Source organism: Leptospira bouyouniensis, from assembly GCF_004769525.1.
Lineage (GTDB): Bacteria > Spirochaetota > Leptospiria > Leptospirales > Leptospiraceae > Leptospira_A > Leptospira_A bouyouniensis.
The window spans coordinates 1-57,050 of sequence record NZ_RQFT01000015.1 but is presented as its reverse complement, the minus strand read 5'-3'; the positions used below and the strand labels follow the sequence as shown (position 1 = coordinate 57,050).

Here is a 57,050-nt window from a genome sequence, read left to right as displayed (position 1 = left end):
TTCCAAGGGAATCTCTCTTCTAATTGTAATGTTTTTACTATCCATTCTGGGTTTGGATCGGAGGGAAGTTCGTCTTCTCTTCCAGCCTTTCGCCATACATATTTTTTTTCCTCTCCATTCAAAAGGTAGAATGAGGATTGATTTCCCTGTTCAAATACACTGAGTAAAATCGAAGGAATTTCGAAGTATTTAAAACTAATCAAACCAGAAAACCCAGTAAAAATCGCCAAATAATTGATCACAACAATCAGTGGACTTGCCGTATAACGAGACCTAAATAATAAATACAAATATACCAACAAAAAACTGATCGATATGAACTTAGAAACTTTTGAGAGATTCTTATAAAATTTTTGTTCTTTTAGGAAATAATGAAATTCTTTGTGGTTCATATTGAGATAGAAATATTTGAAATCGATGGCATTCGGCTTTTCCATTCGATTGGAACATCCGTTTGTACCATTTGTTTTTCACCAAGTAAGTCAGTAAAGTAAAATCGAAAAGAATGCAGATACATCCTCGATTCTTGATTCTCTTGTTTACCATAAAGTGAATCTCCAAGGATAGGGAAACCTAAAGTAGAAAGCATAACTCGTATTTGGTGCCGCCTGCCAGTAAGAATTTTTGCAAGACCTAGGCAAATGTTTTCTTTTTTGTCGGTTTGTAGGATTGAAAATTCAGTAATTGCTTTTTTACCACCACTTCGTACTACGTTTACTTCTTTGTTTCCTTCTTTTAAAAAACATTCCATACGATATTCATTCCATTCGGGAATCCCTTCACAGATAAATAGATACGTTTTTTCAGCTTCCTTTAATAAATTGTCCAATTCTGAATTTTTATTTTGATTTTTACCAAGGAGGACAATTCCACTTGTTCCAAGATCAAGTCGATTGACAGTACGAAGGTTTGGAATATGTAAATGGTTTGCGAGTAATCGAGTGAAATCGATTCGATTTGGATCTTTTGTTTCGTGAACGGGTATCCCTTCCGGTTTTTCGGCGAGTAAAAAGTCCTCACACTCATATAAAATTCGAGTCGTTCGATTTCCTTTGAGTCGAATTATCCTACGCGGAGAGTTCAATCCAAAGTCCACCTAAACTTCGTATATTAATCACGCCAGATTCAAATAAAAGATATTGTCCTTTAATTCCAACGAGTGTATCTTCAATCGGTGTTTCTTTAGTGAGTTTCAGCGATTTGATTTTAGATGGATATGCCTTAATTGGATATAAAATTTCTATCTCTTCACCAAGAGGCAACCTATTCCAGTCTAACTTCTGTTTACTGTCGATTGGCGAAAAAAATTGATTTTTCTCCAAATGGTTTAAAAACTTTTCTGCTTCTTTTTTTAAATTGATGGGGCTCGGATCACCCGCTACCATCTTTTGCCAGGATGTTTTATCCGGCAAAAATTGGCTTAGATAATGTTCTAAAATCCCTGCATCCCTTCTTGAGCTCACTTCAAGGATCGGAATTCCAAACCTCGCCCCTTGGTCCACCCAACGATTTGTGATTGGATTTTCTTTTGTGATCCCAACTTTGAGTCCACTAGAATTGGCAAAGTATACAGTATGTTTTTTAAAACAATTTGTCTTACCCCACTCGGCATCCCGGCAAGTTCCTTTATGATGGTGGCAGGTTTCTGGGCGAAGGATACATAGATCATTTTCTGCTAAGCCAGAAAAACAAACAAAACAATAACCCTGGTTAAACGATTTTTTGGTTTTTTTGCCACAATGCAAACATCGAATTTCATCAGACGTAGTCAGTTTTATTTTTTTCCCAAGAAGTGATTCCACAGGTTCTGTGGATGTGGATTCTTTGACTTGGATTTCTTTTTGTTTTTTATCCTCGGTATAAGTCGCGGATTCCCAAAAATAGGAAACGGGATTTATCCCTTTATGGGACATCTTGCGAATATAACCTTGGTAACTTGTCATAATTTAAAAAGAATATTCCTTCACTTCTTCAGGAAAATAATCTCCTCCCACTTTCACAAAGTAAAGCGAAGAAAGTTGTGGTTGGTCTTCATTATGGTTCCAAACAAAAATCACGATGGTATTTTGGAAATGGTAATGTGAAATTTGTCCTTTGGGTGAATAAAAAAGAGAAAGTTGGTTTTCCCCTTCTCCAATCAAAATGACATTTCCATTTAGATTTCTAGATTTTTCTTTCGATACTTTAATACGAATTTTTCCACTAGGATTCATATCTTCTGGATCTCGACCTTCCGCAAATTCGCCATCACTGATTTCAGTTTGGACATTCACTTGGTCTGTTGTTCCAGAGAAATCCAACAAATTACAAGGAAAATCACCAGGCATACTCGGAAATTCATCCGAACAAGCGTTATATGTAGTTTCCTTTTCTTCTAAACGTGAATAAGTTGCCATCACAGTAGAACGAATGGTAGCATAAGCCACTGATTTTAATACCTTGGCAGTTTTTTGTTTGGGTATCAATTTGATCTTTGAATCAGAAGCAAAAAGTTCCACAAAAAAGAATCCAAAAGTTAAAATGAATAAAAGTAAAAAATTCATTCTTTTTTCCTTAGTACATTAAGTACGGTTTGATCTTTTTTCTTTCGTTTTCTTCATCAGTGAGGTATGTATTATGAAACTCTGAATACGTTTTGCCTTCATTGATTGCCGTACGAAAATGGTCGTTCCCCCACAACTGGTCAACCCAATGGTTTGTTGACCCTTTACTCCATTTAAAATCATTTGGGTAAGTTTCTTTCATGAGTCGGATCAGTTCATAGGCAAGTAAAATTGGGTCATAGTTGGGTCGAACCAAATTCATCCTTAGACCAATACAAATTTTTCCCTTATGGGGACCAAAGGTTGGTTTGAAATACACTGTTGAAAAGTAATACGATTTATTTCCAAGAGAGCTAAGTTTTGAGGCAAGTTCCTCAGGGTTTGTCATCCATGGTGCACCGAAATAAACAAATGGAGCCTGTGTCCCGCGACCTACAGATACATTGACACCTTCTAATAGAACAAGAGATAAGTAATTTCTAGCTGAATCCACCATAGGTAAGTTTGGTGATGGCGTGGTCCAAGGGATTCCAGTGTCTTCAAAATACATCCCTCTTTTGTAACCTTCAACGGGAATCACATTCAAATTAACAGACTCTTTTAAATATTCTTTATTATAAAAAATTGCAGCTTCTCCTGTTGTCATACCTGTGATAAGAAGCGATGGGAACTCACCCGCAAAATTTAGATGTTTCGGACTCATTTTTTCACCCATAGGTGGTAGGTGCATCGCCACATGGATATGATCGAGGACAATAAGTTTCGTATTTGTATTTTTTAGTGCATCCATTAATCTTTTGAGAACACTTAAGTAAGTGTAACAACGCATACCCACATCTTGCACATCAAACAAAACATAATCAACTTCTTTCACCAATTCTCTCAGTTCGGCATCTTTGATACGATAGATATGATACAAAGGCCGATTAAAAGTTGAATCCATCGTAACAGGCGTTTGGCTAAACTCTTCTTCGAGTCCTAAAAAACCGTGCTCCAATCCAATCAAATGTTCTAATGTGATTTTATTTTTTTCAAGTGAGGAAATGATTTTTTTTGGATTGGTTCCAATTCCCGAAGGATTGGTTGCGAGCATTAATTTTTTTCCAGCCATCGTCGGAAGGATTTTTTCGTAAAAAATGTCCTGGGACAAACGAAGTTTAGAATCAGCAGGGTGGACACGGAACTGAGGAACTGTGTTCCCTTGGCAGGCAAGTACAAGAAAGCAGAGAGAAAACCTAAAAAAGTAATTGGTCATGTAAGTATATGTTTCTATAATATAGCAAATCTTCAAGGAGAAATGTCCTTCATGCTTCATCGACTTCGAATTGCTCCCTTTACTGGGATTCTAGTCCTTTCCATCTTGGCATGTGCTGGGTCGAATTCCGCGCAAAAAAACCCATCTCTACCAGACAATGTGGTCACAGCCATGGGAGAGGCCCCAATTTACCAAGGAGACTTGGCACTTGCCCGAAATAAAGCGCTCAAAGACGCCAAACTCAATGCCATCCGTAAATTGGTAGGAGAACAAATCACTGAAAAATCGGGAGTCTCCGATGGACAATCCCTTGGTTCCAAACTCTATGGAAAAACCGATAGTTTTGTAAAAAAATACGATATCATCAGTGAAGAACAATGGAAATTGGACACCCAAGACATGATCCGTTTGAATGTCCGTTGTGAAGTGGAAGCAACCAAACTTTCTACGGCAGTCGATGCACTCTTAGATGATGTAGGAAATCCCCGAATTGCAGTCCTTGTGCAAACCGTGGTAAATGGGAAATCCTATCCGATTGGATCAGCCACTAACATTGCTGAGGCGGAGCTAATTGAAAAACTCCGTGCCAAAGGGAATAAAGTTGTGGATAGTTCCCAACTCACAGCATTACTCAAAAAAAATCCAAGCCTTGCAAAACTCGACCTTACGTCAGTTGAAGAAGGAAGCCCCCTTCTCACTTTGGCACAAGATTCAGGTGCTGAAGTTTTGATTGTGGCAAAAGTTTCTACGACCGATCAAAAACCAGTTGTCTTACCTGGTGGCAAAAAAACGGATTTTTTAAGTTCAGCAGCCACAGGACCTTACCGCATTATCCAGTTATGGGGTGATGGAAAAATTTTTGGTTCTGGTAGTTTGGAAGGACGTGGTGCCGACATCACCCAAGAAGTTTCTAGGGAACAAGCAGTAAAAGATTGGGCAAACCTTGTGTCTGTAAAAGTGGGAAAACAAATCAAAGACGAATGGTTTAAACTCACAGAACAAAATACTGTGATCCTTAAGTTCAAAGGCCTTGCTTTGGAAGATGCCATTAACTTTAAAAATGATTTGATGGAATACACATCTGTAAAACAAGTCAATGATCGCAAAACAGAGATGAGTGGATCAGAATGGGAACTTACCTATCCTGGCAAAGAATCAATGTTTGCGGAAGAATTGATGTATAAAAAAGATTCAAGTTTCCGTTTTTTAAGTAGTAAAACATTAAACATCAACAGTTCCAAACGTGGAGTTGTGGAAATCGAATTTAAAAATAAATAATTAAATTCTTTATTGGTTCGAAAGCCCCTCAGAGAGAAAGTTTCTGATCTCTGTGGGGTCGAGAGGTTTTGCAAAATAACGAGCCACTAGTTTTGTATCAATTGCTTTTTCCATTTCCTTCGTTAGATCATATCCCGTTAACAAACAATACACAACCTCAGGTCGAATCTGTTTTGCTTTGGAGATCAACTCTAATCCATTCATTTCGGGCATTCGCATATCACTGATCACAAATTGGATTTGATTTGATTCTGCTAACTCCTCTAAAGCTTCTTCTCCAGAGCTTGCAATGATGATGTCAAAATCTTTTCGAAACAAATCGCGAAATAAATGTAAGTTGATAATTTCATCATCCACATAAAGTAATTTTGGTTTCATCAGAGGGTATCACGACTCCATTTCGGAAATTGGATAACAAATGTTGATCCTTTTCCCCATTCAGAATGGGCAACAATCGAACCTTTATGTTCTTTGATCATTTTATAGGCGATGGATAGACCAAGTCCCACTCCCATTCCAGGTTCTTTTGTTGTAAAAAACGGAGTTTCAATTTGAGAAAGGTGTTCTTTTTGAATCCCAATCCCTGTATCTTTAATTTTGATGAAAACTGAATCCCCTTCTATATTCGCAGAGACTGTCAGTTCTCCACCATGATTTTCCATAGACTGGATAGCATTTGTGATTAGGTTGAGGAACACTTGGTGAATTTTCCCCGAGTTTCCTTGGATAAAAACTGGTCCTACACCAAATTCTTTTTTGACTGATATTTTATCACGAAGGCTATGAGAAAGTATCACCAAACAATTTTCCAACATCTCTTCGATATCGATTTTTTCATCATAGGAATCTCCACTCCTTGTATATTGGTTGAGACCTTTTACTATTTTTGTGGTTCGTTCGACTCCCTCTCGAATTGCATCCATGTATAAATTAAATTTTTCTTTCGGAACGTCTGTTGATTCGACAACATCCAGTAGACCATAATACCCACCAGTAATAAAATTCAGTGGGTTATTGATTTCGTGAGCAATCCCGGCAGAAAGCAGACCCAAACTTGCCAATTTTTCTGATTCAATGAGTTGGTTCTGGCGTTCCTTTAGTTCCTGTAATGTTCGTTCCAATTCATTGGTTCTTTGTTTCACTAAAACTTCCAACTCTTCATTATAACGTTCGAGTTTCCTTTCGTAATCGAGTCTCTCAAGTTCAGCCGCAATCCTACCTGAAAAAATTTGGAATAAAGTCAAAATTTGGTCTTTATCGGTAATTTCCTTTTCATACAATCCTACAATCAAACCGATGTTTTCTTTTTTTGAATTGTACAAAGGTGAACCAATATAACCTTCGATATTCATATCTACTAATAGATGATCATTGGGAAATAATTTCTGAACTTGATTGGGATAATAACATATTGTAGCTTCATACACATTCGCACAAGGTGTCCCTTCCAAGGAATATTCTATATTTTCAACAATTTTTCCGTGCAAACACAGTGAAATGGTTTTGGATTCGTATTTACTTTTATCGAATAATGCAATAAAAACACTATCGGCATTTATCACATTACATAATTTTTCTGTGAGTCGATCTAAAAATTCATTCCCAAATGTATTGGATACCGCTTCAATGATCTCGGATAATAACTCACCTTGTAACATACATTTGTTTCTAAGATTCGATATTTAATCGTTATGATTTAAAATCCAATTCAATTAGAATTTGGTGCAGACTCTTTTGGTTCACTGACGAGAGGTAATTTCGTTTGGTTTACATCAAGCAATGGTCCAAGTTCATAAATATTGGTGTAACCATAAGCTTTTAATGAGTTGTAAGTCGAAAGATTGAGAGAAGCGGCAGGACTTTTAGCAGCAAAGGCTTGTTCGTTTCCTTCAAAATTATTATTACAGTAGATTAATATCTTTGATTTTGGTTCGGGGATCACTCCTGCCAAACTATCCTTTGTAAATTCTGTAAAAGGAAGGTTGATGGCACCTTTAATATGTAACAACCTGTATCGGTTTTCACTCCTCGCATCCAAAACCACAACTCCCTCCTCCGACATCATTTTCAAAAATTGATCTTCTGTTAGGCGATGTGTTTCTCTTTCCCCTTCCGAACGATTGACAATTTTTTTGAATTCTCCGTAATCAATGAGTCGATTTGGGATCACTTCCACTTTTGGTTTTTTGGATTGTTTTTGGTTGGGTTTTGCCACCAAAGAAAACACAAACATAAGAATCAAAATTATGGAGAATTGTTTCATCGCATTGCCCTCACCAAAACAGCATTTAGTATACCTGGATTTACCAGTAGAACTCAAACCTTTTTTCGACTTGCCAGGGGAATTTAAAGAAATTGAGTGAAAGGAATGAGTACATTACGCGCTGTTATCAAAACAAATAAAGGTGAAATCAAAATCGATCTTTATCCGGACAAAACACCAAACACGGTAGCCAATTTTGTCAATTTGGCTCAACGGAATTTCTATGATGGGTTAAAATTCCATCGAGTCATCGAAGATTTTATGATCCAAGGTGGTTGTCCCCTAGGGACAGGAACTGGTGGACCTGGTTACAAATTCCGAGATGAGTTTGATTCTAGTTTAAAACACAACAAACCTGGGATCCTCTCTATGGCAAATGCAGGTCCTGGAACGAATGGTAGTCAATTTTTTATTACCCATGTCCCAACTCCATGGCTCGACGGAAAACATTCAGTGTTTGGTGCAGTGGTCGATGCTTCTGACCAAGAGGTTGTGAATGCTATCCGCCAAGGTGATAAAATCGAAACCATTACAATCGAAGGTGATTCTCTTTCTGTCCTTGAAGTTGCAAAACCATACATCGAAGAATGGAACCAAATCTTAGATTCTAAAAAATAAAGGTTGCTCTTTTCCTTTCTGATTCCTAAGTCTAATGATTATGAAAAAGAAAGGAAAACCAATTGCCCAAATCAAATTGGCTTCAAGGACCATATTTTCTTTGAAACCAACCAAAATCAAACCGTCCAAAAAAATTTATTCCCGAAAAGGTAAAAATGACCTTTCGGGAATTCTTTCATATTTAGTTTTTCATTTTCAATTCACTTTAAATCTAATTTCCCTAATTCTCTAACAAATATTTGTTTTGAATCTTTTTTTGGATTCAACGTTCCATTTCACTCCAAGTATCTAAATCTAACTGGTCTTCCTTTCCTAAATCCACAAACATCAATCGTTCCAATTCTAAATTCCTTTGTTTGGCAAGGCTTATGTATTGTACTCGATCCTTACGCAAAGAAAAAAGTTCATGAAAGGTCTCATCGTCATGAGCTAAAAATAAATTTTTTGCCCGTTCAGCAGCATACGACCTTGTTCCCAAGATTTTAAGGACATCACTCCCTAACCTAACCGCTGTTTCCCTAGTTTCCCGATAAATAAAAGAAACTCCCATTTCTTTTAAATCATATGCCTCTTCTCTATCCCCAGCGCGAGCAACAATTTCTATATTTGGATAATGGTGTTTCACATTACGAATCAGTTCTTGTTGTTTTTCTGGATGGTCAAGTGCTGCAACAAGTATCTTTGCATGTTCTAGACCTGCATTCTCCAAAAGTTCTAACCGAGTGGCATCTCCAAAGAATACCTTAAAACCAAATCGACCAAGCATCTCCACACGGTCGGCATCATAATCCAATATGGTTATGCCCACACCATTGGACCTTAAAAATCGACCAACCATATTCCCAAACCTACCAAACCCACAGATAATGACTGGATTTTCTTCCTTTTCAATGGGGTTTGTACCCTGTTTTTTGGGTGTTTTGGATTGTAATGCCTCAAAAATTGTTCTTTCATATAACAGAAGCAATATGGGAGTAAACGCCATACTGAGCGCCACACACGCTACAAGAATTACGATTGTGTCATTGTCAAAAATTCCGAGACTTTCCGAATAACCAAATAGTACAAAAGAAAATTCACCTACTTGAGATAGTGCAAGTGACATGTACAAATTTTGGTCTAGTGGAAGTTTGAATAAATAACCAAGTGTGAGTAACACCAATGCTTTGAGAAAAATGATACCAAAAACAATTCCAATAATTTTGAACGGATGGTCCATCACAACAGGAAGGTCCATAGAAGCTCCCACACTTAAGAAAAACAATCCAAGCAATAAACCTTTAAAGGGTTCAATATTACTCTCTAATTCATGACGAAACTCACTACTGGCAAGGACAACACCTGCCAGAAAAGTGCCAAGTGCTGCTGAAACTCCAACGGAACCCATCAACACAGAAATGGATATAACAAGTAATAAACTAGCTCCAGTAAAAATCTCGCGACTTCCCGATTTTGCAATCAATCGAAATAACGGGCTTAAAAGATAACGCCCTATCAAAATAATGCTCAGTACGACAAACAATACAACAAGTGTTTTTTGGTAACCAGGTAAGTGTTCTACAAGTGTGTGGCCATGTTCGCTAGATTGTACTTCTCCTTCACTTAATATAGGAAAGATGGCAAGTATGGGAATCACGGCCATGTCCTGGAAAAGGAGAATTGAAAATGATGCCTGACCCGAAACCGTTTTCATAAGTCCCTTCTCTTTAAGCGTTTGGAGGACAATTGCCGTGGAAGATAACGATAGTATCAACCCAAGTGCTAAAGATGATTTCCAAGAAAATTGAAATCCAATTGAAAATAACAAAACAAAAAACGTTGTGAGGATTAGTTGTAACCCACCAAGACCGAGTAACCAAAACTTCAATCGCCAAAGTAGATTTAGTTCTAATTCTAATCCAATGGCAAATAACATCATAACTACGCCAAATTCAGCAAAATGTAATAGGTCTTTCCCTTCAGTTCCTACAAATCCAAATACAAATGGTCCAATGACAATTCCTGCGATCAGATAACCTAAGACAGAACCCAGTCCTAATCGATTGGCAATGGGTACCATGATGATGGCACTCGTTAAATAGATGATTGCTTGTATGAAAAAATTAACCTCACCCATTTTGAGCCTCTAAATATGATAAAATAAAATTTCTATAACGTAAGGATTCTTTTTGTAACTCTAATTCTTTTAATTGGAATGTTCCTTGGACTAAAAATGGATTTTGGTATTCCATATTACACAATTCCGCAGTCCTTTGGAACGGTAGAAGAAAATCTTCGATCAAATGTCCATGAAATCCTTCTTTTTGATATGCTTTGTCTGAACCTCCCATAGTGATTACTTGTATCCATTTTTTCCCTTGTAAAGCATTTCCATTTTTACCATATGCCCAACCATCTTCCAATACCGAATCAATCCATTGTTTCATAAGAGGAGGACAGCTGTACCAATAAAGAGGATGTTGGAACAAAACAACATCATGGCTTTCTAAATATTTCTGTTCTTCTTTTACATTGATTGTAAAATGAGGGTATAACTCGTATAAATCCCGTAATGTGATACTGTCAGAGATTGGAAGGGAATCTAATAACATTTGATTTGCTTTCGAACGTTCCAATGAAGGATGGGACAACAGGATTAGAATCTTTGCCATACAGGTTAAAGGAATAAATCATGAAAGAGGAAGCAAACAATAAAATCATGTTTTCCATTGACCATTTTCAAAAAAAAACAACCCTAGTCTTCAGTGATAAATTTATTGATTGTTCTGTTTTTTTCTACCTTCGTTTCTGAGGACATCACCTGTATCACTTCGGGAATTTTTGCTAAAGAAGGTAAACTTCCTCTTATTTTAGCAATCACAGTTACTGGACTTGGTATTTTCATAGGAGACCTCTTACTTTATCTTGTTGGATTTTTTTTCCATAACCTTCTGAATAAATTCGTTAACATCAAACTTTGGGATGAAAAATTAATCTCTCAGAATTTATATCACCATTGGAAATCAAATTTCATCTTCTCCATTTTTATCTCTCGATTATTACCAGGAACGCGTTTACCCCTTTATTTATTAAGTGGTTACTTTCGATTGCCATTTTTTGTTTTTTTGACAACTAGTTTCATCGCTGTCTCTATCTGGACGACAACAATTGTCAGCTTGGTATATATTTATGGAAAATGGATTATAACGAACATAGGAAACAGGTCCCAATGGTGGATTTTGGTTTTCATTGGATTTAGTTTTTATTTCTTTCTCAAAGGGATTCAATTTTTCCTTATACCAACAAAAAGAGAAACATTTTACCTACAATGTTTGAAATACACCAGGTTAGAATTTTGGCCAAGTTTTCTATTTTATACTCCGCTCGTCCCCTATTTGATTTATCTCATGTTCAAATACAAAGGGATTCGTTATTTAACGGCCACAAACCCAGGTATCATTGCATCAGGGATTGCAGGTGAATCAAAATCCGAAATCTTAAAACTCATACCAAAACATTCTATTTCCAAATCTCTCCTGATCAAAACTGATACTCAAAAGAAACTTGAAACAGTGAAATCCTGGCTTCAAAAAGAAAATCTACGTTATCCTATTATCGCCAAACCAGATAAAGGTGAGAGAGGGTTTCTTGTCAAAAAAATCAAATCCAAAACGGAACTAAATCAACTTTTCCAAAACTATCCAATCGATTGGTTATTGCAAGAGTGGATCGAAGGTCCTTATGAAGTGGGAATTTTCTATTATCGTTTACCGGAAAAAACAAGTGGGCAGATATTCTCTGTCACAAACAAAATATTTCCGACAATCACTGGAGACGGAGTTTCCACTTTAGAAACATTGATAAAGAATCATAAAAGATACCGTTTCCAATCGGAGTCACATAAAAAGAACAACCAAAAAAATTTACAGATGATACTTCCTAAAGGAAAAACAATTCCAATTGGTTCAATTGGAAATCATATACAAGGTTGTATGTTCCAAGACGGAAGCCACTTACTCACAAAAAAATTAGAAAGGGAATTGATCAAAATAGCAGACAATACAAAAGGATTTTATATCGGTAGGTTCGATATCCGATATTCCAATCCAAACCAATTCCAAGAGGGAAAAGGTTTTAAGATTATAGAACTGAATGGTGTCACCAGCGAATCAACCAACTTATACGATCCGAACTTTTCCATTCGACAAAGTTATTCTATTTTATTCAAACAATGGAAACTAATTTTTGAGATTGGTCATTTCAATTACAAACGAGGGATTCCTTTGTTTTCTTATGAAAAATTATTCCAATTAGTTAAAAATCACAATGCCTACAGAAAAAAATTCAATCTATTGGAAAGGAATCTTTGATGTAAGGAATTTTTTTTCTTTCAATATACAACAAATATATGGAAAGAAAAAACACGAGAACGGCTAAACCAAAAAGTAACCCTCCATCATCCTGAACAACAATCCCTAAAAAAACAAAATGGGATAAAATTGCACCTAACATTAAATTAAATGCAAGTAAAGCACCTAACCATACATATTTTGGAATGATAATAAGAAGAATACAAACAGTTTCTAAAATTGCTAAACCGATTCTCCCCCAAGGTTCCATTGCAAGAATTGTGAATATATATCGAGATTCTTCTGAGCCAGTGAATTTAAAATACAATGTTTGCCCGATGATACAAACAATAAGGAAACGAACAACGTGATAAACAATAGAGAGATTTAGAAATATTTTCATTCAATGTCCTCGCTTATGATAATATTTTTTATTTCTGTATACCGAGTCCAAGGGACAAAGTGACTTCCATTTTTTAAGATGTAAGTTTTCACTAATCCCCGATAATTTTTCAATTTAAAATAATGAATATGATTGATCGGAACAAGCCCATCATCATCACCATGAATGATAAGAATAGGAAATTGGTTTTGGTAAAGTTCATTTTCTAAATTCTTGAGATCAGACTTTAACTGGAACATTTCATCGTTACTATGGATCCAAGATTTTGGCAAAAGCCATTCAAGGATCGTTAACCTCGCCAAATGATTATAATATCTTAACTCTTCAAAATTTGGATCCATTGGTGCAGAGATTAAAACAACCTTCCACTTCATTACCTCCCATTGGTTTAATTGAACTCCTGCCTTGAAAGCAACTGGCCCTCCATAAGAATGCCCAATGATAGTTGCGTTTCGAAAGGAGAGTTTTTCCATTTCCAAGTATTTTTGGAGCATTTCAACGATTCCTTCCGATTGTAATTCTACACTTGCATGGAATTGGTTTAATTTTGAATTCCCGAAACCTAATCTATCAGGGGCAATCATACAATATTGTCTCTGAAATTCTTCATCTTCTAGGTACATGGTAAAATCTGACCCATTACCTGGTGAACCATGGATGAATACTAAAACCTTAGATTGTAACTTACATTCATTCGTAAGGAAGGTAATTTCTCCCAATTTTGTTTGGATTGAAACTTCTTTTATCGTTTGAGTCCCATCTTTATGTGATGTACAGCGAGTCAAAAAAATACTAAAACATAGGATAAAAAAGATAACAAAATCTCTTTCTCTCGTAAAAGAAAATTTTTTACTTAGATTCAGATTCATTCGTGTAGAACAATGCGCCTGATTTGTATAACCTTAGGAACAATTCATTTGGTTCTTTAGTGTTTAGTGGACTAACATATTCAGGTAAAAATCCTTTGACTAAAAACATTTCAATATCTGCTTTGTTTTTAATAGAAACAAAGCCTCTTGATTCACATTCAAAAATTTGGTTTACCTCTTCATAAACAGCACGAGAAATATTGACTTCCGCCACAACACCAGAACTTTCCAGACGACTTGCCGTGTTCACTGTATCACCCCAAACATCATAAGCAAATTTATCACTTCCTACAACTCCTGCCACAAGTGGACCCATATGTATACCCAAACGAATTTCCCAAAATAAACGGTTTTGCAAAAGATGAATCTCTTTTTGTTCAGCCATATATGATTGAAATTTTAATCCACATAACACAGCATCTACGGGATTAGAGATATTTTGATTTGGAATCCCGCCGACAGCCATATAAGCATCTCCAATGGTTTTGATTTTCTCCATACGAAACTCTTTACAAACTCGATCAAATGCGCGAAAAATTTGATCCAATTCGTGGACTAAAACTTCCGCATTCATTGTCTCTGCGATTTTAGTGAATCCCACCATATCACAAAACAAAACTGAAGACTTTTCATATCGTTTAGGTATCACTCTTGCTTCTTTTTTCAGTTCATCAGCAATTGGTTCGGGAAGGATATTGAGTAATAAAGTTTCTGATTTTTTTCGCTCAATGTTCAAATTTCGACTTAAGATAAAAATCAAAATCCCAGTCAAGATTTGCACAAACAAATAATTTCCACCTGCATCTAAGTAACGATCCATTTCATTGGCATACCCAGTCACCCAATCCCTATGGTAGTATTCTACAATATAAAGAGAAGCTGACACAAAGATGTAAATGGAATACACTAAGAAAATGTTATGATTTCGTATGAGAATGAGCGCGATGACTAAAGAAGGGATGAGGTAATAGTGGTTACCACCAATGGATCCACCATTAAAAAACCACATCGATGCTAAGTAAAAAAGAATGGTGAGATTGAATGGCCAATACAAGATAAAATAAATACTTTTGACTCGGCTTAGATAGTACATTGCAAGTAAAAGCAATCCTGATCCGACATTCAAACATATGAGGATCTGATAGTTTTCAAGGTACAAGACCCCAAAAACTCCAAATAAGTTTAAAATCCCGTTAACGAGAGAAACTGTATTAAACAGCCGATGTTCGATAGAATGCTTTTTAGGATCACCAAGAAAAAAATATACCAATTCCATTGTGACTTACAATTATGCATCTCAAAAGAAAATGGATTCAAGTATTTTATTCTATTTAGAATCAGAGAAACTATTTAAATCGATTTCAATCCTTCCAAAAGTGACTTTTCAATAGGAATTGGAAAAGATGGAACCATTCTACATTTTTTCAAGGTAATCAAAACTTACAAATTAAATGGAAAGAATTTCTTGCTAACAAATGGATAAATTGCAGTTTCGGAAACCAAAAAGTTCCAATCAAAAATTGACATTTCAATTTGGTTGAGTCAAACTTGGTCTTCATGGAAGTTGATGGTAAAAAAGCACTAACGATTTTAGACAAAGCTGAAAAATCAAAATCAAATGGTGAGTTTGAAACAGCCCTTTCGTTTTACAATGAGTATCTGGCTTTGGTGCACCCTTCCTTCACTCATGGTGTTTGGTTTTCGATGGCCGAAATATACTTTCAGAAAAAACAATTCCAAGATGCACTTGCACACTGCGACAAAGCTCTGAGTATCATGAAAGATTTTATCCCTGCGTTAGAGCTTCGGATCAAAGTATACAAGGAGCTCGGAAATACTTTTTCAGCACAAAAGGATAAAGCGTTGATTGATCAATGGAACAAAATCGAACAATCAAAATGGGACGATCCCAATCATCATTACCATTATAAATAAAATTATCAAATCAATTGTTTTAATCATCTAGTTTTTACTTAGTGAATTTTCACCAAATAACAGCTGAACTTTTACCTAACATAAAAAAAGCCTCTCCCCAAAGATTCCTTCGAGAAGAGGCAACCGTCTTAAGGCAACTCTTGCCTTTTACGACTTAAGTGTTATTCAAAAGTCGTAATACAGAATTTGGTCTGAGGCTGGCTTGCGCTAACATTGCCGTACCGCTTTGCACGAGAATTTGTTTCGTCGTGAGCGCTACCATTTCCTCAGCCATATCTGCGTCCCTAATCCTTGATTCGGATGCTTGCATATTTTCGTATGCACCCATGAGGCCTTTTGCAGTACTTTCAAGCCTATTTTGGTAAGCTCCCATATCTGCTCTCTGCTTCATGATCTTGTTCAAGGCGAAGTCCGCTTTTGCAATCGCTTCGTCTGCTTTTCCAGGTGTAGAGAGTGCAATTTTAATTGCCCCTTCTGACATCTTAAGAGCTTTCGAAGTCATAGTTCCAATGTAGAAACGCTCTCTTTGCTTTGCGTTTGCTCCCATGTGAAACCACATCGATGCTTTCGTTGACTTTCGAGCGAAGTCTCCTTCAAACAGTTTCATTTTATTGAACTCTGCTTGGGAAGCGATTCGATCGATCTCATCCACCAGCGCAGATACTTCTACCTGCACGAGTTGCCTGTCCTCAGGTGTGTAGATTCCGTTCGATGTCTGGATCGCTAAGGTTCGGATTCGTTGGATGATTTCAGCCGACTGGTCAAGGTAACCCTCTGCAGTCTGGATGAAACTGAGTCCATCTTCCGTATTCCTTTCCGCCTGACGTAAACCACGAATTTGTGTTCGTAGTTTTTCCGAAACAGCAAGACCAGAAGCATCATCACCGGCAAGGTTGATCCTTTGCCCAGTGGAGAGGTTCCTCATGGTCTTATCTACATCCCATTGTGTAAACTTGAGAGCACGATGTGATTGGATCGCACTCATGTTGTGATTGATAATCATTGGCCTACACTCCTTTGTGTATTACCAAGAACGGTATGTATTTCGTTCTTAGCCGGACAATCCCTGTCCGGTGTCAAGGATGAGCTTTCATTTTGCCACCTGGCAGGGGAAAGCCGGCTGATTATCTAATTACAACTCTTCAGTTACACTAACCACTCTCTTCGTTAACGTTTGTTAGCGAAGGAGAGAAAGAACTCCTTGTGGACGAACATTCGCCTGAGCTAACATAGCAGTTCCAGATTGTACTAAAATCTGGTTCTTTGTGAAAGCCACAGTTTCTTCTGCCATATCCGCATCACGGATCCTAGACTCGGAGGCTTGGGTGTTCTCATAAGCGTTCATGAGCCCTTTTGCAGCATGCTCAAGACGGTTAAAGTAAGCACCTAAGTTTGCTCTTTGTTTGCTAATACGTGTTAACGCAGCATCCAAAGTTCCGATCGCATCATTTGACTTATCAGCAGTTGATAAAGACAGGAGTTCCCCACTTTGACCTTTTAGATTAAGTGCACGTGCAGTCATTGTTGCAATGAACACTCTTTCTCTTTGGTGCATGTTTGGTCCGATATGGAACCACATAGAGGTTGCTCTAGATCCACGAGCAAAATCACCTTGAAGCAAATTCATTTTATTGAATTCAGCTTGAGAAGCAATTCTGTCCACTTCGTCGATAAGTTGTGATACTTCGACTTGGATCATTTGTCTATCTTCTTCAGTATAAATACCGTTAGACGATTGGATTGCAAGAGTACGAATTCTTTGAATGATATCATTCGATTCTTGCAAAAACCCTTCCGTAGTTTGGATAAGGCTCATACCGTCTTCGGTATTTCTTTCTGCTTGTCTAAGACCATTCACTTGCGTTCTCATCTTTTCCGAAACGGCAAGGCCAGATGCATCATCACCTGCTCGGTTGATGCGCATACCTGAGGAGAGTTTTTCCATATTTTTGGAGACTTCCTCGTTTTGGAACTTGAGAACGCGATGTGAGTTGATCGCGGCTAAATTGTGGTTTATGATCATGGGTTTCCTCCTTGAAACTTGATCTGGCAAACGAGAGAATCCCTTCTCTCGCTTTTTTTGTGTCTGGCTTTCAGGCCCCATTGGTGCCTAAAATCTCTATTTATTCCCTTAGTATGTCGGTGATCGGATAGAAGAAATTAATTCGAAGAAAATGGTATGTTTTTAGCGAAATTTGGCAATATTTGCCATTTTTTGAAGGAATTTATCGACTTTAGCGATTTATTTTTTTTAAAAAAAATTCTATTTTTCCCAATACGATCATCGGTATTTCTCCATTTTCCATAAGCAAATTTTGAAAAATGGAGAAAAATAGCGGGAAACCCCAAATTATCGAGTGGCGAGTGGAGAAATGGATCCCCATTGGTACACGGGATTCATAGTACCTGAGAATTTATGTTCGATTGATTGGATCTCTTTAAAGTTTTCAAACAAAGTCGCATTTAATGCACGTAAGGTTTGTTCCATTGCCTGGATCCTACGTTTGTTGAGTACCTCTTCGGATTCTTTTGGACCGGTTTCTGATCCACCTGTATAATAGGTGATGGTATCAACAGGTGCATTTGGATTTTCTTCTTCAGAGTCCAAGTTTTCGCCTTCCGATTTGGTGCGAGGGAGTCTATATTTTTCCATAATGGACTCAAGGCGGTTTACATTCCAATCCATTACCAATTTTTCATTTTTCCCCACAAACCAAGATTGTTTTAAGGCAAAGCGAATATCCAAAAGTTTTTTAGGTGAAAACAGTTTACCATCTTTTGCCAATGCTTCCACGGAATCAAAGTAAGGCGGAGCACCTACTTCGCCTACGATCTGATAAATTAAATCAACTGCTTCTTCCCTTTTCAAAACTTTTCTGTGGATAGGGATTTGTTCGCCTTCACCATTCGAGATATAGATAATAATTGGTTCTCTATGATCTAAAGAAGGATAGGAATACAGCTGGAAAGGAAGTAATAAACGGAATGGATTTTGTTCGGCTAGTATAAAAAAACTAAAGAATAAAAGTAAACTGAACCAAGAGGCAAACAAAAATATAAAATCGCGAGTGAGTTTGGTTTCTCCCGTTCCAATTTTATAAAACTGTATTGAGATTCTTTTAAGAAATTCCCAGAAGTTCTTAAGTTGTTCTTTAATCTTTTGAAGATGCGTATTCATGAATTCCTTTAATCACACTCCGAGCAATTTTCTTTTGGAAGGATTTGTCCCGTAAGCGTTTACTTTCTTCAGGGTTTGTCAGATACCCCATTTCCACAAGTACAGCAGGCATAAGGCTTCCTCGCAAGACGGAAAAATCTGCCTTTTTCACTCCACGAGAGGGAATTTCTGGGCTTAAATCTTTTTCATATTGGTCTGCCACCGCAAATGCCAATTTTTTGGAACGCCTTTGGGTCACACTCGATAACATTTGGGATTGGATTTGGGACACAATGGGATTTTTATGTTTTCCAATATAACGATTTTCCACAAGGGCCGTTTCTCTTGCAGCTTCTGTACTTGGGCTTTGGGAAAGGTAATAAACTTCAAAACCTGCGGCTTTGTCCGAAAGGGAAGCATTACAATGGAAACTGATAAAAATAACATCTCTTGTGTCTCGGAGCACTTGGTTTGCAAATTTAGACCTGTCCTCCAGTTCCACAAACCGGTCATCTTTTCGAACCATTTCCACTCGGATCTCAGGATAATATTTTCGAAGATACAAATACGTGTAACGTGCAACTCCTAAACTCACATCTTTTTCGAAGGTTCCAGTTGGATCCGAAGTTCCAGGGTCTTTTCCACCGTGTCCCGCATCAATGATGATTGCCTTTACAGCCAAACTACGTTTGGGGACTGTTTCTTTGGGTAAAAGAACCCACAGTTCTCCCTCTTTGAATTGGTACCGAACATCATATGCAATCAAATTGAGAAAAATCGCTTCTACCAAATCCAATGGTAAATAAACATCTTCGTCTTTTTTTAAAATGGCTTTGGGAATTTTATAAATTTTACCATCCAGTGTATAAAAACTGCTCCCAATCCGAAATTGAACATTTCCTTGTGGGGTATAAATTCCACCTACTCGGGTATATTTCCTAAGTTTGGTGGAAAGTTCTGGTAAAATGGTTTTGAGATCGGAAAAGGCAACGTAGTTCCCTTTCCCATATAGCGGAAGTTTGGCGACTTCTGCAAATACAAGACAAGGGAATAAAAAGAAAAAAAGTAAAATTAATCTTTTTTGAAGAATGAAAGAATTCGTTTCCAAATCGATTGTTTTTGTTTTTTAGATTGTTTCACTTCGTTGATATCAAAGAGATTTCGTCTAGGATCATTTTTTTGGAATGATTTTCTTTGGTCGTTCTTTTTCTGGTGAGGTTTGCCTTTCCCATCTTTTAGATGTTGTCCATGTTTGAATTCATGGTGTGTCATCTTGGCAGGGTGTTTATGACTTTCATTGGATGGACCATGTGAATGCCCTCCGGGATGACTCATTTTTGCAGGAGGGTGACCACCCGTTTTCCCTTTGTGACGATTTCTATCACCTGACCGGTGTTCGCCTCTCTCTCCACCACGTTCTGTGCGATCCCCTCGCCCGGATTGTTCTCCCCGTCTTGGTTTTCCACCCCTGCCACCACGTTCGCGGTCTTGGTATTTTTTCTCACCAGGGATCACTTCGTCAGCAAATACAGGAGTGAATTCACCTGTAGGGAATTCCAAATATTCTTCGCGGATTTCACCGACAGGTATTTTCGAGTTTAAGTATTTTTCGATTCGTTCTAGTTCTGTGTAATCCGTTTCGGAACAAAAACCAATCGACTTACCTTTTCTTCCCGCACGTGCAGTTCGTCCAATCCGATGAACATAATTTTCAGCATCTTGTGGAAGGTCATAATTATACACTACATCGATATTTTCGATGTCGATCCCACGTGAGGCAACATCGGTTGCGATCAGGTATTTGTATTTTCCAGCTTTAAAATCACGAAGCAGTCGGATCCGTTTTTTTTGGTCGAGTTCCGAAGAAAGTCCCGTTGCTGTGATTCCATATTTACGAAGCACAGATACTATCTTTGGAATATTCATTTTGTAGTTTGTAAAAATGATTCCAAGACCTTCGATTGGATAGTTTAACAAGGAGTTGACGAGGTATGGGAGTTTTTCTTCCCTTCCCAAATGTAAAAGGGTTTGGTCGATCCGTTCGGTGATGACTTTTTCCGGATTGATATGAACTTCAATGGGATCATTCAAATACCGGCTCGCAAGTCTTACCACTTCATAACTGAGAGTGGCACTAAACAAGAGTGATTGTTTTCTGTTCTTACATTTATGGAAGATGTACTTGAGGTCTTGGACAAACCCCATATCGAACATTCTGTCCGCTTCATCTAAGATCACTACTTTGATGTTTTCCAAAGAGAGACCATGGTTTTTCACAAAATCAATGAGCCGACCAGGTGTTGCCACAATGATGCAGGCTTTGTTTCCGAGAGCTTGTTCTTGTGACTTGTAATCGGTACCACCAATGATCGTGGCAACTCCGAAGTCTGTGAACTCGAGGAGTTTTTTTGCTTCTTCTGCAATTTGGATGGTTAGCTCTCTTGTGGGTGCAAGGACGAGCGCATACGGAAGTGCTTCCTCTTCCTCTGCCGAGAGAAGTCTATGCAGAGTGGGAAGTAAAAATGCCATTGTTTTTCCAGTTCCGGTTTGGGCAAGACCTGTGAGGTCATTACCTTCCATGGCGAACGGAATGGATTTGGCTTGGATGGGAGTGAGCTCAGTGTAGCCAATTTTATCTAGGGCTTTTCTTAGAGACTCATGGAAAGGTAATTCGTTAAATTTCATATTGGATTTCAGTGTTTTCTTTTTCTGGCAATCAGTTCGATGGTATCACCATAAGCAAATTGGTTTGCATACAGTCGATACAGCCATTCGGGGAGTTTGCCTCGGAGGCCTAAATCCCGGTAGGAGTGATACGACATAGGTCTAACATAGTTCACGTCAAAGCCAAGGATTGACAAGAGTTTTTTCAGAGAGTGGACAGAGTAGTCAAAAAAGTGGTCGGAAGGATGAGTGCGAAACCATTCGTTTGGATTTGTTTGGAAACTTGGTCCGAAACTAGAAGGAACCGCTAGATACAAACATCCGCCTGGTAATAACCAAGTCGTTAGCCGTTTCCAAATCCCTTCGATGTCTTCAATGTGTTCGATCACAAAAAAAGCGGCGATGGTATCAAAAGACTCTTTCCATTCTGCCTCTTCTACGGCAAGGACAGAACACCTTTCGACAGTCAGCCCAAGTTTGGTTTTCGAGTATTCGACTTCCTTCGGAGAGAGTTCGAGTCCTTTGGTTTGGTAACCTGAGTTCCGTGCTTCATCTAAAAAAAATCCGGCTGCAGATCCAATCTCCAAAAGGGATTGGTTTTGAAATGGTTCCTTCCTATTTTTATCGCCTGACTGAATCGGAACCCACTTAGACAAGTTTCTCAGGCGACGTTTTGCCATGGCACGCAGGTTTGTTTCATCTTCATAGTAAGACTTATTGTACTGGGACATGTATTCTTCCATGAAGTAACTGTCCCCATACTCCCTTTGTTTTGCAGGTAAGTATCGCAAAACATCGGTATGTCGGCAGATTTCGTAAAATTCCGGGAATTTACGATGAGGGATAAATTCAAACAAACTCAATAAAAGGTTCTCTTTTTGGATTCCAAAGATTTTTCATATTGGGCTCTTGCCGCCCTTTTGTTTTCATAGGCTTCCGACAAACTTGGATTTAAGTCGATGGCTGTTTGGAAACTGGAAAGTGCACGTTTGAATTCCCCATTTTTAAAATAACAAACTCCCAAGTAATTATGTGCTTTGGAAGAAATGGTAGGTGTGACATCGGAACGAGTGATGACAGTTAATTCTTCGATCGCTTTTTCGCGGTCTACAAGGGATCCTGAATCAATAAGGATTTTGGCAAGAACAAGCCTTGATTCCATATCTTCAGGGTCAATATGGGTGGCACGAAATGCTTCTTCTTTTGCTTTTTTCGAAGTCCCTGAATTCCCACTACTCGCATAACTTAAAGCAAGTTTTCTGTGAGCGAGTTTGATTTCTTTTGGATCTTTTGCATTTTCCAAAACATACACTAACATCTTTTCGGCGGCTGGGTAATTTTTGGTTTGGATGTATACGTCGGCAAGTTTCAGCCTTGCCTCATAAAGTTCTGGTTTCCAGGCAATCGCTTCTTCGTATTCTGAAATCGCTTCCGAATAATACCGATTTTCTAAATAATAATCCGCAATGGCAAGTCTTGAGGGAACATGGTTTGGATCAAGCGCTTGGGATTTACGTAACGATTCAATCGCCATGGTAGGTTTTCCTGCATGTAAGTAGGAAAGACCCAAATTATAATACGCAGATTGGTTTTTAGGATTTAAAGAAAGGGCCCCTTCAAAGGCTGCGATACTTTCTGAGTATCTTTCCATTTCATCTAAGATGATCCCAAGGTTTACGTAAGCGGTTTCTGAATAGGTATCCCCAGGTGTTAGGCGGATGATTCTGCGGAATAGGCTTTCTGCCTCCACAAGTTCCCCTTTTTTGTAATAGAGCTCGGCTAATGCAAAAAGAGAATCTACATCTGACGGTTTTAAGAGCAGTGCTTTTTTTAAAGCAGTGATTGCCATATTGGTTTGCCCCATGGACAAAAACGCATCGGCAATATAGCGGTACACTTCAGGTTCATTGGCATTGGAATCAAGTGCCTTTTGGAAGTATTTAGCAGCTTCTTCTGGGACTTTTTTTTTCAAATACACCAAACCTAAGTTATAGTAAGCTTTGGCATCCCCCGTTTTCAAACGGATTACTTCTCTGAAATAATACTCAGCCCTGTCATAATCTTCTCTTTGGTAAAAGATTGTTCCTAGGTGGCCATAGGACAAAACAGCTGTTTGGGAATTAGGGGCGGTTTGAACTACCTTTTGGAATTCAGCTATTGCTTCAGCGATATTCCCTTGTTTTAGATAACTAATGGCAAGGTTATACGTAAGTGTGACATCACTTGGTGCTAGGGCTTGCCCTTCCTTATACGCTTCAATGGCACTTGTTGGGTCCCCAATTTCTTGGAACAAGTTTCCTTGTAAGAGAGCCACTCTATAATCATTCGGTGCAATTTCTTTGGCACGCCCTGCGGCACGCCTTGCTTCTTCAAATTTCCCTGCATGTTTGAAAGCAAGAGACAAATTATAAAACGCAAAATAGTTTTTGGAATCGTATTGAATGGCTTTTTCCAATCGTTCGATGGCATTGATGTAACGCCCTGCTTCATCATACATGACACCAAGGACTGTGAGAGCAATGGATTTGTCTTCATCACTGCCAGGTGAATTTAAAAACTCTTCACAAACAGTCCCCACTCGGTTCACATAACGGTTGTGATAAGCATTGAGGCATGCCGCAAGTTTTGGGTTCACCGAATCATCTGGAAGATAGGGTTTATCAACAAGGAGGTTCAGTGCTTTTTTATCTGTGGGTAAGTCTTTTAGGACTTTGGCAATCTCTTCAGGATTTTGTTTTTTTTGTAAGTACCACCAATAAGCGGCGGTTAAAAACCCGAGGATGAGAAGGACAAGAAACGACCAAAACAAAAACGATAAAACAGGCCGCCTTACCGTTGTTTCTGATTCATAAGTTGTTTCTTTTTCTTTCTCTTTGCCCAGGTTCCTTAAGTATGGATCTTCCTGGTAATAACTTGGCTTGGAGGTTTGTTCCTCAATGCGAAAGCGGTTTTTTTGGATGGGATCCATTTCTTTATTTTAGTGGGAATCTTTAGGTAAGATCTCCTTCTTATAGAAGGCATCGAGTAGTCCGTTGATGAATTGCGCTGATTCGTCCGTTTCAAATTCCTTCGTGAGTTCTACCGCTTCATTGATGACAACGGGCGCAGCAAGGAAAGGTTCCTTCTGCAAACTAAGGATTGATAAACGTAAAATACAACGATTGACCACGGAAATACGCGAAAGTTCCCAATTCTCCGAATACTTCTTGATTAGAGTATCGATGCTTTTTCGATTTTCGACCACTCCTTTCACTAGAAAGATAGCATAATCCTTTTCTTCTCGGGTGATTTTTTTGTCGTACCAATCAAATTTCATGGCACGATCAGGGTCGGTCCCCACCAAATCAATTTGGTAGAGGCACATCAGGGCAAGACTACGCCCACGGTGTCTGGAACTCATCCGATCTCTTTGAAAAGATTTGCCATTTCAATGGCTGTGGTGGCCGCTTCATACCCTTTGTTTCCAGCTTTCGTTCCTGCTCGTTCGATCGCTTGTTCAATGGATTCGGTGGTGATGACACCAAAAATCACTGGCACTGATCCATCGGCAACAGATCCCACTTTTGCCGCTTCACCCGAAACCAAATCATAATGTGAAGTGGCCCCGCGGATCACAGCACCTAAACAAACGATGGCAGAGAATTGGAATTTTTTCGATTGTAAAACACGTTTCACGGTTTGTGGGAGTTCAAAGGCTCCCGGCACGTAGATAACGGTGACATCAGAGTCCTGAATCCCGTGTTGTCTGTATGCGTCTTTTGCCCCTTTTAAGAGAGACTCTGTGATGAATTCATTGAACTTGGAAACGATGACACAATGTTTTTGTCCGTTTCCAATTCGTGTTCCTTCCAATTGTGCTGTCATGTATCCAAGTTCCTAAAGAGGGCTTATTTCGCAAGACGAATGACAAGGGTAATTTTCCCATCAGGGTTTTCCACCACTTCAAAACCATCACGTTCGAGTGCCTTTTTGGCTCGGTAAATGGCCAAATTCACAACATTGGTTTTTTCTTCCGTTTGTTTTTGTGGTTCCCGTTTCATAGGCCCCCCTATCCCTTTAAAGTTCGGAGAGGGACATGGTGAATCTTAAATGCCAATGGCTTTACAAGGGAGAATTGTTTTCCTCTTATGTCATATAGGTAGAAAATGAAGAAAAAGAAATCTGTAAAGAAGGCCAAAAAAAGAAAACCGGTAGTGTATACCGAGAAGGATTTTATCGTTAAACCATCTTCTGTTCCCAATATTGGCATGGGACTTTTCACCAAACAAACATTATATAAAGGTGATACTGTTGGTTATTACATGGGTAAAATCATTACCGATGAACAAGCAGAATCAAACAAATACGTGGATTCAAAATACTTACTTTGGATCTGTAAAGATTGGTGGATTTATGGTGAGGGCCGTGAATCAAATTACACTCGTTATATCAATCACTCCTCTAAACCCAATGCAGAACTCATCACTTCCGTCAGGTGGAAAACAGCTAGGTTTAAGGTATTAAAGACAATTAAAGAAGGCGAAGAAATCTTTTTTGATTATGGAAAGGATTATTGGGATAACGTAGACTTCAAACCGAAGTGATTTGGTTTTCGTCGCTTGGATGATGATCAAAACCCGCAGGGAATCAATTCGATTTTGCGGGTAAAAACATCATTCGGTTTTAAGATTATAAGATACCTTGACCAAAGGGAGAAGGTTTTCTTGTGACCTGGCTTTTTTCCGCCTCTTCCAGAGATTCCACATAACGAATGACAGAATCATCCATGCGGTACACCCCTTCTTGGGTTTCGCGGTGGTTCCATTGGCAAAATACAACGTTGGCCAATACAAACAAAGCAATCAGAACTAAGGGAAAACGGTAAAAATTCGTCATAAAAACCCTCCGATCCCCTCCAGTTTCCAAAACCTGCGTTTTGAAGGCAATACTTTTAGAATAATTCTAACGAAAATCTTCTGGCCGGATATCGGGGAAAGCGTTATTTTCGGCCTCCGCTGCTTCTAAAACGGACATGTCCACTGGCCCGGTGAGCATTGCATCCAATGCCAAAAACAAATTGGTATGTACATTGGTCCGGCGAATGGCATAATCCACCATAGTCCCAGTTTTCATGATAAAGGCCCAATCACTACTCTGTAGGAGCAACAATTCACGACCCATTTGTTTTAGGATACGGATTTGGAGATCTGTACCTTTGGCAAACTCATGGACTCGTTTGTGCATCCGAATGCTAAGAGAATGGATGAGCGGGTAGATCCAATCATTGGTAGCATTGAGCCATACTTCCCCATACCCATTTTCTCCCCAACTTGACATCTTCATTTCGACAGATTGGATCCTTGGCAAGGCACGTGCTGCTTCTAATGGATGAGAAAGTTGGATGGTATTTTGGTTGAAGTGGATTTTTTTGAATAAAAACTCAATGAACTGAGGGCCTTCGTACCACCAGTGACCGTATAACTCAGCATCATACGGTGAGACAACAACTGACGGTTGTTTGTTTGTCGCAAAAAGCTGTTCTGCTTGACTAATCCGTTTTTGTAAAAAATCTTCTGCGTGGTTGCCTGCGGCTTCCATCGCCCAATCGGGATGGTAATACCCTTTGTCTGAAGTTCTCCCTGTGATGCGGTAGTACTTGATGCTTGTGTTGATGCGGATTCCATTGGAATGGAGGTAAGGTGATATCTCTTCCCAAGGAAGGTCATGGCCGATGTCACGGTAGTATTCCCTGTATCGAAAGTCTCCAGGGTAACCATCGATAGAACTCCAAACCTGTTTGCTACTCTCTGGGTCTCGCCCAAAGGCAAATACCCCACTTCCTACTTCCACGGGAGCATACACTCCAAACTTAGGTCTTGGGTTTGCATGGGTGATCCCATGTGTGTCCACAAAAAAATACCGAAAACCCTCGCGGTCGAGTTCCTCTTCCAGTTTTTCTGAGTACCCACATTCCGAAAGCCAAATGCCTTTGGGGTCTCTACCCCAAATCCTTCGGAATGTCCTACGACCATTTTTCAACTGGGAACGAAAGACCGAACTTTCAGAATCATAAAAAGGCAAAAAAGCGTGGGTTGCAGGGCTTGTCATCGCTTCCAATTCCCCTGATTCGATAAAGGGTAAAAATAACTTCGTTAAATCTCCGTTTGTCTCTTCAAAGATGGATTCGGTATCTATAAAATGTTCAAGGTATCTTGTTGCCAAATACTGTAAATGTGGGTCTTGACTCGTTCGTTTGGTTTCGTGTTTTGCGAGTGAAATTAGATTTTTTAAGTATTTCCGAAACTGGTTTTGTAAGTATGGATCTGTCATCATCTGAGACAGGGTTGGTGTGAAGGACATTGTGATCCGAAACCGAACAGACTCATCCTTTAAATTGCGAAACACTCGAACGAGAGGGATATAAGTTTCTAAAATGGCTTCATTGAACCAGTTTTCTTCGATAAAAGGTGTGTCATAACCTGGGTGTCTAACAAATGGTAGGTGGGCATGCAGGACAAACACCAAATGCCCTTTTGCAGATTGGTTCATCAGAGAAATCCCTTTCCGGAACCTGATCCATTCGCAAAGGGAAAGTTCTCACTCGTTTTTGTGTTGGGGTTTGTGCTTTGGTTTCTCGGATGTACATAATATCCACTTGGATTTTCATCCCGAAAATAGAACTCTCCACTCGGGCTTTGTACAACAAGTCCATCTTCTATCCATTGGGGATGGATCCATTCTTTGTCCAAACGAAATGACTCTGTCCCTTGCGGAAGGTCTTTTCCAGTAGAATGTAAGGAAGGAATTTCTTTTTGGTTGTACGATACAAAGATCGTACATTGGACCATACGGACGGGAAACATAAACTTTAAATAATACGATTCGGTAAAAGGAGGAAGGTCATGCCATTCGACACGATCACTGCCAAACACATTTTGGTATTCGACTTTCAATCGAAAGATAAGCCCATCAGTATTGGCAGATTCTAATTCATTTGTGATTCGATCCAAAGTCTTTTTTGAAAATTTCCAAAAAACAAACGTTTCTTTTGGCGATCGAACGAGGACTTTGATCAGATCCTCTGCTTCGAAATTTGGATGTTGGGTAAATTTGGAATCATTGTAAATTTTGGAAACTGATGGTGTTTCTGTTTTTTCAGTTCCTTTCTTTGGAACAACTTTTGTACTCACATTTTCATTTTTAGAAATTATATTCTTTGTCTTTTCGTTAGCAGAGCGAGCAAGTTTCGTAACAACCTTTTTTTTGGCCGCTTGTTTTTTTGCAGCTTTTGTTTTCTTTTCTTCCTCTGCCATGACTACAAGGAGTATGCCCCGAAACATCCTCCTTCAATTCTTTTTTATTTGACGTTAGCTTTTTTTCTAGAATACAATCATTCCATACCAAATTGGGACAAATTATGAAAATCAATTATACTTGGAAACATTTAGACAGGTCTGAAGCAGCTGAGAAATACGCAGATGAAAAACTAGAACGTGTGACAAAATTCGTTCAAAAAATTGTATCTTGTGAAGTTTCCTTTGAAGCCATCCATGGAGAAATCCACGCTAACTTAAAGTTACACGCTGATGGAAACAACTTTAATGCACATAACCAAGACAAAGACATTTATGTTTGTGTCGATGGTTTAGAAGACAAAATCATCTCTCAAACAAGCAAACACCACGACAAAAAAAGCCAACACTAATCTCTTATGATCCAGAAGTCAGAAGAAGCTCTCACCTACCTTTCAAATGGTGAGTTTGAAACTGCAAAGTCTATTTATTCTGTACTTTTGGATCGAGATCCCGAGGATCTCGCAACCATCAGCGGGTTTTATATTTCTAGTTTTTGGGACCACAGACTTGACCTCATATTAAAAACAAGAGAAGGAAAAGAACGTGGGAAATTATTACTGCAACTTTTTTCAGACTTTGAAACGGAAGTTCGTAAACGTGGATTCCAAAACACGGATAGTTTTTTTGTCACACAAGATTGTATCCTAAAAGAAGCAAGGGACCATTTAAAACTAGCTTACCAATGGGAAGGTTCAAATGCTCTCGACAAAGAACTATTGGGTGACCTAGCAAGGAGTCTCATTAAAATCCAAGATTATACCATGGCTATAGAAGTATTATTATATGGTGGGAACAAACAATCCCCTGCCCTATTGTACTACTTAGCTGAATCTCAAGTGATGACTGGGAATGAAAGGGAAGGCATCGAAAACTACCGCACTGCATTCCTCAATGACCCACAACTTTTTCCACTTACAATCGTTCGCTGGCCACCGATGGTTGGGCTCATCCAAAAAGCGGCTGAGTTAACTGAAAAAGAGGAAGAAAAAAAGGAACTTGTGCCAGTGTTTGCTTGGAAATCAGGTCTTTTTACCCCCAGTTCCAAAAAAGAGGAAACCACCATCCAAATTTGGTATGCGGAACTAAAAAGACTAACGGATAGTAAAGAGAGGAGTGGTGGGAATTTCCGATTGGAAGCAAGGATCGAACAATTTGCCCTTGCGATTCTCCATTCTGCAGACGAAATCCGCTCTCGGGACGCTGTTTTATTTGCTAAGAACTTAGTTTAGAAATCTCTTCGTTTTAAATCCAAAAACAAAATGGGAGTTTATTTAGAGGAAGTCTGTAAGAGTGCTGACACCATTGACTTTCGAATAAAAGCCAATGGCGAATGGTAAATGTTATCGTTCTACGGATTCAATGAGGAGGTGAAGCTCTTCTGCCGCTGCATCCCTTCCTGTTTTTTCATAGTAGAGTTCGAGTTCACGGAGTCCATAAACAGAACCTGGTGCCGAACGTAAGTGGTCAAGTAACACTCGTTTTTGGTAGGATTCACTTAAATCAATACTTGTTGGTTCGTATTGGTAGTTATTTTGTTCAATCACAACACCAGCCGAATCATTTTTAGTGAAACTGGTATCGGTTTGGCTACGGTTCATTAAAACAAAGACCAAACTCACTGCCATCACTGCAGAAAAAGAATACTGGACGGTTCGGTTTTCGATCAAATCCCGAAGAGAAAAGAAGGAGTTTTTTTCTGTAGGCCTGTCAATCGAAACCGATTCTAAAAGGTTCAGCAACCGGACATCAAAGTCATTGGACATCCGAGGAAGGATAGTATCTTCTTTTTCTTTGATGTGTTGGAAAAGAGAACAAATTTTATTCTCTAAAACCACAGAATCAGTGTCTTCTGGGAAGAGACCTGGGTATTGTGCACGAAACCAATCTTTTAAATTCATAAACCTATTTTTCAAAGAACCCTTCTCCTTTTTCATCTTTCTGGATGAGGTGCTTCAAAAACTCCTTCGCCTTAAAGAGACGGCTCTTCACTGTCCCTACATTACATTCCATGATCTCCGCAATTTCGTTATAAGAAAGGTTTTCAAAATAACGAAGTTCGAGCACTTGTTTGTAGGAATCTTCTAACAGAGCAATCTTACTCATTAGATAACTGGATTCCTCAGAAAGTTCCAATTTTTTTTCATATCCGACACGAGAATCCACAAATTGGTTATCCCCTGAGTCATCCATGGGTTTTTCACGTCCGCGTTTTTTCTTAGCAAGTAAATCCTTGGACTTATTCACCACAATGCGATAGAGCCAAGTGTAAACACCCGCCTCCGCACGGAAATTTTGAATCGATTTGTAACCAGAAATGAGAGCATCTTGGACAATGTCTTCGGCGTCATCACCGTCTTTGACCATGGAAACTGCTTTTCGGAAGAGCCTCTCACGAAACGGAGAGACAAGGGTCATATAGGCAGTCGGATCCCCTGCTTTGATTTTTTGGAGTAGGATTTTTTCCTTCTCCCGCAGGGTCATATTTTTGCCTTCTAGGGGTCTTGGCATCAGAACCTAGAATTTCGAAAGCGAGAAATCAATCAATGTTTTTCGGATTCCTTTGGCAGATTAGATTCTATGGAACATGGTCTCAAGGTCTTTTCTTGTGAGTTTGATGAGAGTGGGCCTGCCATGGGGGCAAAGCGATGGGTTTTCACAATAGGAAAGCCTTTGTAACAATTCGCCAATAATGGGGTCAGAAACCTGGTCTCCTTTTTTGATGGCAGACCGACAGGCCACACATTTTGCCATCTCATCATATAACTCTTTCTCTTCTGGGTCTTTGGATTTGAACCGCTCCCAAAGATCGAGGATGGTTTCCGTTTCTTTCCCTGGATCAATGTAGGAAGGAACTTCACGAATGAGGATTGTCCCTCCTGAAAAGGGTTCGAGTGTGATCCCGAGCTCTGAAAACCGATGTTTTTCAGCGATCATTTCTTCGGCTTCTTCTTTTGTCAGTTCCAAACGAATCGGTGTGAGTAAACTTTGGGATTTGTAAGCTTTGGATTTGAGGTCTCGCAGCACTTCTTCGTAACGAATCCGTTCGTGGGCTGTATGTTGATCGATGATGTAGAGTCCATCTTCGGCTTCGGCTAAGATAAAGGTTTCAAAAATCACACCATAGTGTTTTTTTGGGACAAACAAATTGTGTTTGGTAAGGTTATCACCTAATAAATGTAAGTTTGTTCCTGCCCCAATCCCTTCAAGGGAAAATCCGGTCCTTCCTTCGATCGTACTTGGACCAAGGAGAGGATTCCCTTCCACTTGTTTGTTTCCCCCTTCTCCAAAATTCCCGTTGCCAAAACCTAACCCACCGGCAAACGAAGTGCCACTGTCACCAAACTGTGATTTGTTTCCTGCATTGTCATAGGGAATGGGCATCGAAAGCCTTCGCCGCATCTCTAAAAATTCAACGGGTGTGGATGTTCGTAACACATCTGTGATCCCTTGGAATAACATCCCTGTGATGGTTTCTTCCGATAAAAACCGAACTTCTTTTTTTTGTGGATGGACATTCACATCCACAAACTCACGAGGCAGATCAAAAAACAAAAATGCATATGGAAAGGCACCACTGGGTAATAATTCCCCATAACATCGTTTTAAAATTTGGGCAGAAAATTTCAGTTCCACCGAACGGTTGTTCACGAAAAAAAACTGCCCAGTCCTTGAGGATTTATAAAAATCGGGATGAGAGATAAACCCACGTAGAGTCATTCCATTTCGGCTTGAGTGAATGGGGAGTAGATGGTCTCTTAGATTTTCGCCGTAAACCGATAGGACTCGCTCTAATGGTTCTTCTTTTTGGACATGGAACACTTCTTTTCCATTTTGAACATACCGAAACCCAATGGAAGGTTCACCGAGTGCCATGGTTTGTACACGGGATCTATTTTTTTTCTCTTCCCCCGATTCCGTTTTTAGGAATTTCCGCCTAACGGGTGTATTATAAAATAAATCCTTAATTTCAATTTTTGTTCCTTGGAAAAAAGGGATCTCTTCTTCTGATACAATCTTCCCTTCTTCCACAACCACCCGGTTTGCCATACGGTTTCCTTCGGTCCCCGACTCAATCACAAGCCTTGATACAGAGGCAATGGAGGCAAGGGCTTCCCCTCGGAACCCAAAGGTAAATAGGTGTTCTAAGTCGTGGAAATTCTGAATTTTACTTGTGGCATACCGTTTGATGGCTAGTGGCAAATCGTCTTTCTCGATCCCATGCCCATCATCAGAAACTAAAATACGTCCAAGGCCTGCGTTTTCTGTCGCAATTTCGATTTTTTTAGCACCTGCATCGATGGAATTTTCAATGAGTTCTTTTAGGATGGAGTGAGTGGATTCAATGACTTCTCCCGCCGCGATTTGGTTGATAAGGTCGGGAGAAAGGGAATGGATGATGCCCATATAAGGCAAGCTTGGGAGGGGAAACCTCCCGATCGATTACATTTTAGTGGGACTTACAAGAAGAACAAGTGCCAGAAACGACAATATCAATGTGGTCTGCCACAAATCCCATCGCCTTCCAGTCTGTAGTTTCGCTGAGTCCCAGAGCAGGAACATCAAGAATGGTCCCACAAGAATGGCAAATCAAATGGGAATGGTTGTCAAGAAAGGCATCGTAACGAACTGATTCCGATTCGATATTGAGTTTGTTCACCAGTTTGTGGTCGACTAAGTATTCCAAAGAGTTGTAAACCGTGGCAAAACTGATTTTATCTGCTTTGTCCCGGACAGACTCAAATACCATCTTCGCTGTGGGATGGTCGTGTCTTTCTTTCAGGTCTTGTAAAATCAATTCTCTGTGTTTTGTCAGTGCTTTCATAGGAAATCCCTTTCCCTTATGAGACTCCTAAAAATAGTATGGGGTCAATTGGAATTTCGATTTTAGAATCCTTCCAGAAATTGATATTTGTCAATACGGAGTCCTTATGCCAGCATCCATCGACCAATTCAAAACTTCCCTTTCCCTTTGGGCATCGGGAGTTTCCGTTATCACCTACGAATCCTCGGACCAAAAAGGCGGAGTGACCGTTTCCAGTTTTTCATCTGTGTCCTTAGAACCACCGTTAGTTTTATTCTGTTTGGCGAAACTTTCGAAGGCGAAAGAGGCAATCGAATCGGCGGGAAAGTTTGCTGTGAATATTCTTTCTTCCGAACAAAAACAAATTTCCGCTGATTTTGCTTCTGGTTCCCTGGACAAAGCGGTTGTTTTGGAAGGCCTAAACCCAAGAAAACTTTCCACCGGAGCCCCCATTTTACAGGGATGTTTGGCTTCATTGGACTGCCTTGTGCACCAAATCATTGATGCTGGCGACCATTGGATCCTTATCGGACTTGTGGAAGCTGTGGCCACTAAAGAAGGTTCTCCTCTCCTCTATTTCAATCGCAATTATAGGGAACTCGTTTAAGGAAACAAACATGGAAAAAGAGAAAGTTAGTCTGGAAGAAGCAAAAGAACACGGACTTACCGAAACTGAATTTGTTGAAATTCAAAAAATCTTAGGAAGGATTCCAAACTCAACTGAACTTGGAATTTTTTCTGCCATGTGGTCGGAACACTGCTCTTATAAAAATTCTATATTAAAATTAAAAACACTTCCCACTAAATCTGACAAACTACTCGCACAGGCTGGAGAAGAAAATGCGGGTGCCATGGACATTGGTGATGGCCTTGCCGTGGTCTTTAAGATTGAAAGCCACAACCACCCAACAGCCGTAGAACCATACCAAGGTGCCGCAACCGGTGTGGGTGGGATCATGCGTGATATTTTTACAATGGGCGCTCGTCCCATAACATCCCTCAACTCACTCCGGTTTGGTGATCCAAAAGAACCACGAAACAAATACCTACTCACTCGTGCCGTGAAAGGCATTGGCGATTATGGAAACTCCCTTGGCATTGCTGTTGGAGGTGGAGAACTTTTCATCCACCCATCTTTCACAAAAAACCCTCTTGTGAATGCAATGACTGTCGGAATCGCCAAACACAACGAAATGGCTTCTGCTTCTACCAAAGGAAAAGTTGGAAACAAAGTTTATATCGTTGGTGCGACCACGGGACGTGACGGAATCCATGGAGCAAGTTTTGCCTCCAAAGACCTCACCAAAGAATCAGAAGAAAAAAGATCCGCAGTACAAGTGGGAGATCCCTTTATGGAAAAACTCCTAATGGAAGCATCTCTTGAAGCCATTCAAAAGAATTTACTTGTGGGCATCCAAGATATGGGAGCGGCAGGGATTTCTTGTGCCACTTCTGAAATGAGTGCCAAAGGGAAAACAGGAATGGATGTGGACCTAGACAAGGTTCCTCTGCGTGAATCTGATATGAACGCCTACGAAATTATGTTATCCGAATCCCAAGAACGGATGTTAGTCATCCCAGAAGTAGGAAAAGAAGGAGAGCTTGTTTCCATCTTCCACAAATGGGGGTTAAATGCCGTGGAAATTGGAACGGTTACTGCTGACGGAATCTTACGCATCCGAAAAAATGGATCCCTCAAAGCAGAAATCCCAGCTGAATCGCTCGTCCTTGGTGGTGGCGCTCCTCGGTATGTAAGGGAAGAAAAAAGACCGTCTTATCTCGATGAGGTGGTAAAATTTGATCCCAACACAATCCCTGATCTAAAACCAGATACTGTCCCTCAGACTTTAAATAGCCTTCTTTCTTCTCTCAATATCAGTTCGAGACGTCCTCTTTATGAACAATATGACACAGAAGTGGGACTTGTAAAAGTAGTCGAACCTGGAGAAGACGGTGGTCTTGTCCGTATCCCTGGAACAAAAAAAGGAATTGCTGTTGCCACAGACTGTAACTCCCGTTATACGTTTCTTAACCCATACGAAGGAGCACAAATTGCTGTTTGTGAATCAGCAAGAAACGTAGCCGCAACGGGTGCCGAACCTTATGGAGTGACCAATAACCTAAACTTTGGGAATCCCTATATCCCTGAAAACTATTATGTGTTTAGTGAATGTGTGAGAGGGCTTGGGGATGCTTGTCGTTACCTTGGTTTACCAGTTACTGGTGGAAACGTATCCTTTTACAATGAATCCCAAGAAGGCCCAGTGTTTCCAACTCCTACCATTGGTATGGTGGGAGTGATTGACGATGTGGCAAAGGGACTTCGTACATTTCCGAAAACAAACGAAACTGTGAAATATGCACTTGTTGGAGATTTCCAACCAACGATCTCTGCGTCTGAATATTTGTACAGATCGCAAGGCTTAGATACTGGTGTGATCCCAAAAATTTCTTTGGAAACGGAAAAACAAACCATCGACACCCTTATTGAATGCCGTAAAAAGGGACTCCTCACCTCCGCCAAAGACCTGTCACTCGGTGGCCTCCTAGTGGCATTGGCAAAAATTGTCATCACGGGGAAAAAAGGAATCGAGGTAAATCTCAAAGCCCTTCAAACAAAAGTGCAAAGACTTGATGCCTTGTGTTTTGGAGAAACTGGTGCGAGTTTTATCGTAAGTTTTTTACCAAGTAACGAAACTAAGGTAAACGAGTCCTTTACAACAAAAGGATTGTCTTTTTTCCCTCTCGGGTCTTCCAGCGCAAAATCTTCTCTTTCCGTGAAAGGGGAAGGGTTTCACTGGGAATGGACAACAAAATCATTAGAAGTAGAATTTGAATCGGGTCTCAAATCGTATTTCGAATAGACAATATCTAAAATAGGAGAAGGATATGCCAGATGCGTGTCCTTTTCCTATCCGTTTTATTTCTTTTTTTCTCTATCCAATGTACAAGCCTCGCCAAACGCAAAGATTATGAAGAATCCCTAAAGTCTTATAAAAAAGCAAATATAAACGATGCTTTAACTACCCTACCTCGCAATGAAAGAAAAGGGTTTATCGCTGTATTAGAAAAAGCTCATCTTTCCTTCTTAAATGGTGGAACAAAATTTTCTGATCTTGAATCTTTAGCTGAAGAAAGTAAGGAACGATTGCGTTTTAGTGCTACTCGTTCTTTAAAATCATTTTTTTATATGGAATCAGAAGACGGTTATTATGCCTCTGAAGCAGAAATCATTTACCTCCACATTTTACTTGGACTTTATTATGCTCGTGTAGAAGAGTATGAAAAAGCAAAAATCCAAGCAAGATATGCTGGTAATTTACTCAGTGGGGAGTGGAGTGCCGAAGGTCAATTTGATGATCCCACCTTACGCCTATTACTTGCCTCTCTTTGGCTCGCCACAGGATCTAAAGAGGAAGCAATGGTGGATTTTCGAAAGGCAACACAATTAAAATCCCAATCACATTCCATTCGTTCTTTTGCGACAGAAGGGGTACCTACTGATGGTGAATTTATTTTTATCTTTGGTGGTCCAGGTGCTGAACCAGAAATGGACCCTTCTGCGAATCTCAATTTTATTCGTGGTCTTCGGAATCTCAAATTCAAAACTTCCGGAAGACAAAGTACTCTTCTCTTAGTCGACAATAACAAAACGGTATCTCTAAGTTTAGAAAAAGGTACTCTTGGATGGTATGAACGCCACCTCATCCGTGACAACGAAATCTCCGAACTCATTCAAGATTCTAAATACTTTCAGTTGATGTCAGCAACAGCGATCAAAGAAGGAACCAAGGGTACATTAAAAGTCACAGGTTCCATTATTGCCAGTGCCACAATCATTGCATTAGGTGCAGGATTGGTATATGTGGGAGCGGAAGTCCATTCCGAAGACATTGCAGGACTTGGGATCATCACAATGATTGTTGGATTCCAATTGGGAACTGAGTGGGTAAGTACATCCATTCGTCAAACAAAAGAAAACATCAAAGAAGACTTGGACGTATCCAACGAATACCGTTATGTACGTTTTTTTCCTGAGTATGTTTGGATTGGAAAATCCAAAGCCAAATTGAAAGCACCGATCCTTACCTCAAACCAAGGACCAGTCACATACCACCTCACTCCCGCTATCGGAAAGATCAAAGTTCGTTTTGGATTTGTTCCGGATGGTCAGAATCCGTAACCTTCCACACGGCTTTTCTTTAGGAAATTGGTTTGTTCCGACCAAACAATTTGATTGGTTTCCAAACTCACTAAAAACAATGTTACCGTGATGTATTGAATTTTGTTTCCAGATTCATAATTCACAACTTCGTTGATCTCACCTTTAATTTGATGTGAAGGTGACTTAAATTTGCCTACCGCCAAACGAGAATCTGACGATACCATTCCTGTTTTTCCAAAAGCCATTTCCTTTGTTGCATCTTCCCTAATTGTTGTATCTACAAATGGAACTTTTTCTTTTGTAAGTTGGTTTAAAATTTCATTGGTGATGAGTTTTGTATCAATATGTTCTGACGTACTATTTTGTAATGGTCTCCATTCAAAATAACCACCCTTTAATTCTGTTTTATAATATACTGATAATGAATGGCTCATACTTTTCACAGTTTCTTTTACTTCAACAACTCCCCATTGTTTGGTGGCCTTTGCATTTTCTGGTTTGGAATACGAAGTGGCTGTAGAGCAGTTAACAATGAAAAACGAAAGGAGAAACAAGAGGAATTTCTTTTGCATAGATGTTAGTTTGGTGAACGATTGGGTGTTTGGCAAGAAGTTTGTAGTAATATCCCCGCCCGATTTGGGTGGGGAACTGGACCCGCCACCCAATAACTTTCCTCTACCACGAAAGTAGTTTTTTCACAAGCTCCACTTTTAGATTCTCTATTTTTTTTTTCAAAAGTTCATATTTTCACTTTCACAAACCTTTCCAAAGTGATGGGGCGCCTCCGATCCATTCTGAAGAACAAACTCCCATAGAAAAAGGACCGGGCGACTCCGGGGTCCGCATTCGCTCCCGTCGTCCCAGGCAAGCGCCTCCTCCGACCAAGCCCTCCGTCTCCCTGGCGCGGAGTTTTCTTGCCTCAAGCATTGCTTTCCCTACTCATTTTCAAAATATTGTCTTGAAAGTTTCTCATCTTTTGGAAAACTTCAGGATCTATATGGGTAAATTCATCGTTCGTTTCAGTTTGTTCCTCATCCTTCTCGCTGTTTTATTCGCGGGATATACTTGGCTTACTCTCACTTGGAGTTATTCAGAAGGGGACCGTGCAGGTTACATTCAAAAACTTTCCAAAAAGGGTTGGGTCTGCAAAACTTGGGAAGGGGAAATGGCTCTTGTCACAATGCCTGGGACCATGACGGAAAAATTCTACTTCAGTATTCGTAATGAATCCATAGCCGAAGAACTCAATGCATCCATTGGCAAACGTGTGGTTCTTGAATATGAAGAACACATCGGTGTTCCTTTTAGTTGTTTTGCTGAAACGCGATACTTTGTGACGGGAGTAAAAACAGTCGGAGAAGTACCACAACTTTAATTTTCAAATCATTTCGAACGACCACCATACTTTTTTCAAATTTGTGATGGTCGTTTGCTTCACTGCCTTCCTCGATTGAATGCACGAAGGATACTTCTGGCCTAAATATGATTGAAACAGTTTTCAATCTCCTCTCTTGTTGTGAATCATCGTATACTAACAAAGCCGAAAGATCCCTTTTGATCATTGATTTTACAGCTGTTAGGTAATCATCTTCATCCATACTTTTCCGTGTGTCGAGACAAACGACTGACTTATCAATTCTTGTTTCAAGGATGATCTCATTTCTATTTTCTCATTGAATGTAAAATTCCCTTTGGTCGAGATAGGTTCCGAAATCGATTTCCTTCTTTTCTTTTTAAATTCCAATATTCCCACCTTTTTCTTTTCTCCACCTATTTTGTTCGTCTCCCTTTTTACGCTCATTGTTGTTTTCACTCGCTAGTAAAAACCGTACCAAACGATCTTTTGCTTCGGATGGAAACAAGGGATTTGTATCTGTCACTCAATCCTAGTTTCACTGATGAGGCTTCATTTTGTCTTATTATGTCTCATTATTTATCGTGGTCTCTCCATTTCTCTCCCAATCTTACCGCCTTCTTACCCACCAAAAAATTTTACACGGAGGGAAAAAAGTCACTGAATACAATTTTAACTTTACATATTTTTGCTATACATATAAGTAGTATCATGGACCTTGCGGAACAATCCCACTCTTCCACAAATATCTACGAACCCATACAAAACTGGAACCAAAAGGACTTAGGTCTTTTGACAGGAGAACGAGGGATGTACAAACTCGCCCACTACTGGCAATATGCACTTGTTTGTTCAGGGTTTCAGGTATTCAACCTGGATTGTGCCATCCGCTTTAATCCCTTCACCATCACAGAAGAAACCAGAAAACAAAACCTGGCACCAGAACCTTTTTTGGAACAAATTCAAATCCAAAGAGCCTTCACCCCTTACCAAATCCTAGATGCCCTACAAAATATCTTAAAGAGAAAAAGAGAGAATACCGTATACTTTTTGTTAGCTCCCTGCAAACAATTCTTAGATGGAGATGTAAAAGATGACGAAGGAATTTATTTGTTAAACTTAATGTTAGGTTTTATAGAAAAGTTCCCCGAAGAAAATATTCCCCTGCTCATCATTGAATCATGGACTTACTCACATCAGAATTTCAAACTTTTTTTCCCAAAACTATTACGAGTTTCCCAAACCTTATGGGAACTCAAAACAGAAAAAGGACTCTCAAGGATCCGTACAAGAAAAACATCTATCACAGGAGCATAAAATGGGCAGAACCATATCCCCCTACTCACGCCAAATGTTACAAATCGAAGAAAACTTATCTGACTTTCGAAGAGCCCTTCGTAAAGCAGACCAAGAAATTTTCGATGATCTCATACGTACTGCGAAATTACAAGTACAAGCTGGTGTGATGGCATCACTTCCTTATCCAATTGACTCCATGCTTTTATCCATGATGATTGAATTAAAAAAAGAAATTAACGAATTAACTGAATTAAAAAAGAAACTCAGAGAGGAATTCAAACTTTAGTGGATACAAAAACCATCAAATCAATTTAGAATCAAATCAAAAATGGAAACTTACAAAGGTTATCTGTTTGACATCTACCACTCAGAACAAAAAATTTACCTTTGGATCAAATCAGATTCAGGTGAATTAAAACTTTTTGTCGACGAATATTTTCCCATCATTTATGCCAATGCTTCTCCGGCTGTTTTAAAAAAGTTAGTCAAACGATTTTATGAATTAGATGCATTAGCTGAAATTCCAAGTTTCACAGAAAAACGGCTATTTTACCAAAACAAAACCATTTCAGTTCTAAAACTTGTCATTTCAAAACCACAACTACTTCCCAAAATAACAAACAAACTTTTTAATTTATATGGAAAATACGATATCTACCATTCCGATATCGAAATCACCACAGGGTACATGGTGGAAAAAAACATCTATCCACTTGCATACCTTCGGATCGAATATGAAATCAACAAAAATCAATTAAATCGTATCAAAACCATTTCATCTCTTACCGACATAAACGAATTGGATTATAAAGTACCTGAGCTACGTGCCATTTCTCTTTACCTAGAGAAAAGCCATAGACACCCTTTCCAAGAAAATACATTGGTCATCGAAACTCCAAAAAAAAAATACAACATCCCCACAAATAATGGAATCTCTCTTATCCAAAACCTTAACGAAATTTTTGAAAAACATAATCCAGACATAGTTCTATCTTCATTTGGTGACCAAGTGATATTTCCTTATCTATTCAAAATAGCACAAGAAAATCACCTAACAACTGAATTCGATAGAGACAAAACCAGTTTAATACGACGATCCATACAGACGCAAGGAACCAGCTTTAATACATATGGAACAATTGTTTTCCGAGCTCCTTCTTATCCACTATTTGGAAGATGGCATATTGATTCTCGTAATAGTTTCGTATACAAAGAAGCCGAATTGATTGGAATCATCGAACTCTCTAGAATCTCAAGATTACCTATCCAAAAAATGGCAAGGGCATCCACAGGAAAAGCGCTTACTTACATCGAAGTCGATGTGGCACTTCGCATGAACTACCTTGTTCCTTGGCAAAAAAGTGCACTCGAATCTGAGAAGTCAGCCTTACAATTATTAAATGCTGATAAAGGTGGACTAGTTTTCCAGGCAGACATTCAAAATGGATTTGTACTCGAAAATGTAGCGCAACTTGATTTCTCACAAATGTATCCAAGTATTATGGTCACTCACAATATCTCTCCAGAAACAATCAATTGCCTTTGTTGCCAAGATGATCCAAACATAGAAAAAGTTCCCTCGCTTGGATATCGTATTTGTGCCAAACGAAAAGGAATTGTCTCTGAGGCTTTGGCACATATCGTCCAAAGAAGGAATCATTACAAAGAACAAAAAAAAAATAACCATCCCAATTTCGTCAATATCCAATCCAAACAATCTAGTTTAAAATGGATGTTAGTAACTTCATTTGGTTATTTAGGTTACCGAAATGCAAAATTTGGAAAACTAGAAAGTCACGAAGCTGTGACCGCATTCGGAAGAGAAAAACTAATCACAGCCAAAGAAGTATCAGAAAAATTTCATTACAAAGTTGTACATGGAATAACAGATAGTATTTTCATTCAAAAAAAGGACATGAGTCCCATCAGTAACGAAGACCTAACACAACTTTGTTTAGAAATCGAAAAACATACTAAAATCAAAATGGAGGTAGAGGGAATATATTCATGGTTATGTTTTCCACCATCAACGCAAGATACAAAACTTCCCGTTGCCAATCGTTATATGGGTCGTTTCATTGATGGTCATTTCAAGGGGCGAGGGATCATCACAAGAAGAAAAGATTTTCCTAAATTCATACGTGATGCACAAAACCAAATGATACAATGGATGTGCCAATTCAAAACGATAGCGGAAATGCAATCAAAAGAAAAAGAAATCCTCGATTTATTCTACGCTTATGATAAAAAATTAGTAACAGGCAATCTCAACTGGAAAGACCTTGTCATACAAAAATCTACTTCAAAAGAACCAGAAGATTATACAGTTGACGCACCAAGTACAATTGCCGTCAAAGATCTACTCAATATGGGAGTTCGTGTACAAGCTGGAGAAAAAATAAAATATATCGTCATTAACCAAAAATCAGAGAAAAAAGGAGAAAGGTATCTCACTCTCGAAAGGATTGAAACAAAAATAAATCAGCACTCCAAGCCCTACTTCCACACGCAACTCGCTCCCAAAATACAAAACCACACACGCATCCAAAATAAAAGTAATGAAACAAAAAGCGGGTATTCAAAATTACAGCCAATTGTAAACGGAATCGCTTCAAAAAATAGAACTCTTACTGTAACAACCCATAGTTTGAATAATATTAATTTAATATATAATAATATTAAGGCATCTTATTTAAACAAGATGCCTTACAATGAAACAATTTGTAGGCAAAATCATTCAAAATTCAGCAACGTAACACCAAATTATGACCAAAAATACTACCGATCCCTTTTGGTAAAATCTCTTAAAGAAATTTGGATTGGTATCGCTAGCTTCAAAAACTTCGAAATCCTCATCAGTGACGAATCATTCCTACCATTCAAATTTGATAAAAATCAAAACTATTCAAAGATTCTGAATATTAGCAATTCCGTATTTATTGCATAAACATAAAAAAAATCTTTAAAAAAAACAGAATTTTCCCTTTGTTAAATGAAGAAAATTGCCACCAAACAAAAAAATATTTGAACTCAAAATGTACAAAATAAGAATCAGATTCACTTTTCAATCTATGGGAGTGAGGGGGCGGAGCTATACCTTTCCCTAAATAATGGCGCTCAAAAGATGAACTTAAATAATATTATGTCCCATAAGAGCAGAAACTCCAAATTAATACCAAAAGCAAGAAATAAACAACATACAATTATAAATCAGTTAACAACTACAAATCAAACATGCCATTAACATACACTAAAAATCAATAAACAACAATCCACATACATTCAAAATTCATACAAAATCAAACATACGCATATTATTCGTTATACGCAATCCACTAAAATATGATTAAGAATAAAAAATTATATATAGCAGCTTTTTTTTTACTATTTGTAGGAAATTCAGATCAAACGTCAAGTTTTGGAAAACTTCAATTTTTATCAGAATATTTTAGAAACAAAAAAATTAATCTATGTGAATTTTACTATACTGAGGATGAGCTAACTTTAATGGATTCTGAAGATAAACCTTTCATTGATAAAAACAATATTCCAAATAGTTTACTCTTGATTCTAAACACCTTCCTTTTACTTGGATTCATTTTTTCCTCTTATTTTTGCTTCATTTTGCATGAAAAAGCAAAACTAAAACTAAGTTCGTATTCCGAAAATATCACATTACTAGATTATAAAGAAAATTGTTTTATAACGAAAAATTTCAGTTCTAAAAACGATATTTTAATTTCGACCTATATTTATTGTGATGAAAATAATAATTATACGATCGATAAAATAACCCAAACCGATTCTTTAGGAAATATTTTTTCTGAATCGTTCGACAATAATGAAGATGGTTTTGATGAAATTAATATTACAAATTATCCAAATAATCGGGGAACTACAAAGTGTTTCTATAAAGATAAATCAAATTTCTCAGAAAAATGTATTAGTTCATTCTCAGATGGCTCAAAACTTGAAACTCTATACTTCTATGAGGGCGAAGTTTATGAAAAATCAATTTTTTATGATTCTACAGGAAGTAAAGTTTCAGAAATTGAAAACTATGGAAACAAAGGTTTCCGTCTTAAATAAAGTGGACTGCGTATAACAGCGACTTACCGCTACGCTTCGGGACAAGCCCTCGCTCGGGCTGCGCCAAATTCCCCTTCTGGCATTCGCCTTGCTTACGCAAGCTACATGCCAGTCCCTAACGTCACGTCGGGACTCAGGGTCGGGGAACTTCGGTAAGTCTAGTTCGTTAATTGCAATTAGTTGATCAAAAGAAGAAATCGCGCAAATTTATTTAAGAGTAAATTGTCGATTAAAGCTTTGAAAGAGAAAAAAATATAGCTTTGTTCTCTAATTAAGTTCGAATTGCAATTTACGCTTTAGGAATTAAGAGAAAATTTGCGCTTGATTAGATACACTTTCGACCAAGCTCTCTTTTATATTAACTAACTGCAATTAACAGCGGCTTACCGCTCGCTCAGGTCCTTATCCACTTCGCCTCAGATTTCTGAGAAAATCTGGATCTCGTGGGGCCCTCGCTCGGCCTAAAGGCACATTCCGTGTTGCGCTAACGCCTCTTACAGAGGCTCAGCTACACGAAACGTCGGTAAGCCTAGTTCGTTATGCGAAATCCAAGAAAATTAATACAATAGAGAGAATAAAATGAATGATGCATATAGTCTATTTAGATACACACTTCCAGGTATCGTATTTATTTTAGAATTAACATTCTGCCTACTCCTATTAGATTTTGATGGAATCTTAAAAATCCTAAAATCTTTACAAAATCAAACTGATTACACCCTATTAGGTATATTTATCACTTTTTTTACAATAGGAGTTGGATCAATTTTTACACTCATTTATAGATCGTTTCCAAGTTTTAAAATAGATTACAGTTCTTTTCTAGAAGAACTTAATAAACAAAAACTAATATCTAAAACGAGTATCCCTTTTCCATTTAAGGATGAAAATGAATATTACGAAAATGCTTGGGTGATTACTTCTGCGATCTGGTATGAAAGAAGTGAAACAGAAAATGAAATAAAAGGATCCAAAGAGCGATCACTTAGCTTAGCCAACTTAATGCACAATGCCGCTGCATCTATGATTGGATCTTTTTTCATTTTTTTAATATTAATTTTCTACTTATATTACAAACACTGTCAAAATATTCTATTCACAAATTTTATTCTATCAATTTCACTTTCAATTAGCTTATTTGCCGCACATTTGAAATCATTCATTGAATCCAAGAAAGCACTAAAGAACTTTACCGAATTAGTAATTTGGGACACTTTAAAAAAAAGCAAAAAAAAATCATAAGAATAGCTGAAATCTTGGACTTCGCATAACAGCGACTTACCGCTACGCTTCGGGACAAGCCCTCGCTCGGCCTGCGGCAAATTCCCCTTCTGGCATTCGCCTTGCGTTCGCAAGCTACATGCCAGTCCCTAACGTCCCGTCCCGGGACTCAGGGTCGGGGAACTTCGGTAAGTCTAGTTCGTTATACGAAATAAACCAAAATAATTTCAAAATGAGAAATATAATATCATTAATCATTCTGAGTGTTTTATCTTTTAAGTGTTTATCAAGGACTGCCACTAGATTAGAAGAAATCTCGTTAAAATCTTTCGAAAACAGTTCTTCAATCATTTCAATAGCCATTAACAATCGAAAAAACTCAAAGATATATGTTGAGTTCTACATGCAAGATATTGAATCCTTCGAAAAGGATAATTCTCAGTTTTTACCAATTTATTTTTATAGTGAATCATATAAATCTGACCAAATTAAATTTTCGGTCCCCAAAGGACGATATGTAGGTTTTTTAACTGTTCGATCACTAGATAATGCATTTTTTAATCGTACTATTTCAGGTCTCCATATTATACATTTTGGTATTAACAAAGACTTCAAAAAAACAAAGAACATAAACGAAGGATGCTATCAATTAAAAAATTACTATCACGAATTTGATCGTATTATTAATAATACTCAATGTAATGATATCGAAATTAATAAAAATGAAATAAATTTTGAATTTTCAATCAGTCATAATGATGAAATTAATACTATGCGAACAGTACTTTTAACGTGGCCAAGTATTTCATTTGCTGCCTTTCAAGGACCACAGCAATATCCATATGCAGTCTTCTTGATTTTGCAAGGAACCTTTGGATTTACTGCAAGAGATACTCTTATCAGTTTTGAAAATATAGACAGTTTTAAAAATTGACTATTCAATAGTCATATTGACATCTATTATTTCAAAATAAAGTTGTAGCAGCAGTAAATTTTTTCTATATATGGTTTACTTCGTATAACAGCGACTTACCGCTTCGCTTCGGCACAAGGCCTCGTTCGGCCTCCGGCAAATTCCCCTTCTGGCATTCGCCTTGCTTACGCAAGCTACATGCCAGTCCCTAACGTCCCGTTCCGGGACTCAGGGTCGGGGAACTTCGGTAAGTCTAGTTCGTTATGCGCAATCACTACAATATATATTGAAAATCAAAATAATGAAAAAAAAAGTTACACTTTTAATTTTTCTTGCCGTAAGTTGTCGTTATTACCCCGATCAAAATGAGTTTGTCTTTGGGAAAAAAGGGAGTATTCTCCATCATTGGGAAACAGATGAAAATAGAATTTTGGTTTTTGACACAGATTATAAAAAAAATATTTCTAAAAATAATTCTCCAATAAAGTTCTTCTTTATTAACTTCATTCCAAATCCAATTGCTAGACCTACAGATGAATGGAAAAAAAGAGAAATCAGTTTACCTGTCTCTTTAAATAAGGAATTTGAAGAAAAATATAAAAATAAATTAAACATTTCAAATTCACATGATCGATATGCTTTGATTACATTTACTCCAAATAATTTCCACCTTTCCGATAAATTTAACAATGATATTATAATCATTTTTATTATGTTTGATTATCAGTCACGAAATTATCACAGAAATACTTCTTGGATCGGAATGCCTTTAGATATTGAATTAAGATTATCTATCTTTAGAAATAATATTCAAATAGCTAGTTGCCAACAGATTATTAAAAAATTTACATTTACAAATCAATTTCTATCTTCTGAGTTGGACAATGAAAATTCATTTTTAAATCAGCTTCTTAAATCTGAGAGAATTAATTTTCTTGATAAAGATTCAAACTCATTCTATGAGAAAATAAATTTTTGTATGAATGAATTAGGTATCTAGCTAAATCATTAAAATGTAGTGACTGCGCATAACAGCGACTTACCGCTACGCTTCGGGACAAGCCCTCGCTCGGCCTACGGCAAATTCCCCTTCTGGCATTCGCCTTGCTTACGCAAGCTACATGCCAGTCCCTAACGTCCCGGCGGGACTCAGGGGCGGGGAACTTCGGTAAGTCTAGTTCGTTATGCGACATTAAAAAAAGGGAATTGATTAAGAATGAAAATTAACATAGATAGAATAATCGCATTATTAGCTTTTGCCTTTGCAGTATACACATACTACGATTCGCAGAAAAAAGTAGATTTAGTATATTTAAACGAAGAAACACCTAGAAAAATAATAATTGCAGAAGAAAAATCATCTATTAAAATCATAAATAATAAAACTAAAAAACAAATAAAAAATCCGATATATCAAACAAGGCTTTACCTTTGGAATCGAGGCAAGGAAGCAATTTCGAAAGGTGAACAATGGGATCCAATAACTATCGACTTTCTAACATCTGAAGAGAATAAGTTTGAATTAATCGATGCTTCAATAACAAAAAAAACTTCTAATTACACATTCTCAAATATTTCACTTCTGGAGAATCATTTGTTAATTTTTATCGATAGATTCGATAGTAATGACGGTATCGCAATTGATATTCTATATACTTCTGAGAAACCAATAAAATTGACATTAAATGGTAAAATAAAAGGGCAAGAAATTATCCAAAACGCCTTAAATTTACCTGTCTATAAGCAAATCCTTCCAATATTCAAATCAATTGGCATATCTATTTTTATTTTACTCATTTTAATCTTTGGACCAAGACATGTATTTAGAGGATCTACAAGAAGAATTAAACTACTCTTCGGATATATTAGAAAAAAACGAATGCCGCGTTTCGATTCTATATTTAGATTTATTCAGTATTGTTTTTTATCTGGCTTTTTTATTTATGTATTCTATTCGGCAGCAGTTGACCAATATAAAAAAGAGATTACAAATAATATAGATTCAGAAATCCCGTTTAAATTAAAATAATTTTAACGTCGCATAACAGCGTGGAAACGCTGCGCTTCGGCACGAGGCCTCGCTTGGCCTGCGGCACATTTCTCTCCGTCACGCTTCTCGCTATGCAAGAAGGCGCGCCGACGCTAACGCCTCCTTCAGAGGCTCAGCTACGAGAAACGTCGTCTCCACTAGATCGTTATCTGCAATGCGAAAAATTTACTAATTAATTACAGTGAAATTACTTTCATACGACTATTTGAAGCAGAAAAATTTGCTTTCAACATCCAACATACATTGCTTTTACTTATGAAAATTAAACTAATTGGTATAATTAAAAACCAACTTATAAATCATTACTCATGAAAAATTCAAAATTTGACAAAAACCTCTCAAAGAATAATGCAATCTCCTTAGATTATCTAAATATTTCATACAAATATATAGTAATGGTTTTAATCTACTAACTTAAGCAAAAGTAAAATTTGGGTTTATATTTCATTTCGTATTTGATAAAATAAAAGATATAACATTTATTAAATAGTAAAATACAAATGATTATATGTTAAAAAAGGAAAACAAATGAAATTAAAAATATTAGACATGCATCCTAATGATTTAGGTAAAATAGACACTGCTTGGGATTTAGATATTGACGATTTTAAGTATGAACCACACAAAAAGTTATTAATTATATACGTTCCATCAAGTAATTATCAAATATTTCAAACTTGGAATGAACAAATCGTTAAAGATGGAACATTTGCAAACAACCAATTATACGCGAAAAAAGGAATTTTCATAAGAGAAAAGGATAGTAATGAAACTTTAATGTTTACTGATTGCCTTCCTTCTATTATTCCTTCTCCAATAAATAATACATTAAAAATCGAAATAACATTTTCGACGGTAAGCAAAAAGTAAAATCAGCTATAATGGCACTGCAGATAACAGCGACTAACCGCTTCGCTTCGGGACGAGCCCTCGCTTGGGCTGCGCCACATAGGCTTCTGGCACTCCCCTTGCCTACGCAAGTGTCGTGGCCAGTCCCTAACGTCCCCTTCAGGGACTCAGGGCCAGCCTACGTCGGTTAGTCTAGTTCGTTATACGAAAGAGCGTTAAATCAAAATCATAATGAAAATTTTCTTAGACGAATCAGGAGTATTTTCACTAACTGAAAATCAGAGGAATTCCTATTCCTGCTTCGGAGGATTAATCATACCAGAAGATTGTATCGAAGAAATTGAGTTTGTTTTTAAAAAGTTTAAGACAAGGATAAATGCTTTAGAAAACGAAGAAATAAAAGGTAAAGATTTAAATGAAATTCAATACAACGAAATACTAACTTTACTAGAAAAATACGACATTCTTTTTGTAGCTACAGCCATAGACACAGGCTTTTATGCCAAACGAAATATCCTCCTACATCAGCAAACTCAAGCAAATAAAATAAGAAGTGCAATTCTAGAAGGTGATTCAAATGATATAAAAGTTTTTTTCAATTCTCTAGCTGATAATCTTGCAAACCTAAGTTTACCACTCTATATTCAATCTGTATGCACAAGATCTTGCATTGAAAATATAATCAGAAAAGCATCATTATATTATGTTCAAAGAAAACCTAATTTACTTTCAAAATGGGAATGGTTAATAGATGCAAAAGACTCCAAAATAACTAAATATGAAAAAATTTGGAAAGAAGTATCTTTTCCGTTATTACAAACTAGTTTCCTAAAGGAGCCTCTAGAAATGCTATCTGATGCTGATTATAGTTTTATGATTAGCTATGAAAAACCTATAGGTAGAAATAATATTTATGAACTTATAAAAAATATTAAAAATATAGATAAAGAAACAAGCTTTGATATAAGCTCTCTTTTAGAAAAAATGAATTTCATGGATTCAAAAAAAAATAATCTTCTTCAAATTGCAGATATTTTTGTCACCGGTCTTCGTCGCGCATTTAAAAATACATTATCATACTCAGGCTGGAGAAAAATTGCAAATTTTGTAGTGCACGCAAAGATAGGAAACAATGCAATTGAATTGATCGATTTAACTGGCGAATTACAATCTACCAATATCCCAGATCACACAAAAGCAATCATGCATCACTTCAATACAAAATCTAAACAAATGATACAAATTTAAAAAACGCTCCTTCGTATAACAGCATATTACCGCTACGCTTCGGCACAAGGCCTCGCTCGGCCTGCGGCAAATTGCCCTTCTGTCACTCGTTTGCATCCGCAAACTCCGTGCCAGTCCCTAACGTCCCATTCGGGACTCAGGGTCGGGCAACTTCGGTAATACTAGTTCGTTATGCGTCATTTTTTTAAAAAATATAAGAAGAAATTATGAAAATAAAAAGTTTACTTATCCTTTCCTTTTATATTCTTACCAAATCAATACACTCGGAAAAAAATAATAAATTTCAAATATCACCAAATCAATTTAAAAAAAATGATTTTATAGAAATTCGAATTCCTCAAAAACCCCCTATGGAAACTGCAATAATCAGACCTGACGGTGAGGTTGTATATACAGATATATTCTTTAAAAAAGTAGGATACCCTTCAATTAAAAACCTAAAACTAAAGGTAAATGACATTTATGGTTTTGTTTATATAAATGGAAACGAAACTAGAACTAAAGTATTCAAAATGAAAGGAAAGTATAAATTCTATTTTGCAGACAATTTAGAAACCGAAACCAACAATACATATTCAATTTCTTTCTTTGTTCATTTTTTAGGTAAATAATACTTAATAATTAAAAAATTTTTCAATTCTATCAAAGAAGCTTCATCTCATTCCAAAAATTATTCATTTAATGATTATTCTTAGAAATATTAACTTTCTCAAATGTAATTTATTTAAGTTTCTCTAATATCTTAGCTAAAAAATTGAACCCTGTAATAATCAATTAAGGCTTAGGTTTAAATAATAAAAAAAACGACGCATAACAGCGCCTTAACGCTTCGCTTCGGGTCAAGCCCTCGCTCGGTCTGCGACACATAGGCTTCTGGCACTCCCCTTGCTTACGCAAGTCTCGGTCCAGTCCCTAACGTCCCGTTGGGACTCAGGGTCAGCCTACGTCGTTAAGGCTATTTCGTTATGCGCAAGACTGCAAAAAACAGAAATTAAATGAAAAAAATTCGAATTAAAATAATTTTACTATTAGCGATATCTTTACAGCAAAGCATTAGTGCAGACAGTATTCTTGAAAATAGAAAATTTTTCCTTGAAGTAACTACTTCGCGTTCACTATTTATACCAAACACAAATCTTCATCAAATTGATAATGGTGTTATGAATAAAAACAACGACTTCCTAAATAGACAGGAAGTAATCGGCGACAGAACTGCAAGCTATGGAACTGATGATCAAAAATTAGCAAGTATTTACGCTTTTGAAAATTCCCCTAAGCCTAAATTAAACAGCAAGGCATTTTCAATTTTTATGGAATATCTATTTAATCCTAAATTTGGGTTTGGCATTAGTTTAAATAATACAAATTTTGAAGCTTTAAACATTAGTGACACTAAATTTAAAAATAATTTAACAAATGATTACTTGAATACTTATTTAACAAATCAAGCAGCAAGAGAAAACTCGGTAATTCGCGAAATTTTACTTCCTTATAACACAAAATCTAATCCTGAATTTTTACAAATTTATACTCTTGGATTACATTTAGCATACCATTTCATTACCCATCCTATTTTTGATCCATATGTTAGATTGGGATTTGGATACGGTAGAAATTTAGAGGATATGGCAATTATTTACAAAACAACATTGTCTATCGGAAGCAGAGTCTTTTTAGCCGAAAACTTTTACATTTTAATTGAAGCTGCTGGTTCAAATTTCGATGCTTATAAAGTGCCAGATTCTATGCTTTTCGAGGCAAAAAAGAAAAGCCTTTCGCACGCATGGTCTTTACAAGAATATTCAGGTAAAATAGGATTGGGATTAGCCTTCTAGTGCAGTCCAGCGCATAACAGCGACTTACCGCTACGCTTCGGGACTAGCCCTCGCTCGGGCTACGCCAAATTGTCCTCCTGGCATTCGCCTTGCTTTCGCAAGCTACATGCCAGTCCCTAACGTCCCTCTGGGACTCAGGGTCGGACAACTTCGGTAAGTCTAGTTCGTTATGCGAAATCGCATAGAATCATACTAATGATGTGAAATTCAATTATCAGAGATTAAAAAATATAATTTTTTGAATAAAAAAAATGGAAACCAATTTAAAATCAATTAAAACAGAAAAAGGTTAATCCAATAAAATTACCTTCAACACTATTATCGATCGTTGATATTCCATTAAAAAGATTGAAAATAATTCTATACTTAATAATAAAAAAACAATCCTTGTTTCCTTTGTTTCAATTTTGATAATTTGTCGATTTAGTAAATTTATATTAAATAAATATCATTAATCTCCCTTTTACTAAATAATTTAACAAAAAAATACACGAAATGATTACTACACAATGGCTTAAATTTTTAATTTTAACTCTCTTAATTGGAAATCTCAATTGCAAAAGTCAAATTTCAGAAATTTCAGGAAAGTGCGATAAGGAAAAAAAAGAAAAAAAGCGATGTTTAATCACTACCATTCTTGCTTCTGAATTACTTCGCTTATCCAAAAGCGATAAAAATCAAATAAATAGCACATCTAACGAAATCGATAATCAATTTATTTTCCTTACTACTTCTTGCGAAATTTCATCAGAATGCATTCATACAAGTTATAACAATAATCCTAATAATGAATAGCTCAACACAAAAAACTAAGGTTTATTAAAAATTAAAAATATGCATAAATATGCGACTTCGCATAACAGCGACTTACCGCTACGCTTCGGCACAAGGCCTCGCTCGGCCTACGGCAAATTCCCCTTCTGGCATTCGCCTTGCTTACGCAAGCTACATGCCAGTTCCTATCGTCCCGTTACCGGGACTCAGGGTCGGGGAACTTCGGTAAGTCTAGTTCGTTATGCGACATCTAAAAAATTAATTGCTAATAAATTTAACAATAATTTCTAGAAAATTAAGAATTTTATAGAAAATACTTATTGGAAATTTCGTTTTGAATTTAATAAATATATCGAGGAGAATCTTTAAATTGAAAGTATTCAAAATTCAATTAATGAGTTATTTTTTAACTATTCCCTACTTAGTATTATTTTTAACAAATTGTACTACAGATAGAGATAAAGAACAAAAACGTTGCCAAAATGCTAATAATATTCTTCAACTTTGTTTAATTATTAACCAAAACGATTCTAGATATTGCGACACTCAATCAGCTAGTGCTATTACAACGTGTCAAGCTGCAAAATAAAATTAAAAATAATGAATACACTATAATTTAAGAGTTCTTATTTTAATCTCTTTAATTTCAATTATTACAACAGGTTCACAAATGAACATAAACAAACTAAAATTCACCTTTTTATTATTTTTTATAATTATTAATTTTAATCTTTTCCCTATAAATCCAGAGAAGATTCATATTCTCATCTCTGAAGATAAAATCATGATAAATGAATGGAATATACCGGAAGAACTTGAATTAGATATTCTAGAGAGTAAAATTGGTAAATTTGACAGAAAAATCGAATCAGAAGAAAGTATTAAATATATATGGGATAATCTAGGCATAGTCGCAAAATTTACTAAAAATTCAAAATATCTAAACAAGCTTACTGTCTACTATGTAACTGCTTTAAAAAATGATGAGCCTAAAGAAATTTATAAAGGAAAAATGAATTTTTATAGTTCTGATCCAAACCAAAAAATTGAAACTACTTATAAAGGTTGGTTTTGTCGATTTAAAATAGGAAATCGAAGTTTATACGGTATCTGTAAATGGGAAAATAGAAATCTAGAACAGATAGATATTCTATCTAAATAAATTGAATTTGAAAAAGTTTTGAATTCTATTTAGACGTCGCATAACAGCGACTTACCGCTACGCTTCGGGACTTCGCCCTTGCTCGGGCTACGCCAAATTCCCCTTCTGGCATTCGCCTTGCGTTCGCAAGCTACATGCCAGTCCCTAACGTCCCGTTGGGACTCAGGGTCGGGGAACTTCGGTAAGTCTAGTTCGTTAATTGCAATTGGTAAATCAAAAGAGTAAGGCGCGCAAATTTAATAAAAGTTCGTCTGTCGATTCAATCTTGTGGAAGAATGATCATTGCGTTCTCCATTTACGTTTGGTTAAAGAATCAAACTTTCCAAATGGAAAAGAAAATTTGCGCTGACTTTAGGTTCCTTTCGACTTATAATCAATAATATTCGTTACCAACTGCAATTAACAGCGGCTTACCGCTCGCTCAGGTCCTTATCCACTTCGCCTCAGATTTCTGAAAAAATCTGGATCTCGTGGGGCCCTCGCTCGGCCTAAAGGCACATTCCGTGTTACGCTAACGCCTCTTTTAAAGAGGCTCAGCTACACGAAACGTCGGTAAGCCTAGTTCGTTATGCGTAATCGCTAAAAACAGGAAACTTTAATGATAATAAAATATATTATATCAACGTACCAAAGCTATTCAAGAGAGAATACATTAAATGTATACAAAGCATATTACGATTTTGAAAAGGATTTAAAAATATTCAATAATGAAACTTTAATTCTTCATTTCGAAACTGAACAGTTAAACGAAATTTTAGAAAAAAAATTTAGTTTGCCTGGTTTAGATTTAATTAATTTAAAAAAATATAGCAAAATACAAGATTATGTTTTTGAATTAAATGGAGATTACTTTGAGGATATTTTGAATAACTTTTTGTTATTTACCCATATAATCAATTTTAGTTTTCAACCGACGGGAAATGACATATCAAATTTACTTAAATTTTTTTCAGACAATGTTGGACTATTTTTTAATGGAAAATTTAATAAAGCAATACCATTTTCTTATTATATTCCAATAAATAGTAACAATAACAATATTCCAAATTTGTTTCAAAAAGGATTCTTAAACAAATTCTCTATTCAATTTTCAGATACGCCCCTCAATGAATTCCAAAATTATTATAAGCCTTATGTCACACCTTTAGCAAAGGCTTTTCTTAATGATTCAGAAAGAACATTATTCTATTGGTTTTTACAAAAAGCAGATTTAATTTTAAAAAGGATACCAAATAATGGATAATATATTCAATCTTCTAATCATACCATTTATAATCCCGCTAGTAACTAGTTTAATAAGCTATTTCATTGATTACCAATATAGTGGAGGTGAATTAATTAATAAAGAAGGAAAGGAAGTCTACATATCAAATGTAAACTTATCAAACCACATCAGTATCTTTTATCTTTCTCATTGCTTATGGGGAATAACCTACTACTACTCAAAGCAAAACACTGAATTAATCCTTATATATGCAGTTTTCTTATTATGGTCTTTTGCCGTAATGTTACATTCAAATATAAAATATTTGAATGAATTTTTTAGAATTCTCCATATATTCAGTTTTCTTCTTGCAATAATATTTTTTAGACTATATGCATTTTTAGACCTTAAAACGTAACAATTAGCGACTACGCATAACAGCGACTTACCGCTACGCTTCGGCACAAGGCCTCGCTCGGCCTACGGCAAATTCCCTTTCTGTCACTCGTTTGCATCCGCAAACTCCGTGCCAGTCCCTAACGTCCCTTCGGGACTCAGGGTCAGGGAACTTCGGTAAGTCTAGTTCGTTATCTGCAATGCCAAAAAATTGAGAGGAAAAATGAAAAAAGAATATTCCAGAAAAATCGAATTAATTTGTCCTTTATGTGGAAGTAAATTATTTGAATACGACGAACAAAAGGAAAACCCGGATATAACTTGTATTTCCTGCAAAAAAATTTTCAAAAAAGATGAATTGACAGAAGCTAACCATGAAAACTTTAACATAAATTTAAATGAATTACATAAAGAAGCAACAAAAGATATTGCTAAAGATTTAAGAGAAATATTAAAAAAGACTTTAGGAAAGAATAAAAACTTCAGAATAAAATGAGAAAGCTATGTTAACAAGCGATTACATTGCAATTGTAGCAGTTATTGTATCAATAATTTCTATCGTTGTATCAATTTATATTTATAATAATCAAAAAACATATATTAAAACTCAACATGAATTAAATAAACTTTTGCTTGAAAAAGAAAGAAAGGAAGTTGAAACATTAGAAGAGGCGTTTGTTTCAGCAAATGTAGTTAAATTAGGTACTGGTAAAAATAGAATAAGAATTTTTAACAAAGGAAAAGGCAGAGCAAATAACGTAAATATTTCATACCCAGAAGATCATAATTGGTTAATTACAAATCGGATTTTTCCTCTCGAATTCTTAGATTCAGGCCAATCAGTAGAAATGATATTATCAATGTATATGGGGTCACAAAGCAAAATTAGAGCAATTCTCACCTGGAATGATAAAGCAGGTGAAAAAACCAATGAAGTAATTCTTACTTATTTATAATTGGCACAGCAGATAACAGCGACTTACCGCTACGCTTCGGCACAAGGCCTCGCTCGGCCTACGGCAAATTGTCCTCCTGTCACTCGC

The 57,050-nt window shown here is 37.3% G+C and carries 60 protein-coding genes (1 of these 60 running past the window's edge); 28 read left to right on the top strand and 32 right to left on the bottom strand.

Annotation, left to right across the window (positions count from 1 at the left end; translation table 11 throughout):
* The 5 genes in view from EHQ43_RS17870 to EHQ43_RS17850 are tightly spaced (at most 10 nt apart) and all read right to left on the bottom strand, a layout consistent with a single transcriptional unit that may run on beyond the window.
* On the bottom strand, positions 1-392 hold the 5' portion of the coding sequence (locus EHQ43_RS17870) for a hypothetical protein (protein ID WP_135771928.1). Its footprint begins 100 nt before the window's first position; only the first 392 of its 492 coding nucleotides appear in the window; its start codon is at positions 390-392; the stop codon falls past the left edge of the window.
* The gene (locus EHQ43_RS17865) at positions 389-1,084 is read right to left on the bottom strand and encodes an RluA family pseudouridine synthase (protein WP_135742340.1); all 696 of its coding nucleotides are present in this window, start codon (positions 1,082-1,084) and stop codon (positions 389-391) included. The genes EHQ43_RS17870 and EHQ43_RS17865 overlap by 4 nt, the downstream gene beginning before the upstream one ends.
* A complete protein-coding gene (locus tag EHQ43_RS17860) occupies positions 1,068-1,943 on the bottom strand; it encodes a DUF2797 domain-containing protein (protein WP_135754369.1) in 876 nt (291 codons plus the stop codon). The genes EHQ43_RS17865 and EHQ43_RS17860 overlap by 17 nt, the downstream gene beginning before the upstream one ends.
* A 3-nt stretch (positions 1,944-1,946) precedes the next feature.
* Entirely contained in the window at positions 1,947-2,543 is a 597-nt protein-coding gene (locus EHQ43_RS17855; protein WP_135742342.1) for an LIC_11883 family protein, read from the bottom strand.
* A gap of 10 nt (positions 2,544-2,553) precedes the next feature.
* On the bottom strand, positions 2,554-3,798 hold the full coding sequence (locus tag EHQ43_RS17850; protein ID WP_135771927.1) for an exo-beta-N-acetylmuramidase NamZ family protein: 1,245 nt from the start codon (positions 3,796-3,798) through the stop codon (positions 2,554-2,556).
* A 51-nt stretch (positions 3,799-3,849) separates the two neighbouring features.
* On the opposite strand from EHQ43_RS17850, the gene EHQ43_RS17845 reads away from it, so the two are divergent.
* Positions 3,850-5,076 (top strand): lipoprotein LipL46, encoded by a 1,227-nt coding sequence (locus EHQ43_RS17845; protein ID WP_135742344.1) that lies wholly within the window; start codon positions 3,850-3,852, stop codon positions 5,074-5,076.
* A gap of 9 nt (positions 5,077-5,085) precedes the next feature.
* On the opposite strand, the gene EHQ43_RS17840 is transcribed toward EHQ43_RS17845, so the two are convergent.
* The 3 genes from EHQ43_RS17840 to EHQ43_RS17830 are packed head-to-tail and all read right to left on the bottom strand — an operon-like array spanning position 5,086 to position 7,339.
* Positions 5,086-5,454 carry a response regulator gene (locus EHQ43_RS17840; protein ID WP_135742345.1) on the bottom strand — a complete coding sequence of 123 codons (369 nt, stop codon included), beginning with the start codon at positions 5,452-5,454 and terminating at the stop codon, positions 5,086-5,088.
* Complete coding sequence (locus EHQ43_RS17835) at positions 5,454-6,734, bottom strand: GAF domain-containing sensor histidine kinase (RefSeq protein WP_135771926.1); 1,281 nt, start codon at positions 6,732-6,734, stop codon at positions 5,454-5,456. Before EHQ43_RS17835 ends, EHQ43_RS17840 begins: the two co-directional genes overlap by 1 nt.
* Before the next feature lie 50 nt (positions 6,735-6,784).
* Positions 6,785-7,339 (bottom strand): rhodanese-like domain-containing protein, encoded by a 555-nt coding sequence (locus EHQ43_RS17830; protein WP_135771925.1) that lies wholly within the window; start codon positions 7,337-7,339, stop codon positions 6,785-6,787.
* Positions 7,340-7,444: 105 nt separating this feature from the next.
* Between EHQ43_RS17830 and EHQ43_RS17825 the strand changes: the two genes are divergently transcribed.
* On the top strand, positions 7,445-7,957 hold the full coding sequence (locus EHQ43_RS17825) for a peptidylprolyl isomerase (protein WP_135742348.1): 513 nt from the start codon (positions 7,445-7,447) through the stop codon (positions 7,955-7,957).
* Between the two features lie 262 nt (positions 7,958-8,219).
* Here EHQ43_RS17825 and EHQ43_RS17815 read toward each other — a convergent pair whose 3' ends face one another.
* Both EHQ43_RS17815 and EHQ43_RS17810 read right to left on the bottom strand, forming a co-directional pair.
* The gene (locus tag EHQ43_RS17815; protein WP_135771923.1) at positions 8,220-10,073 is read right to left on the bottom strand and encodes a monovalent cation:proton antiporter-2 (CPA2) family protein; all 1,854 of its coding nucleotides are present in this window, start codon (positions 10,071-10,073) and stop codon (positions 8,220-8,222) included.
* Positions 10,066-10,608, bottom strand: a complete 543-nt coding sequence (locus tag EHQ43_RS17810) for an NAD(P)H-dependent oxidoreductase (RefSeq protein WP_135771922.1) — start codon at positions 10,606-10,608, stop codon at positions 10,066-10,068. Before EHQ43_RS17810 ends, EHQ43_RS17815 begins: the two co-directional genes overlap by 8 nt.
* 105 nt (positions 10,609-10,713) lie before the next feature.
* On the opposite strand from EHQ43_RS17810, the gene EHQ43_RS17805 reads away from it, so the two are divergent.
* Entirely contained in the window at positions 10,714-12,306 is a 1,593-nt protein-coding gene (locus EHQ43_RS17805; RefSeq protein ID WP_244242889.1) for a DedA family protein, read from the top strand.
* Here EHQ43_RS17805 and EHQ43_RS17800 read toward each other — a convergent pair.
* Genes EHQ43_RS17800 through EHQ43_RS17790 form a run of 3 tightly spaced genes read right to left on the bottom strand, consistent with a single transcriptional unit; the run spans position 12,281 to position 14,833 of the window.
* The gene (locus tag EHQ43_RS17800) at positions 12,281-12,688 is read right to left on the bottom strand and encodes a DoxX family protein (RefSeq protein WP_135754375.1); all 408 of its coding nucleotides are present in this window, start codon (positions 12,686-12,688) and stop codon (positions 12,281-12,283) included. The two genes, EHQ43_RS17805 and EHQ43_RS17800, sit on opposite strands and share 26 nt — an antisense overlap.
* Positions 12,685-13,557 (bottom strand): alpha/beta fold hydrolase, encoded by an 873-nt coding sequence (locus EHQ43_RS17795; RefSeq protein WP_135771920.1) that lies wholly within the window; start codon positions 13,555-13,557, stop codon positions 12,685-12,687. Before EHQ43_RS17795 ends, EHQ43_RS17800 begins: the two co-directional genes overlap by 4 nt.
* On the bottom strand, positions 13,538-14,833 hold the full coding sequence (locus EHQ43_RS17790; RefSeq protein WP_135771919.1) for an adenylate/guanylate cyclase domain-containing protein: 1,296 nt from the start codon (positions 14,831-14,833) through the stop codon (positions 13,538-13,540). Before EHQ43_RS17790 ends, EHQ43_RS17795 begins: the two co-directional genes overlap by 20 nt.
* Before the next feature lie 281 nt (positions 14,834-15,114).
* Between EHQ43_RS17790 and EHQ43_RS17785 the strand changes: the two genes are divergently transcribed.
* The gene (locus EHQ43_RS17785) at positions 15,115-15,492 is read left to right on the top strand and encodes a tetratricopeptide repeat protein (RefSeq protein ID WP_244242888.1); all 378 of its coding nucleotides are present in this window, start codon (positions 15,115-15,117) and stop codon (positions 15,490-15,492) included.
* Between the two features lie 154 nt (positions 15,493-15,646).
* Here the strand turns inward: EHQ43_RS17785 and EHQ43_RS17780 are convergent, their stop codons facing one another.
* The 10 genes from EHQ43_RS17780 to EHQ43_RS19630 form a co-directional block, all read right to left on the bottom strand.
* Positions 15,647-16,495 (bottom strand): flagellin N-terminal helical domain-containing protein, encoded by an 849-nt coding sequence (locus EHQ43_RS17780; protein ID WP_135642335.1) that lies wholly within the window; start codon positions 16,493-16,495, stop codon positions 15,647-15,649.
* A 174-nt stretch (positions 16,496-16,669) separates the two neighbouring features.
* On the bottom strand, positions 16,670-17,515 hold the full coding sequence (locus EHQ43_RS17775; protein WP_108958665.1) for a flagellin N-terminal helical domain-containing protein: 846 nt from the start codon (positions 17,513-17,515) through the stop codon (positions 16,670-16,672).
* A gap of 327 nt (positions 17,516-17,842) precedes the next feature.
* Positions 17,843-18,670: an LIC_10740 family protein gene (locus EHQ43_RS17770; RefSeq protein ID WP_135771917.1), complete on the bottom strand. Its 828-nt coding sequence runs from the start codon at positions 18,668-18,670 to the stop codon at positions 17,843-17,845.
* Positions 18,645-19,757, bottom strand: a complete 1,113-nt coding sequence (locus EHQ43_RS17765; RefSeq protein WP_135771916.1) for an N-acetylmuramoyl-L-alanine amidase family protein — start codon at positions 19,755-19,757, stop codon at positions 18,645-18,647. Before EHQ43_RS17765 ends, EHQ43_RS17770 begins: the two co-directional genes overlap by 26 nt.
* A complete protein-coding gene (locus EHQ43_RS17760) occupies positions 19,721-21,334 on the bottom strand; it encodes a DEAD/DEAH box helicase (protein WP_135771915.1) in 1,614 nt (537 codons plus the stop codon). The genes EHQ43_RS17765 and EHQ43_RS17760 overlap by 37 nt, the downstream gene beginning before the upstream one ends.
* An 8-nt stretch (positions 21,335-21,342) precedes the next feature.
* Positions 21,343-22,176: a class I SAM-dependent methyltransferase gene (locus EHQ43_RS17755; RefSeq protein ID WP_135742359.1), complete on the bottom strand. Its 834-nt coding sequence runs from the start codon at positions 22,174-22,176 to the stop codon at positions 21,343-21,345.
* The gene (locus tag EHQ43_RS17750) at positions 22,173-24,281 is read right to left on the bottom strand and encodes a tetratricopeptide repeat protein (protein WP_135771914.1); all 2,109 of its coding nucleotides are present in this window, start codon (positions 24,279-24,281) and stop codon (positions 22,173-22,175) included. The genes EHQ43_RS17755 and EHQ43_RS17750 overlap by 4 nt, the downstream gene beginning before the upstream one ends.
* Before the next feature lie 9 nt (positions 24,282-24,290).
* Positions 24,291-24,713 (bottom strand): transcription antitermination factor NusB, encoded by a 423-nt coding sequence (gene nusB / locus EHQ43_RS17745; protein ID WP_135742361.1) that lies wholly within the window; start codon positions 24,711-24,713, stop codon positions 24,291-24,293.
* Entirely contained in the window at positions 24,710-25,177 is a 468-nt protein-coding gene (ribH, locus tag EHQ43_RS17740) for a 6,7-dimethyl-8-ribityllumazine synthase (RefSeq protein WP_135742362.1), read from the bottom strand. The genes nusB and ribH overlap by 4 nt, the downstream gene beginning before the upstream one ends.
* 23 nt (positions 25,178-25,200) lie before the next feature.
* Positions 25,201-25,353: a hypothetical protein gene (locus tag EHQ43_RS19630; protein ID WP_167481823.1), complete on the bottom strand. Its 153-nt coding sequence runs from the start codon at positions 25,351-25,353 to the stop codon at positions 25,201-25,203.
* A gap of 105 nt (positions 25,354-25,458) precedes the next feature.
* Between EHQ43_RS19630 and EHQ43_RS17735 the strand changes: the two genes are divergently transcribed.
* Positions 25,459-25,896, top strand: coding sequence for an SET domain-containing protein (locus tag EHQ43_RS17735; protein WP_100719587.1), 438 nt, complete (start codon positions 25,459-25,461; stop codon positions 25,894-25,896).
* 85 nt (positions 25,897-25,981) lie between these two features.
* Here EHQ43_RS17735 and EHQ43_RS17730 read toward each other — a convergent pair whose 3' ends face one another.
* The 3 genes from EHQ43_RS17730 to EHQ43_RS17720 all read right to left on the bottom strand — a co-directional run bounded on the left by EHQ43_RS17730 (position 25,982) and on the right by EHQ43_RS17720 (position 28,632).
* Positions 25,982-26,188 (bottom strand): hypothetical protein, encoded by a 207-nt coding sequence (locus EHQ43_RS17730; RefSeq protein ID WP_135742363.1) that lies wholly within the window; start codon positions 26,186-26,188, stop codon positions 25,982-25,984.
* Positions 26,189-26,254: 66 nt separating this feature from the next.
* Entirely contained in the window at positions 26,255-27,841 is a 1,587-nt protein-coding gene (locus EHQ43_RS17725) for a glycoside hydrolase family 57 protein (RefSeq protein WP_135754382.1), read from the bottom strand.
* The gene (locus tag EHQ43_RS17720) at positions 27,841-28,632 is read right to left on the bottom strand and encodes a DUF4912 domain-containing protein (RefSeq protein WP_135742365.1); all 792 of its coding nucleotides are present in this window, start codon (positions 28,630-28,632) and stop codon (positions 27,841-27,843) included. The genes EHQ43_RS17725 and EHQ43_RS17720 overlap by 1 nt, the downstream gene beginning before the upstream one ends.
* A gap of 77 nt (positions 28,633-28,709) precedes the next feature.
* On the opposite strand from EHQ43_RS17720, the gene hpf reads away from it, so the two are divergent.
* Positions 28,710-28,997, top strand: a complete 288-nt coding sequence (hpf, locus tag EHQ43_RS17715; RefSeq protein WP_135742366.1) for a ribosome hibernation-promoting factor, HPF/YfiA family — start codon at positions 28,710-28,712, stop codon at positions 28,995-28,997.
* A 6-nt stretch (positions 28,998-29,003) separates the two neighbouring features.
* Complete coding sequence (locus tag EHQ43_RS17710; protein WP_135771913.1) at positions 29,004-29,876, top strand: hypothetical protein; 873 nt, start codon at positions 29,004-29,006, stop codon at positions 29,874-29,876.
* Positions 29,877-29,987: 111 nt separating this feature from the next.
* Here the strand turns inward: EHQ43_RS17710 and EHQ43_RS17705 are convergent, their stop codons facing one another.
* Genes EHQ43_RS17705 through EHQ43_RS17690 form a run of 4 tightly spaced genes read right to left on the bottom strand, consistent with a single transcriptional unit; the run spans position 29,988 to position 33,469 of the window.
* The gene (locus tag EHQ43_RS17705; RefSeq protein ID WP_135771912.1) at positions 29,988-30,545 is read right to left on the bottom strand and encodes an LIMLP_12425 family protein; all 558 of its coding nucleotides are present in this window, start codon (positions 30,543-30,545) and stop codon (positions 29,988-29,990) included.
* Between the two features lie 4 nt (positions 30,546-30,549).
* Positions 30,550-31,155: an RNA polymerase sigma factor gene (locus EHQ43_RS17700; protein WP_233440819.1), complete on the bottom strand. Its 606-nt coding sequence runs from the start codon at positions 31,153-31,155 to the stop codon at positions 30,550-30,552.
* Between the two features lie 60 nt (positions 31,156-31,215).
* Positions 31,216-33,051, bottom strand: a complete 1,836-nt coding sequence (gene mutL / locus EHQ43_RS17695) for a DNA mismatch repair endonuclease MutL (RefSeq protein ID WP_135771911.1) — start codon at positions 33,049-33,051, stop codon at positions 31,216-31,218.
* A gap of 43 nt (positions 33,052-33,094) precedes the next feature.
* A complete protein-coding gene (locus tag EHQ43_RS17690) occupies positions 33,095-33,469 on the bottom strand; it encodes a Fur family transcriptional regulator (RefSeq protein WP_135771910.1) in 375 nt (124 codons plus the stop codon).
* A 106-nt stretch (positions 33,470-33,575) separates the two neighbouring features.
* On the opposite strand from EHQ43_RS17690, the gene EHQ43_RS17685 reads away from it, so the two are divergent.
* The 3 genes from EHQ43_RS17685 to EHQ43_RS17675 are packed head-to-tail and all read left to right on the top strand — an operon-like array spanning position 33,576 to position 37,631.
* A complete protein-coding gene (locus EHQ43_RS17685; protein ID WP_135771909.1) occupies positions 33,576-34,055 on the top strand; it encodes a flavin reductase family protein in 480 nt (159 codons plus the stop codon).
* A 10-nt stretch (positions 34,056-34,065) separates the two neighbouring features.
* A complete protein-coding gene (gene purL / locus EHQ43_RS17680; protein ID WP_135771908.1) occupies positions 34,066-36,312 on the top strand; it encodes a phosphoribosylformylglycinamidine synthase subunit PurL in 2,247 nt (748 codons plus the stop codon).
* 32 nt (positions 36,313-36,344) lie between these two features.
* Positions 36,345-37,631, top strand: coding sequence for a hypothetical protein (locus tag EHQ43_RS17675; RefSeq protein WP_135771907.1), 1,287 nt, complete (start codon positions 36,345-36,347; stop codon positions 37,629-37,631).
* Here EHQ43_RS17675 and EHQ43_RS17670 read toward each other — a convergent pair.
* Complete coding sequence (locus tag EHQ43_RS17670; protein WP_135742506.1) at positions 37,619-38,185, bottom strand: penicillin-binding protein activator LpoB; 567 nt, start codon at positions 38,183-38,185, stop codon at positions 37,619-37,621. The two genes, EHQ43_RS17675 and EHQ43_RS17670, sit on opposite strands and share 13 nt — an antisense overlap.
* Positions 38,186-38,610: 425 nt before the next feature.
* Here EHQ43_RS17670 and EHQ43_RS17665 point away from each other — a divergent pair, with 425 nt between their 5' ends.
* A complete protein-coding gene (locus EHQ43_RS17665) occupies positions 38,611-38,988 on the top strand; it encodes a hypothetical protein (RefSeq protein WP_135742374.1) in 378 nt (125 codons plus the stop codon).
* 358 nt (positions 38,989-39,346) lie between these two features.
* On the opposite strand, the gene EHQ43_RS19625 is transcribed toward EHQ43_RS17665, so the two are convergent.
* Positions 39,347-39,493, bottom strand: coding sequence for a hypothetical protein (locus tag EHQ43_RS19625; protein ID WP_167481822.1), 147 nt, complete (start codon positions 39,491-39,493; stop codon positions 39,347-39,349).
* A gap of 185 nt (positions 39,494-39,678) precedes the next feature.
* Here EHQ43_RS19625 and EHQ43_RS17660 point away from each other — a divergent pair, with 185 nt between their 5' ends.
* From EHQ43_RS17660 to EHQ43_RS17585, 17 genes are all read left to right on the top strand, one after another.
* Positions 39,679-40,284: a hypothetical protein gene (locus tag EHQ43_RS17660; RefSeq protein ID WP_135742375.1), complete on the top strand. Its 606-nt coding sequence runs from the start codon at positions 39,679-39,681 to the stop codon at positions 40,282-40,284.
* Position 40,285: 1 nt separating this feature from the next.
* A complete protein-coding gene (locus EHQ43_RS17655) occupies positions 40,286-40,552 on the top strand; it encodes a DUF8156 family protein (RefSeq protein WP_135742376.1) in 267 nt (88 codons plus the stop codon).
* Between the two features lie 42 nt (positions 40,553-40,594).
* Positions 40,595-43,213 carry a DNA polymerase domain-containing protein gene (locus EHQ43_RS17650; protein WP_135771906.1) on the top strand — a complete coding sequence of 873 codons (2,619 nt, stop codon included), beginning with the start codon at positions 40,595-40,597 and terminating at the stop codon, positions 43,211-43,213.
* A gap of 395 nt (positions 43,214-43,608) precedes the next feature.
* Positions 43,609-44,355, top strand: a complete 747-nt coding sequence (locus EHQ43_RS17645; RefSeq protein WP_135771905.1) for a hypothetical protein — start codon at positions 43,609-43,611, stop codon at positions 44,353-44,355.
* A 579-nt stretch (positions 44,356-44,934) separates the two neighbouring features.
* Positions 44,935-45,597 carry a hypothetical protein gene (locus tag EHQ43_RS17640; RefSeq protein WP_135771904.1) on the top strand — a complete coding sequence of 221 codons (663 nt, stop codon included), beginning with the start codon at positions 44,935-44,937 and terminating at the stop codon, positions 45,595-45,597.
* Positions 45,598-45,979: 382 nt separating this feature from the next.
* Positions 45,980-46,510 (top strand): hypothetical protein, encoded by a 531-nt coding sequence (locus tag EHQ43_RS17635; RefSeq protein WP_135771903.1) that lies wholly within the window; start codon positions 45,980-45,982, stop codon positions 46,508-46,510.
* A gap of 280 nt (positions 46,511-46,790) precedes the next feature.
* Positions 46,791-47,489: a hypothetical protein gene (locus EHQ43_RS17630; protein WP_167481821.1), complete on the top strand. Its 699-nt coding sequence runs from the start codon at positions 46,791-46,793 to the stop codon at positions 47,487-47,489.
* A gap of 216 nt (positions 47,490-47,705) precedes the next feature.
* Positions 47,706-48,518, top strand: a complete 813-nt coding sequence (locus EHQ43_RS17625; protein WP_135771901.1) for a hypothetical protein — start codon at positions 47,706-47,708, stop codon at positions 48,516-48,518.
* Between the two features lie 549 nt (positions 48,519-49,067).
* Positions 49,068-49,409, top strand: a complete 342-nt coding sequence (locus EHQ43_RS17620) for a hypothetical protein (protein WP_135739596.1) — start codon at positions 49,068-49,070, stop codon at positions 49,407-49,409.
* Between the two features lie 210 nt (positions 49,410-49,619).
* Positions 49,620-50,636, top strand: a complete 1,017-nt coding sequence (locus EHQ43_RS17615) for a DUF3800 domain-containing protein (RefSeq protein WP_135771900.1) — start codon at positions 49,620-49,622, stop codon at positions 50,634-50,636.
* A 206-nt stretch (positions 50,637-50,842) separates the two neighbouring features.
* The gene (locus EHQ43_RS17610; RefSeq protein ID WP_135771899.1) at positions 50,843-51,247 is read left to right on the top strand and encodes a hypothetical protein; all 405 of its coding nucleotides are present in this window, start codon (positions 50,843-50,845) and stop codon (positions 51,245-51,247) included.
* A gap of 384 nt (positions 51,248-51,631) precedes the next feature.
* Positions 51,632-52,471, top strand: a complete 840-nt coding sequence (locus tag EHQ43_RS17605) for a hypothetical protein (protein WP_135771898.1) — start codon at positions 51,632-51,634, stop codon at positions 52,469-52,471.
* An 844-nt stretch (positions 52,472-53,315) separates the two neighbouring features.
* Entirely contained in the window at positions 53,316-53,474 is a 159-nt protein-coding gene (locus EHQ43_RS19620) for a hypothetical protein (RefSeq protein WP_167481820.1), read from the top strand.
* 441 nt (positions 53,475-53,915) lie between these two features.
* On the top strand, positions 53,916-54,407 hold the full coding sequence (locus EHQ43_RS17600) for a DUF7738 domain-containing protein (protein WP_135771897.1): 492 nt from the start codon (positions 53,916-53,918) through the stop codon (positions 54,405-54,407).
* Positions 54,408-55,005: 598 nt separating this feature from the next.
* Entirely contained in the window at positions 55,006-55,650 is a 645-nt protein-coding gene (locus tag EHQ43_RS17595; protein WP_135771896.1) for a hypothetical protein, read from the top strand.
* A 580-nt stretch (positions 55,651-56,230) separates the two neighbouring features.
* A complete protein-coding gene (locus tag EHQ43_RS17590; protein WP_135771895.1) occupies positions 56,231-56,503 on the top strand; it encodes an ECs_2282 family putative zinc-binding protein in 273 nt (90 codons plus the stop codon).
* Between the two features lie 7 nt (positions 56,504-56,510).
* Positions 56,511-56,963, top strand: coding sequence for a hypothetical protein (locus EHQ43_RS17585; protein WP_135771894.1), 453 nt, complete (start codon positions 56,511-56,513; stop codon positions 56,961-56,963).
* Positions 56,964-57,050 lie beyond the last annotated feature (87 nt).

What these genes read in the sequence shown, in the direction of transcription:
- EHQ43_RS17860 (WP_135754369.1), bottom strand. Translation starts at nt 1,943, where the DNA reads ATGACAAGTTACCAAGGTTATATTCGCAAGATGTCCCATAAAGGGATA.
- EHQ43_RS17855 (WP_135742342.1), bottom strand. Translation starts at nt 2,543, where the DNA reads ATGAATTTTTTACTTTTATTCATTTTAACTTTTGGATTCTTTTTTGTG.
- EHQ43_RS17850 (WP_135771927.1), bottom strand. Translation starts at nt 3,798, where the DNA reads ATGACCAATTACTTTTTTAGGTTTTCTCTCTGCTTTCTTGTACTTGCC.
- EHQ43_RS17845 (WP_135742344.1), top strand. Translation starts at nt 3,850, where the DNA reads ATGCTTCATCGACTTCGAATTGCTCCCTTTACTGGGATTCTAGTCCTT.
- EHQ43_RS17840 (WP_135742345.1), bottom strand. Translation starts at nt 5,454, where the DNA reads ATGAAACCAAAATTACTTTATGTGGATGATGAAATTATCAACTTACAT.
- EHQ43_RS17835 (WP_135771926.1), bottom strand. Translation starts at nt 6,734, where the DNA reads ATGTTACAAGGTGAGTTATTATCCGAGATCATTGAAGCGGTATCCAAT.
- EHQ43_RS17830 (WP_135771925.1), bottom strand. Translation starts at nt 7,339, where the DNA reads ATGAAACAATTCTCCATAATTTTGATTCTTATGTTTGTGTTTTCTTTG.
- EHQ43_RS17825 (WP_135742348.1), top strand. Translation starts at nt 7,445, where the DNA reads ATGAGTACATTACGCGCTGTTATCAAAACAAATAAAGGTGAAATCAAA.
- EHQ43_RS17815 (WP_135771923.1), bottom strand. Translation starts at nt 10,073, where the DNA reads ATGGGTGAGGTTAATTTTTTCATACAAGCAATCATCTATTTAACGAGT.
- EHQ43_RS17810 (WP_135771922.1), bottom strand. Translation starts at nt 10,608, where the DNA reads ATGGCAAAGATTCTAATCCTGTTGTCCCATCCTTCATTGGAACGTTCG.
- EHQ43_RS17800 (WP_135754375.1), bottom strand. Translation starts at nt 12,688, where the DNA reads ATGAAAATATTTCTAAATCTCTCTATTGTTTATCACGTTGTTCGTTTC.
- EHQ43_RS17795 (WP_135771920.1), bottom strand. Translation starts at nt 13,557, where the DNA reads ATGAATCTGAATCTAAGTAAAAAATTTTCTTTTACGAGAGAAAGAGAT.
- EHQ43_RS17790 (WP_135771919.1), bottom strand. Translation starts at nt 14,833, where the DNA reads ATGGAATTGGTATATTTTTTTCTTGGTGATCCTAAAAAGCATTCTATC.
- EHQ43_RS17785 (WP_244242888.1), top strand. Translation starts at nt 15,115, where the DNA reads ATGGAAGTTGATGGTAAAAAAGCACTAACGATTTTAGACAAAGCTGAA.
- EHQ43_RS17780 (WP_135642335.1), bottom strand. Translation starts at nt 16,495, where the DNA reads ATGATTATCAATCACAACATGAGTGCGATCCAATCACATCGTGCTCTC.
- EHQ43_RS17775 (WP_108958665.1), bottom strand. Translation starts at nt 17,515, where the DNA reads ATGATCATAAACCACAATTTAGCCGCGATCAACTCACATCGCGTTCTC.
- EHQ43_RS17770 (WP_135771917.1), bottom strand. Translation starts at nt 18,670, where the DNA reads ATGAATACGCATCTTCAAAAGATTAAAGAACAACTTAAGAACTTCTGG.
- EHQ43_RS17760 (WP_135771915.1), bottom strand. Translation starts at nt 21,334, where the DNA reads ATGAAATTTAACGAATTACCTTTCCATGAGTCTCTAAGAAAAGCCCTA.
- EHQ43_RS17750 (WP_135771914.1), bottom strand. Translation starts at nt 24,281, where the DNA reads ATGGATCCCATCCAAAAAAACCGCTTTCGCATTGAGGAACAAACCTCC.
- nusB (WP_135742361.1), bottom strand. Translation starts at nt 24,713, where the DNA reads ATGAGTTCCAGACACCGTGGGCGTAGTCTTGCCCTGATGTGCCTCTAC.
- ribH (WP_135742362.1), bottom strand. Translation starts at nt 25,177, where the DNA reads ATGACAGCACAATTGGAAGGAACACGAATTGGAAACGGACAAAAACAT.
- EHQ43_RS19630 (WP_167481823.1), bottom strand. Translation starts at nt 25,353, where the DNA reads ATGAAACGGGAACCACAAAAACAAACGGAAGAAAAAACCAATGTTGTG.
- EHQ43_RS17735 (WP_100719587.1), top strand. Translation starts at nt 25,459, where the DNA reads ATGAAGAAAAAGAAATCTGTAAAGAAGGCCAAAAAAAGAAAACCGGTA.
- EHQ43_RS17730 (WP_135742363.1), bottom strand. Translation starts at nt 26,188, where the DNA reads ATGACGAATTTTTACCGTTTTCCCTTAGTTCTGATTGCTTTGTTTGTA.
- EHQ43_RS17725 (WP_135754382.1), bottom strand. Translation starts at nt 27,841, where the DNA reads ATGAACCAATCTGCAAAAGGGCATTTGGTGTTTGTCCTGCATGCCCAC.
- EHQ43_RS17720 (WP_135742365.1), bottom strand. Translation starts at nt 28,632, where the DNA reads ATGTTTCGGGGCATACTCCTTGTAGTCATGGCAGAGGAAGAAAAGAAA.
- hpf (WP_135742366.1), top strand. Translation starts at nt 28,710, where the DNA reads ATGAAAATCAATTATACTTGGAAACATTTAGACAGGTCTGAAGCAGCT.
- EHQ43_RS17710 (WP_135771913.1), top strand. Translation starts at nt 29,004, where the DNA reads ATGATCCAGAAGTCAGAAGAAGCTCTCACCTACCTTTCAAATGGTGAG.
- EHQ43_RS17705 (WP_135771912.1), bottom strand. Translation starts at nt 30,545, where the DNA reads ATGAATTTAAAAGATTGGTTTCGTGCACAATACCCAGGTCTCTTCCCA.
- EHQ43_RS17700 (WP_233440819.1), bottom strand. Translation starts at nt 31,155, where the DNA reads ATGCCAAGACCCCTAGAAGGCAAAAATATGACCCTGCGGGAGAAGGAA.
- mutL (WP_135771911.1), bottom strand. Translation starts at nt 33,051, where the DNA reads ATGGGCATCATCCATTCCCTTTCTCCCGACCTTATCAACCAAATCGCG.
- EHQ43_RS17690 (WP_135771910.1), bottom strand. Translation starts at nt 33,469, where the DNA reads ATGAAAGCACTGACAAAACACAGAGAATTGATTTTACAAGACCTGAAA.
- EHQ43_RS17685 (WP_135771909.1), top strand. Translation starts at nt 33,576, where the DNA reads ATGCCAGCATCCATCGACCAATTCAAAACTTCCCTTTCCCTTTGGGCA.
- purL (WP_135771908.1), top strand. Translation starts at nt 34,066, where the DNA reads ATGGAAAAAGAGAAAGTTAGTCTGGAAGAAGCAAAAGAACACGGACTT.
- EHQ43_RS17675 (WP_135771907.1), top strand. Translation starts at nt 36,345, where the DNA reads ATGCGTGTCCTTTTCCTATCCGTTTTATTTCTTTTTTTCTCTATCCAA.
- EHQ43_RS17670 (WP_135742506.1), bottom strand. Translation starts at nt 38,185, where the DNA reads ATGCAAAAGAAATTCCTCTTGTTTCTCCTTTCGTTTTTCATTGTTAAC.
- EHQ43_RS17665 (WP_135742374.1), top strand. Translation starts at nt 38,611, where the DNA reads ATGGGTAAATTCATCGTTCGTTTCAGTTTGTTCCTCATCCTTCTCGCT.
- EHQ43_RS17660 (WP_135742375.1), top strand. Translation starts at nt 39,679, where the DNA reads ATGGACCTTGCGGAACAATCCCACTCTTCCACAAATATCTACGAACCC.
- EHQ43_RS17655 (WP_135742376.1), top strand. Translation starts at nt 40,286, where the DNA reads ATGGGCAGAACCATATCCCCCTACTCACGCCAAATGTTACAAATCGAA.
- EHQ43_RS17650 (WP_135771906.1), top strand. Translation starts at nt 40,595, where the DNA reads ATGGAAACTTACAAAGGTTATCTGTTTGACATCTACCACTCAGAACAA.
- EHQ43_RS17645 (WP_135771905.1), top strand. Translation starts at nt 43,609, where the DNA reads ATGATTAAGAATAAAAAATTATATATAGCAGCTTTTTTTTTACTATTT.
- EHQ43_RS17640 (WP_135771904.1), top strand. Translation starts at nt 44,935, where the DNA reads ATGAATGATGCATATAGTCTATTTAGATACACACTTCCAGGTATCGTA.
- EHQ43_RS17635 (WP_135771903.1), top strand. Translation starts at nt 45,980, where the DNA reads ATGCAAGATATTGAATCCTTCGAAAAGGATAATTCTCAGTTTTTACCA.
- EHQ43_RS17630 (WP_167481821.1), top strand. Translation starts at nt 46,791, where the DNA reads ATGAAAAAAAAAGTTACACTTTTAATTTTTCTTGCCGTAAGTTGTCGT.
- EHQ43_RS17625 (WP_135771901.1), top strand. Translation starts at nt 47,706, where the DNA reads ATGAAAATTAACATAGATAGAATAATCGCATTATTAGCTTTTGCCTTT.
- EHQ43_RS17620 (WP_135739596.1), top strand. Translation starts at nt 49,068, where the DNA reads ATGAAATTAAAAATATTAGACATGCATCCTAATGATTTAGGTAAAATA.
- EHQ43_RS17615 (WP_135771900.1), top strand. Translation starts at nt 49,620, where the DNA reads ATGAAAATTTTCTTAGACGAATCAGGAGTATTTTCACTAACTGAAAAT.
- EHQ43_RS17610 (WP_135771899.1), top strand. Translation starts at nt 50,843, where the DNA reads ATGAAAATAAAAAGTTTACTTATCCTTTCCTTTTATATTCTTACCAAA.
- EHQ43_RS17605 (WP_135771898.1), top strand. Translation starts at nt 51,632, where the DNA reads ATGAAAAAAATTCGAATTAAAATAATTTTACTATTAGCGATATCTTTA.
- EHQ43_RS19620 (WP_167481820.1), top strand. Translation starts at nt 53,316, where the DNA reads ATGCGACTTCGCATAACAGCGACTTACCGCTACGCTTCGGCACAAGGC.
- EHQ43_RS17600 (WP_135771897.1), top strand. Translation starts at nt 53,916, where the DNA reads ATGAACATAAACAAACTAAAATTCACCTTTTTATTATTTTTTATAATT.
- EHQ43_RS17595 (WP_135771896.1), top strand. Translation starts at nt 55,006, where the DNA reads ATGATAATAAAATATATTATATCAACGTACCAAAGCTATTCAAGAGAG.
- EHQ43_RS17590 (WP_135771895.1), top strand. Translation starts at nt 56,231, where the DNA reads ATGAAAAAAGAATATTCCAGAAAAATCGAATTAATTTGTCCTTTATGT.
- EHQ43_RS17585 (WP_135771894.1), top strand. Translation starts at nt 56,511, where the DNA reads ATGTTAACAAGCGATTACATTGCAATTGTAGCAGTTATTGTATCAATA.